This is a genomic window from Stenotrophomonas sp. 2201_Sma (assembly GCF_056486685.1).
The window spans coordinates 1063664-1117381 of sequence record NZ_CM151329.1; the positions used below are offsets into that span (position 1 = coordinate 1063664).

Genomic DNA, 53718 nt, shown 5'->3' on the forward strand with positions numbered 1-53718 from the left:
TCAGAAAGGGGCTTGCGCGGGTTTTCGTCATCGATCAGGCGCCGGATCATTGCCTGGATGGCGGTGCTGGATGCCTCACCGCCGCCTTCGGTATCGATGCCCGACGCGAAGAAGGCGCGCAGCGGCAGGGTGCCGCGTGGGGTCCGGACATGCTTGCGGGCGATCGCCCGCGAAATGGTGGATTCGTGCAGGCCCAGTTCGGCGGCGATCTCACGCAGGGTGAGCGGGCGCAGTGCCTGTTCGCCGAACTCCAGGAAGCCGGACTGCTGCAGGATCAGGCAGCGCACCACCCGCAGCAGGGTCTCGCCACGCTGCTGCAGACCTTTCAGCAGCCAGCGCGCCTCCTGCAGCTGGGCGCGCAGGTAGCCGGCGTCGGCCTCACCGCAGCGGCGGATCATCTGTTCGTAACCGCGGTGGATGACCACCTTCGGCCCGGCATGGCCGGCCAGCGCGGCGCGCCACACGCCGTTCTGCCGCCAGACCACCACGTCCGGCACCACGTAGGTGTCCTGCGACAGCGGCGCGATCTGGGTGCCTGGGCGCGGGTCCAGCGACCGCAGCAGGGCCACGGCGGTCTCGACATCGGCCAGGGGCTGCCGGAGTTCGTGCGCCAGCCCAACCACGCCGCTGCGCGGCAGCCGCTCCAGCGGCCCGGCAGCGACCTGGCGTGCCAGGGCAAGGCCAGGTGTGTCGGCCGCCAGTACGTCCAGTTGCAGCTGGAGGCATTCGCCCAGGCTGCGTGCCGCTACTCCGACCGGATCGAAGCGCTGGATCTGGTGCAGTACGGTGAGGATCTCGTCCTCGCCGGCGTGGATCGCCGGCAGCAGGGTCTCGGCGATGGTGGACAGCGGTTCGCGCAGGTAGCCATCGTCGTCCAGGGCGTCGATCAGGGCAGCCCCGATGCTGCGATCGCGTGCGGACAGATGCGACAGGTGCAGCTGCCACAGCAGGTGGTCGGCCAGGGTCTCGGTTTCGGCCACGCGTTCGGCCGCGCTGCCGCTGTCGTCATCGTCGTCGAAGCTGCCGCCGCTGCCGGCGGTGCTCCAGTCCGGTTCGGCCGATGCCCAGTCGTCCTCCTGGCCGGCGTCGGTGCGTTCGGGCGGGGCGTCATCGCCGTTGCCATCGTCGCCGGCAGCGGCATCGCTCTCGTTGCCTTCGGCCCAGTCCAGCAGCGGATTGCTCTCCACCGCCTGGGCGATCTCCAGTTCCAGCTCGGTGCTGGACATCTGCAGCAGCTTGATCGCCTGCTGCAGCTGGGGCGTGAGCACCAGCTGCTGTCCCAACGATGTCTGCAGCCGAGTCTTCATGCCTGTGCCGAAGAGGGGGAATGGAACCCGGCAGCTGCGGTCACAGCTTGAACGAGTCCCCAAGGTAGACGCGACGTACGTCGGCATTGTCCAGGATCGATTCCGGCGAACCCTGGGCCAGTACGGTGCCCTCGGCGAGGATATACGCGCGGTCGCAGATTCCCAAGGTCTCGCGCACGTTGTGGTCGGTGATCAGCACACCGATGCCGCGCTGCTTGAGGTGGGTGACGATGCGCTGGATCTCGCCGACCGAGATCGGATCGACACCGGCAAACGGTTCGTCGAGCAGGATCAGCCGGGGTTGCGCCGCCAGCGCGCGGGCGATTTCGCAGCGGCGGCGCTCGCCGCCGGACAGGCTGGCGCCAAGCTGTTCGGACACATGGCCCAGCTGCAGTTCGTCCAGCAGGCTGCTCAACTCGCGCTCGCGGCCCGCCGAGTCCAGATCCTCGCGCAGTTCCAGCACCAGGCGGATGTTGTCGGCCACGGTCAGCTTGCGGAACACCGAAGGCTCCTGCGGCAGGTAGCCCACGCCCTGCTTGGCACGGGTGTACATCGGATCGCCGGTGATGTCCTTGCCATCGAGCACGATGCTGCCGGCATCGGCGGCAACCAGGCCGACGATCATGTAGAAGCAGGTGGTCTTGCCGGCACCGTTGGGGCCGAGCAGGCCGACCACTTCGCCCGCTTCGAGGGTGAGCCCGAAGTCCTTGACGACCTCACGTTGCTTATAGCGCTTGCGCAGGCCCTTGGCGACGAGCATTACTTCCGGCTCCCGGCCGGCTGCGCCGGCGTGGTGGTGGCGGCAGGCGTCTTGTTCTTGGGCGGGATAACGGTGCGCACGCGGCTGCCGTCGCCGCCGGAGTTCATCTCGCCGGTACGGGTGTTGTAGACCATGCGCTGGCCGGCGTTGGTGCCGCGCGCGCTGGTGACCTTGTAGTTGCCGGTGAGGGTGATGATCTCGGTCTTGATGTCGTAGTCGATGCGGTCGGCGAGCGCATCCATCCAGGTGCCGTCATCGAGCTGCTGCTTCAACTTCGCCTGCTTGCCGGTGAACACCACACGCACCGGCTCGCCGTCCTTGAGATAGATCTCCGCTTCGGACGAGCGCAGGTCCAGCGTGCCCTGGGTGATGATCACGCCCTGCGACAGCACGGTTTTGCCGTCGCCGGTGAGCATGCCGTTCTGTGCACCGGCATCGATGTTCATGGGCTCGTTGCGGTCGGTCGACTTCGCCTGCGCGAGGGCGGGGACAAGAAGACTGAGTGCGAGCATGGCTGCAAAGGGGATCTTCATCGGGGTCCGTTCTGCCGGTGGTGGCTGCCCGGTCAGGAGGGCAGCGGCGGGTGGGGGCTGCCGGCGCCGCGCCTGTCCAGGGACGTCGCGGGCCGGGCGGCGGAATCAGCGTCTGGGCGTGTAGCGACCCTTGGACTGGCTGAGGAAATGATACGTGTTGTTCTTCGAATCCACCTCGAACCCGACGCCGGACTGCTCCATGCCGGGGCGGGTCATGGTCACCAGGGCGTCGGTCCGGGCCCGGCTCTCCTTGGGGAACACGTCCAGGTGGTCGGTGCGGAAGGTGGTCGGCACGACGCCCGGGGCAGCCGGACTGTCACCCGCCACCTTGCCGCGCAGCTTCAGTTCGTCACCCTTGGCGCTCAGCCAGCCGGTCTCCGCGCGCAGTGTCCAGTGCCTGCCGTCCTTGTCGGGCATCTCGAACAGTGGCGTGGCGATGTTGATGGTCTGGTCGCCGCGCTGCCGCTCCAGCCGCGGCGCGCGCAGGGTGGTCGATTCCTTGCCCTGCTCGTCCAGGGCGACGATCTGGAAGTCGTGCAGGATGTAATCCACGCCGACTTCCTGGCCGCTCTGGGCCGGGCCCTTGTCGCGGTTGCGCAGCGCGGCCCAGCTGCTGAGCAGGGCCGCCAGCAGCAGGCCGATGCCGAGCACGGTGCGCCAGTTCACGGTCGGTGCGTTCATGCGCCATACCTCGCCAGGACCGACGCGACATGACCCTGCGCGGCCAGCAGAACGTCGCACAGCTCACGCGCCGCGCCGCGCCCGCCTTCGGAACGGGTCTGCCAGTGCACGCGTTCGGCGATCCACGGATGGGCATTGGCCGGCGCCACGGCCAGGCCGACCGCACCCAGGGGCGCCAGATCCGGCAGGTCATCGCCAAGGAAGGCGACCTGTTCCAGGCCGATGCCGCGCTGGGCACACAGGGCCTGCACGCTGGCCAGCTTGTCGCCCACGGCGATGTGGGTATCAATGCCGAGATCGGCACCGCGCCTGAGCGCGGACTGGCTGTTGCGCGCGGTGATCAGCACGGGGTGGATGCCGTGCTGCTGCAGCAGTTTCAGGCCCAGGCCATCCTGCACGAAATACGCCTTGCTCTCGTTGCCGTCCTGATCGTAGTACAGCCGACCGTCGGTGAGGGTGCCGTCCACGTCGAAGCAGGCCATGCGGATCCGCGCCGCAGCGGCATGCAGGTGGGCGGGGAAGGCGGGCAGGGGGGACCAGGGCATCAGGACGTTGAACTCGATCAGGGCAGGTGTGGGGTTACAGACTGAATGGGGTCTACGGACTGTCGGTTAAACCACCCGGGCCCGCAACAGGTCATGAATGTTCAGGGCGCCGACGGCGCGGCCCTGGTCATCGACCACGATCAGGCCGTTGATCTGCTGGGTTTCCATCTGGCGGGCGGCCTCCACCGCCAGCTGGTCGGCTCCGATGGTGCGGGGGTTGCGCGTCATCACATCGGCGATCTTTGCCGTGCGCACGTCCAGCGCACTGTCCAGTGCCCGGCGCAGGTCACCGTCGGTGAACAGGCCGATCAGCACGCCCTCGGCATCGACCACGGCGGTCATGCCCAGGCGCTTGCGGCTCATCTCCACCAGGGCCTCGCTGAGGCTGGCGCCGGCATCGACCTTGGGCAGATCGGCGCCGGTATGCATGACGTCGGTGATATGCAGCAGCAGGCGACGGCCAAGGCTGCCGGCCGGATGCGAGCGGGCGAAATCGTCAGCGGTGAAGCCGCGCGCGTCCAGCAGGGCCACCGCCAGCGCGTCGCCCATCGCCAGCGAGGCGGTGGTGCTCGAGGTCGGAGCCAGTGCCAGCGGGCAGGCCTCGGCCGGCACGCTGACGTCCAGGTGGACGTCGGCGGCGGTCGCCAGGCTGGACTGCGGGCGGCCGGTCATGGAGATCAACACGTTGCCCTGGCGCTTGAGCACCGGCAGCAGCATCAGCACTTCGTCCGATTCGCCCGAATAGGACAGGGCCAGCACCACGTCGGCTTCGGTGATCATGCCCAGGTCGCCATGGCCGGCCTCGCCCGGGTGCACGTAGAACGCCGGGGTACCGGTGGACGCCAGGGTTGCGGCGATCTTGCGCGCCACATGGCCTGACTTGCCCATGCCGGTGGCGACCACCCGCCCGCGGCTGCCCAGGATCACCTGGCAGGCCTTCTGGAACGGCTCGCCCAGGCGCTCGGCGACCGCCTGCAGTGCCTGCTGCTCGATCTCGAACACGCGGCGGCCGCTGGCCACCAGGGCGGCCGGCTCGACGGAACGGGGGGGCGGGAGGGACTCGGCCATGCGGACGCCACGCAGCGGAAGTAGAATGAGGGTTCATTTTATTAGGAAAGCCCGTTGGACGCCGACACCATCCGCAACCTGATCGAAACCGGCCTGCCTGGCGCCCGCGCCGATGTGCGGGGCGACGATGGCGTGCATTTCGAAGCGACCGTGGTCTGCGACGCCTTTGCCGGCAAGATGCCGCTGGCCCGCCACCGCATGGTCTATGCCACGCTGGGCGACCTGATGGGCGGCGCGATCCACGCGCTGGCGCTGAAAACCGTGACCCCGGCCGAAGCCGGCTGAACCGCAGAAGATCCCGAACCCCATGGCCAAGATCGTTGTGACCGGCGGCGCTGCGCTGCACGGTGAAGTGAGCATCTCCGGCGCCAAGAACGCCGTCCTCCCCATCCTCTGCGCGACCCTGCTGGCCGATGAGCCGGTGGAGATCACCAACGTGCCCCACCTGCACGATGTGGTCACCACGGTGAAGCTGCTGGGCGAACTGGGCGCCAAGGTCACCATCGACCAGGGCACGCTGTCGCGCGGCAGCGCGATCGTGGTCGACCCGCGTGCGGTGAACCAGCATGTGGCGCCGTACGAACTGGTCAAGACCATGCGTGCGTCGATCCTGGTGCTGGGTCCGCTGCTGGCCCGTTTCGGTGCGGCCGAAGTGTCGCTGCCCGGTGGCTGTGCCATCGGCTCGCGTCCGGTCGACCAGCACATCAAGGGCCTGCAGGCGCTTGGTGCCGACATCGTGGTCGAGAACGGATTCATCAAGGCTTCGGCCAAGCGCTTGAAGGGTGGCCACTTCACCTTCGACATGGTGAGCGTGACCGGGACCGAGAACGTGCTGATGGGCGCGGTGCTGGCCGAAGGCACCACCATCCTCGACAACTGCGCGATGGAGCCGGAGGTGACCGATCTGGCCCATTGCCTGATCGCTCTGGGTGCGAAGATCGAAGGCCTCGGCACCGCCCGCCTGGTGATCGAAGGCGTGGAGCGCCTCTCCGGTGGCCGTCATGAAGTGCTGCCCGACCGCATCGAGACCGGCACCTTCCTGGTGGCCGCCGCGATGACCGGCGGCAAGGTCACGGTCAACCGTGCACGTCCGAACACCATGGACGCGGTGCTGTCCAAGCTGGTCGAGGCGGGCGCCCGGATCGAGACCACCGAGGACAGCATCACCCTGGACATGCAGGGCAAGCGGCCGAAGGCGGTCAACCTGACCACCGCGCCATATCCGGCATTCCCGACCGACATGCAGGCGCAGTTCATGGCGCTCAACTGCGTGGCCGACGGCGTCGGCGTGATCAACGAAACGATCTTCGAGAACCGTTTCATGCACGTCAACGAGCTGCTGCGCCTGGGCGCGGACATCCAGGTCGAAGGCCATACCGCGATCGTGCGTGGCAGCGAGCATCTGAGCGGCGCGCCGGTCATGGCCACCGACCTGCGTGCATCGGCATCGCTGATCCTGGCCGGCCTGATGGCCAGCGGCGATACCACCATCGATCGCATCTACCACCTCGATCGCGGCTACGAGAACATCGAAGAGAAGCTGTCTTCGCTCGGTGCCACCATCCGGCGCGTGCCATGATCCTTCGCGGAAAATTCAGCCCGCGTCGCAAGGCGCTGCTGGCGCTGGTGCTGATCGTGCTGGCGTGGCTGGGGTATGCCTGGTACGCCGATATCGCCATCACCCGCGGCATCGAGCAGAAGGACATGGACTGGAACGGTGACGGCACGGTATCGCGTGACGAGATCATCCAGTCGTTCTATGCCGTGTCGGTGAACGACAGCCAGGAAGGCAACCGCCATTGCCGCACGTTCGTCTGGCGCGGAAGCGGTGAGCAGATCCGGGTGGATTGCCGCACCGAGTTCAAACCGGCCGAAGAGAAGAAATGAAAAACGCCCGCGCAAGCGGGCGTTTTCCTTGCGCAGGGCCCGGGGTCGGATCCCTTTCCATCGGAAAGGGCTCCGACCCCACCCACTCAACCGGGGTCAGAGCCCATCCCCGAGGGGATGGGATCCGACCCCCGGCACTCAGTTCATCGATCGGATGGTCAGGTCCAGCGCGTCGCGGCCGCTTTCCCGCTGCAGCATGCGCGCCGGCACCGGAAACTCCGGCACGATCCAGGCGATCAGCTCCTTGTTGCCATCGGCACGCGACACCTTGGTCGCCTCGTAGCTCTTGCCGCCCACGGTGATCGATTCCTTGCCGATCACACGGTAGGTCATGTTCTTGATCCGGCCCTGGTCGACCATGCGGTAGGTCAACGGCTTGCCGGCTGCCAGGTCGCGGGCGATGGCCAGATTGATCAGCAGCGCATCCATGTCGCCGGCCTTCAGGGCGATCGGTCCGGCGCGGTCCGGCTTGATGTCGCCGGTCCAGGTGGCCTGGTTGCTGGTCCAGTTGTAGTTGGCCTGCACGTTGCGCTTCTTCACCAGCAGCGCCGAGCGGTCCTGGCTGCTGAGCGGACGCAGCTGGCCGCGCACTTCCTCGAACACGGTGCTCTGGCTCAGGTCGGCCAGCTGGTTTTTCACCTGCAGGCTGTAGCGCCACTTGTTGCTGCCTTCACTGGCCAGCGTCATGGTGCCGTTGGCCTGCATGCCCATGTAGCTGGCCAGATAGTCGGCCTTGAACGGCTCCAGGGCCATCGCCGGCAGGCTGGCCATCGACAGGGTGGCAGCGGCGATCCACGTCAGGGGGCGGGACAGGGTGTTCATGCTCAGACTCCTTGGTATTCGATCAGGCGGAGATCGACGCGGTCTTCGCCATCTTCGCGTTGCAGGATGCGCACCGGGGTGGGGACACCGTTGGCGATCCAGAGAATGGTTTCGTTGTTGCCGCCGTTGCTGCGGTATACCCGCAGCGCGTTGTAGGACAGGTCGCCGACCTCGACGTTCTCGGTCTGCGGCGCGGCCTGGTAGTCGTGCTGGCGCACCTTGCCCATGTCGACGTAGCGGTAGTGCATGGCCACGCCCGGGCGGGCATCACGCATGATCGCCAGGTTGATCAGCAGGGCGCTCTGATCGCCGGCCTGCAGCGGAATGGGCTGCGCGCGATCCTTTTTCACATCGCCGGTCCACTGCGCGGTGCCGGCCTGCCAGTTATAGGTGCCGACGGCCTTCTTGCCCAGGAACAGGCCCTTGCGCACCGTGCTCTGGCTCAGCGGCGCATAGACGCCGCCGCGCTCCTCGAACACCGTGCTCTGCTCGATGTTCAGGCCGAGCACGCTGGCAAAGCCGCGGCGGCCCACCACCTGCATGTCCACCCGCCACTGGTTGCCGCCGGTATGGGTGACCTGCATGGTGGCATCGCCGGCTTCCTTGCCCTTGTAGAAGGCCTGGTAGGTAGCGGTGAACGGTTGCAGCGGCGGCGGTTCCCAGGCCAGCGCGGGCAGCATGGGCACGGCCGGTGCGGCCGGGGCCTGCGACGGAGCTGCCGGGTCGGCAGAGGGCTGTGCCTGGCCCCAGCCCACGCCAGGCAACACGGCAAGCGACAACAGCAGGGGCGTGCACAGCAGCGTCGTGGTCTTCATGGGGGACAGGGGCCGCAGGAGTGGGGCAGGATGCCAGCCCCGCAGTCAGCGGGGCGTGTGCAGAACGTTATCGGTTCAGGTTTCCGGCGGAATCTAGGGCCAGCGGCCTAAACAGGGGGTGACCGTCGAAGATCGCCTGTCCTTCCCGTTCAGCCAGCCGGCCATCGCACAGCAGCTGCAGGCTGGCGATCAGCAGCGGGTGTTCCACCGCCAGCACGCGCTCGGCAAGGGTCTGTGCATCGTCGCCTGCCAGCACCGGCACGCGCGCCTGCGCCAGCACCGTACCCGCGTCCAGCTCCGGCACCACCAGATGCACGCTTGCGCCATGCTCGGCATCGCCGGCTTCCAGCGCCCGGGCGTGCGTATGCAGGCCCTTGTACAGCGGCAGCAGCGACGGGTGGATGTTGACCAGGCGACCGTTGAAGCGCTGCACGAAGCCAGCGCCGAGAATGCGCATGTAGCCGGCGCAGACGATCCAGTCCGGGGCGGAGGCGGCAACCGCGTCGCCCAGGGCCAGCTCGTAGGCGGCACGATCGCTGAATTCCTTGGGTGCATGCGCCCAGCGCCGGGAAGGATCGACCCGCTGCAGGGCCGCGGCATCGGGGCGGTCGGAGAACACGCCCACTACGTCGGCCGGCAGGCGGCCCGACGCGATGGCATCCAGGATGGCCTGCAGGTTGCTGCCGCGCCCGGAGGCGAGCACGGCGATGCGGCGGGGTGCGTTCATTACCGGCAACCCAGGCGGCTCAAACGCTTGCCGACGGAGTGTCGAACACGGCTTTCACCTGGGGGCGGAGCAGGGCGATCAGGGTGAACACCCCCAGCACCGTGCCCACCGGGGTGAACAGGCAGGACAGGCCCGCGACCACCAGGCACAGCACGTAACGGCGGCGCTGCGCCAGGCAGCGCCCGGCGTAGGCGACGAAGGCCCCCAGGGTGACGCCGCCCACCACGATCACGCTGCCGATGATGGTGAACATCCAGCCGAACATCCGCTGCTCGGCGGGCGATGAGGGCTGCCCCTCCGAGCTCAGCGGCAATGCCCCGGTCAGGGCGCTCACGCCCAGCACGATGTGGATGATGAAGATCAGCGAGAACAGTGCGATGAGCGCACCAACCACGTAGTGGCCGATGGACAGCGCCCGCAGATGGCTGGCGTCCTGCGGGCCGAATACGGGTGCCGTCAGCAGCGGCGGCGGCACCGGGTTCGAAGGGGATGGGGGCATTGCGTCCATGCGGGCTCCTCTGCAGGGGTCAGGCGATGCGGACGCGCTCGGCGCCTTCGGTGGTGACGACCTGGCCGATGGTCCAGTGATCCAGGCCCTGGGCGGTGACCGCGGCGGACACCGCCTCGACCTGGTCCGGCGCGACGATCAGCACGAAGCCGATGCCGCAGTTGAAGGTGCGCCACATTTCGCTGTCGGCGACCGCGCCTTCCTTCTGAAGCCACTGGAACACCGGCGGCAGCGTCCACGAGGCCGCCTGGATGTCCAGGCCGAGGCCGTCCGGGACCACCCGGATGATGTTCTCGGTCAGTCCGCCACCGGTGATGTGGGCCATGCCATGGATGGCATCGCCGTGCGACTTCAGCAGCGACAGGATCGGCTTGACGTACAACCGGGTCGGTGCCATCAGCGCGTCGACCAGCTTCACGCCGCCTTCCAGCTCAAGATCGGCCGGACGCCCGGCGCGGTCGTAGATGCGGCGGACCAGCGAGTAGCCGTTGGAGTGCGGGCCGGACGAGGCGATGCCGATCAGCACATCGCCGGCCGCCACGCTGGCGCCATCCTTCAGTTCGCTCTTTTCCACCGCGGCCACGGTGAAGCCGGCCAGATCGTACTCGCCCGGGGCATACATGTCGGGCATTTCAGCGGTCTCGCCGCCGATCAGTGCGCAGCCGGCCTCGGTGCAGCCGTTGGCGATGCCGCCCACGACCGCCGCGGCGGTATCCACGTCCAGCTTGCCGGTGGCGAAGTAGTCCAGGAAGAACAGCGGCTCGGCGCCCTGCACCAGCACGTCGTTCACGCACATCGCGACCAGATCGATGCCGATCGTATCGTGGCGGTTCAGCTGGTGGGCCAGCTTCAGCTTGGTGCCGACACCGTCGGTACCCGACACCAGCACCGGTTCGCGGTACTTGTTGGACAGGTCGAACAGGGCGCCGAAACCGCCCAGGCCGCCCATCACTTCCGGACGGAAGCTGCGCTTGACCAGGGGCTTGATCCGCTCGACCAGCTCGTTGCCGGCGTCGATGTCGACGCCCGCGTCACGGTAGGTGAGGGGGGAGGGGGCGGAAGACGGGGTGTTGGTCACGGGCGTCGGCGCTGGCAGGGGTTGAACGGGCGATTTTAACAGGCCGCATTGGCGCACAGGCCGTATTCGGGCAACAATTCCCCCCGGATACGTCGAGCCAATGGATGTCCTGATGCGCCGCAGCCTGATTCTCACCCTGCTTCTTGCGTTGAGCCTGCCGGTGGCCACGATGGCCCAGAGCGGCCTGCGCACCGAGGGGGATGTCGCCACCGCCAGTGGGGCCTACGAGGCCGAAGTGCCGGTCAACAGCCAGGCCGAGGCCGACCGCAATGGCGGGCTGGCACGCGCCCTGAGCGTAGTGCTGGGCAAGCTGTCGGGCGACCGCAGCGTGATGTCCCGGCCCGGCGTGGTGCAGGCCCTGCGCAATGCCAAGGATTACGTGGCCAGCTACGACTACAAGCAGGACCAGAGCCTCAGCGCCAGCGGTGCGCCCAGTTTCCGCACCCTGCTGGTGGCCCGTTTCCGCGAGGACGACGTCGATTCGCTGGTCGCCGCGCTGGGCCTGCCGCTGTGGCCGCAGCCCCGACCGAAGCCGGTGCTGTGGCTGGCCGTCGATGACGGCAGCGGCCCGCGCCTGGTCAGCGTGCAGCAGGCCAATGCCGCGCGCCCGCTGCTGAACCGCGCCATCGAGCGCGGCTACAAGCTGGGCCTGCCCAGTGGGGGCGCTGCCGAACAGGCGCTGGCCGGTGCCATCTGGCGCCAGGACAGCGCCGCCGTGGCCCGCGCCTCTTCGCGCTACTCGCCGCCGATGCAGCTGATCGGCAAGCTCTACCGTGCCAATGGCGGCTGGCAGGCGGACTGGGTGTTCGTCGACGATGGCCGTGAACTGAACAGATGGACCAGCAAGGACGCCAACGCCATGCGCGCGATGGCCGCGGGCGCCGACGGCGCGGCCGACGCGCTGGTCAAGCGTTATGCCAAGGCGGGTGTGGCCACCGGCCAGGCGGGCAGCTACCGGGTGGTGGTCACCGGCATCAACAGTGCCGATGACTACCTGCGACTGGCCGCAGGCCTGCGCGACGTGCCGGTGGTGCGCAATGCCACTCCGCTGCACGCCAGCGCGGGCCGGCTGGAGCTGGCCGTGGAAATGACCACCGGCCTGGCCGGCTTCAACCGCATGCTGGGTGACAGCGGCGTGCTGGTTCCGAACGCCCCGCTGCCTGCCCTTCCGACACCGATCGATGACACCACCGGCGTGCCGGTGCAGGCGCCGGTCAGCAACGAGTACCGACTGCGATGACCCTGACGCCGGAAGCTGAAATCGCGCAGTTCCTGCGCCGGGTCAAATACATCCTGCTTGCCGGCCTGATCGGCTGGATCGTGTGGCTGCTGGCGCCGATCCTGACGCCGTTCGTGCTGGCGCTGGCGCTGGCCTGGCTGGGTGATCCGCTGGTGGACCGCATCGAGGCCACCGGGCGCTCGCGCATGACCGGCGTGGTGCTGGTGTTCGTGGCCATGGTGCTGGTGATCGTCGCCGCGCTGCTGGTGCTGGTGCCGATGATCGAAAAGCAGATCACCACCCTGGTGGCGGCCGTGCCGCAGGCGCAGGCCTGGCTGATGCAGACCGGCATTCCGTGGTTCGAGCAGAAGACCGGCCTGGAGGTGATGCAGTGGCTGGACCCGGATCGCCTGATCGAATGGGTGCGCAGCCATTGGCAGCAGGCGGGCGGCTTCGCCAAGACCTTCATGGGATATGTCTCGCGCTCGGGCTTCACGATGGTGACCTGGGTGGTCAACATCCTGCTGCTGCCGATCCTGGCGTTCTACTTCCTGCGCGACTGGGACAAGCTGGTGGAGCGGGTCGCCTCGGTCATTCCGCGCAACCACATCGGCACCATCACGGCGCTGGCGCGCGAATCCAACGAGGTGCTGGGGGCGTTCATCCGCGGCCAGTTCCTGGTGATGCTGGCACTGGGCGTGATCTATGCCGGCGGCCTGTCGCTGGTGGGGCTGAAGCTGGGGCTGCTGATCGGCATGATCGCGGGCCTGATCAGCTTCATTCCGTACCTGGGCGCGACCACCGGCATCCTGATGGCGATCATCGCCGCGCTGGTGCAGGCGCAGGGTTTCGACCTGAAACTGCTGATACTGGTCGGCGTGGTGTTCACGGTCGGCCAGTTGCTGGAGAGTTATGTACTGACGCCGCGCATCGTCGGCGACAAGATCGGCCTGCATCCGGTGGCGGTGATCTTCGCGGTGATGGCAGGCGGCCAGCTGTTCGGCTTCCTCGGCATGCTGCTGGCGCTGCCGGTGGCTGCCGTGTCCAACGTGCTGCTGCGCTATGCGCACCAGCGCTATCGGCAGAGCGATCTTTACGCGGGTGAGAAATCGGCGATCGTGCTTGACGGTGTGGTCGAGCCGCCCCACATCATCCTCGACACGAACGACAAGGGCCCCGACCTGAAGTGATGGGTGTGCCGCAATTGCCGCTGGCCCTGCACTACCCGCGGGACCAGCGCCTGGAGACCTTCATCGGCGCACCGGATGGTGCGCTGGCGCAGCTGCGCGCGATCGCGGTCGGTGCCAGCCACGACTGGGTCTACCTGGAAGGCGCGGCAGGCACGGGCAAGACGCATCAGGCGCTGGCGATGTGTTCCAGCGCCGAGCAGGCCGGGCGGCTGCCGACCTATGTGCCGCTGGCCAGTGCGGCCGGCCGTGTGCGTGCAGCGCTGGAGGGGCTGGAGGCGCGCGAGCTGGTCGCGCTGGACGGACTGGACGAGATTGCCGGCAACCGCGAGGACGAGATTGCCCTGTTCGATTTCCATAACCGTGCGCGCGCTGCCGGCGTGACCGTGCTCTACACGGCGCAGAAGGCGCCGGCCGAACTCGGACTGGTGCTGCCGGACCTGCGCTCGCGGCTGGGCCAGTGCGTGCGGGTGCTGCTGCAGCCGCTGGACGAGGAAGGACGCGCGGCGGTGCTGCGCGAGCGCGCGCTGCGACGGGGGCTGGCCATCGACGAGGCCGCGATCGAGTGGCTGCTGTCGCACACCGGGCGCGAGCTGGGCGGGCTTATCACGTTGCTGGACTGGCTCGACCGCGAATCGCTGGCGGCCAAGCGTCGGATCACCGTGCCGTTCCTGCGCCAGGTGCTGGAAGAAGGCCGCCCTCGCTACTGAGGTTGGGGTTTGTTTTGCAGGGCTGCCGCCCTGCACCCGCCGAAGCCATAGCCACCCCGCCTTCGACAGGTTCCCGCAATCTGCCGGGACTGCGTACTGCACTGCTGTTGGTGGGTGTCGACCTTGGTCGACACGGTAGATCCACGCTACGCGTGGATGCGCTTTCGCTTCGCGAGCGAAGCGACCCGCTTTTGCTTTTCTTCACTTTCTTCCGTGGCTGGACGCGCACGGAAACTGCCAGAGGCCGGGCGGGGTGGGTTCGCGGGGGTGTCCGCGGCATGGATGCCGCGGCCAAGCCCCCATGGATGGGTTCACGGCGTCCCCCGCGAATCCACCCCGCCCGGCCAGGCACGGCTTTTGATTGGAGCGACCAACCACGAGGGGCTCAGCCGTTCGCCGCCAACTCAACATCCAGCGCACGCAGGCGATCCACCGTGCCGACGTCGGTCCAGCGCCCGCGATGGTGCTGCCCCGTCATCAACCCCTGCGCCATGAAGTGCTTCTGCAGTGGCACCACCGAGAACTTCGGCGGCAGCCGCTCGCTGCCCGGCGCATCGCCAATCACCGTGCGCCAGTCGGCCACGATTGAAGGGCGGTACACGCCGATGCCGGCATAGGTCAGGCACGATCCTTCGCGGTCATGGTGCAGCAGGCCCTGCGTGTCCAGCCGGTAATCACCGTGCGGATGCTGCGTGGGGTTGTCGACCAGCACCAGATGCGCCTGGCCCTGCGGCTCGCGCGGTAGTGTGGCGAAATCGAAATCGGTCCAGATGTCGCCGTTGACCACCAGGAACGGATCCTCACCCAACGCCGGCAAGGCATTGAGAATGCCTCCGCCGGTCTCCAGCGGGGTATCGCCTTCATGCATGAAGTGCAGGCGCACACCCCATCGGCTGCCATCGCCAAGAATCGCCGGGAACTGTTCCGCCAGCCATGCGGTATTGACCACGATATCGCGCACGCCGCAGGCGGCCAGGCGCTCCAGGTGCCAGACGATCAGCGGCTTGCCGGCCACTGCGAGCAGCGGCTTGGGTGTGTGCAGGGTCAGCGGGCGCATGCGTTCGCCCAGACCGGCGGCGAAGATCAGCGCCTTCATCGGGCCATGCGCATCGGTGTGCCGAGCTCGGCCAGCGCCGGCTTGATGCGTGTGTCCAGCAGCTGCCGCAGGGGGGCCAGCTCGCGGTAGCGCGGCAGTACTTCGTCCAGATAGGTGATGAAGCGCGGCGCATCGTCCAGGTAATGACCCTTGTTGTCGCGGTAACGCAGGCGGCAGAACAGGCCCAGGATCTTCACGTGGCGCTGGATGCCCATCCAGTCCGCGTCACGCAGGAAGGTCGCACGGTCGGGCACCCGCAGGCCCGCAGCGTGCGCGCGCGCGTGGTACTGCGCGAGCCACTCGTCCACGCGCTGCAGCGGCCAGCTCAGGAACGCGTCCTTGAACAGGCTCACGGCATCGTAGGCGATCGGGCCCCGCACCAGGTCCTGGAAATCCAGCACGGCCGGACCGTCGGCAACGGGCATCAGATTGCGGGGCATGTAGTCGCGGTGGGTCATCAGCTGCGCCTGGCCCAGTGCGTTGTCCATCAACCGGCGATGGACCAGCTGCAGGCCCTCGATTTCGCCGCAGTCCAGCTGCAGGTTGAGATGGCGCTGCAGGAACCATTCGTCGAACAGGCCGGCATCGCGCTGCAGCAGGGCTTCGCCGAACTGGCCGAAGTCGGCCGGCACCGGGATCGCCTGCAGGCGCAGCAGCTGATCGATGGCGCGGCCGAACCATTCATCGGCGTTGCGCTCGTCGAGGATTCTCGCCAGGGTCGGACCGCCGAGATCCTCCAGCAGCAGGAAGCCGGCGTCCAGATCCTGCGCAAGCAGGGCCGGCACACGCAGGTCATGGTCGTGCAGCAGGCCGCGCATGCGCAGCCAGGGGCGGGGGTCTTCCAGTCCCGGCGGAGCATCCATCACGATGTGGCTGCCGCGTGTACCGGTGACGCGCCAGTAGCTGCGCATGCCCGCATCGACCGACGCACGTTCAACCACAGCCTGTGCATCGCCAAGCTGGATACGGGCCCACTGCAGTCGCTGCGCGCTGCGCTGGGGATCGGAGGCGGGTTCGGTCATGCGGGCATATCCGGGCGCGCGGGGCGCGCCGACGTCGGGGACAGGAGGGAAAGGTGGGGCCGTTTCAGCGGCGACCGCTGAACAGGCGCAGGATCGCCAGCACGGCCACCGCGCCGACCACGGCACCGAGGAATCCAGCCGGTTCGCCTGGGGCGTACCAGCCCATGTACTGACCAAACCAGCCGGCCAGCAGGGCACCGAGGATGCCCAGCACGATGGTCAGCAGGCAGCCCATGCGGTTGTTGCCCGGCATGAAGAAGCGCCCGAGCAGGCCGACGAAGAAGCCGACCAGCAGGATGTACAGCCAGCTGCTGCTGCCGAACAGACCATTCATGCGTGTGCGTTCCGCTTGAGAAGAACGCAGCCTAGCAAGGCCGGGCTGCGTCCGTCACGGTGTGCCGGATCAGCAGCAGCCGTGGTCGCCATGGCGCGTGCCGCTGTCGGCGGCCACCGGCGAACCACTGGTCTCGCCACGCAGGCTGGCGGCGTAGTGCTCGCTGATCACCTTGGACACGCAGGCGGTGACCTTCTTGCCCATCGGAATGTGCAGGAACTCGTTCGGGCCGTGCGCGTTCGAGTGCGGGCCAAGCACGCCGGTGATCATGAACTGGGCACCGGGGAACTTCTCGCCCAGCATGCCCATGAACGGAATCGAGCCGCCTTCGCCCATGTACATCGCCGGCTTGCCGAAGAAGGTCTGGCTGGCTTCGTCGATGGCCTTGGTCAGCCACGGCGCCATGGCCGGGGCATTCCAGCCGGTGGAGGCCTTTTCCAGATCCAGGGTGACCTGCGCACCGTTCGGCGGATCGCGCAGCAGCGCTTCTTTCAGCAGCTCGCCGCAGGTCTTGCCATCGGCGGTGGGCGGCAGGCGCAGCGACAGCTTCACCGAGGTCTGCGGGCGCAGCACGTTGCCGGCCGATTCCAGCGGCGGCATGCCGCCGATTCCGGTGACCGACAACGCCGGGCGCCAGGTGCGGTTGAGCACCAGCTCGGTGAGGTCTTCGTTCATCGGGCGCAGGCCATCGACCAGCGGGAACTTCTCGAAGATGGCCGTATCGACCACTTCGGCGGCACGCTTGGCCTGTTCCTGGCGCTCGGCCGGGATTTCCACGTTCATGCCGTCGATCAGGATGCGGCCGGTGTCCTGGTCCTCGATGCGCGACAGCAGCTGGCGCAGCAGGCGGAAGCTGGACGGCACCACGCCGGAGGCATCGCCGGAATGCACGCCTTCGTTGAGCACCTTGACGGTGAAGTTGCCCCCGGTGAGACCGCGCAGCGACGTGGTGCACCAGAGCTGGTCGTAGTTGGCGCAGCCCGAATCCAGGCAGACCACCAGCGACGGCTTGCCGATGCGGTCGGCCAGATGGTCCACGTAGGCGGGCAGGTCGTAACTGCCGGACTCTTCACAGGCTTCGATCAGGACCACGCAGCGCGCGTGCGGCAGGCCTTGGGCCTGCAGGGCCAGCACGGCGGCCAGCGAACCGAAGATCGCGTAGCCATCGTCGGCGCCGCCGCGGCCATAGAGCTTGTCGCCACGCAGGACCGGGGTCCACGGGCCCAGGTCGTCGTCCCAGCCGGTCATTTCCGGCTGCTTGTCCAGGTGCCCGTAGAGCAGGATGGTGTCGTCGCCGGTTTCACTGCCGGTGGCGGGAATTTCCAGAAGAATCAGCGGGGTACGGCCTTCCAGGCGCACCACTTCGACCTTCAGGCCCGGCAGCTCCTGTGCCTTGGCCCAGGTCTCCATCAGGGTGACCGCCTGTTCCATGTAGCCGTTCTGCACCCAATTGGCGTCGAACATCGGCGACTTGTTGGGAATGCGGATGTAGTCGACCAACTGCGGGACGATTTCGCTGTCCCACTTGTCATTCACGAATTGGCCGAGCTTGGCGCTGTCCATCTGAAACTCCGGTTGCATGGCTGATCCAGCCATTCTACGCCTGCGCCGGGGGTAGGGTTTTTCCTACATCACGTCGGGTATTTGGCTGGCTTTTAGAAATCCACGAAACCGATAGTCTGTGTGTATGTGGTGACGGACACTGTTCCTACCGACGGGATTGCCGGTCGGGGCGGCCAGAACCACAAGGAGTTATACGTCATGCCTTGGTTAGTCGTGTTGAGGGCACTGGTACTGGCAATTGGGATCGCAGGGGCGCATACCGCCGAACCGATCGACATCAACCGGGCCGATGTCCAGGCGCTGCAGCAGGGATTGACGATGGTCGGAGCCAGGAAGGCTGCGGCGATCGTCGAGCACCGGCGCAGACACGGGCCCTTCAAGCGCGTCGAGGATCTGACGCAGGTGAAGGGGATAGGGACAGTGATCGTCGAACGGAATCGACAGCGGATCACCGTAGGCGACAGGCTGTTGCCCGCGGATCCGGTACCCGGATCGGTACCGGTGCGGACCGTACCAAGGCGTTGACAACAGGAATCGTCGGGACCCGCAGGAGGCCGGTCCACCGGGCACCGCCAGGGAGGCTGTGTTCACCGACCGTCGCAGGATGCGGCACCAATCACCAGGACGGTGGCATCACAGACCTGTGGAAGGGGCTGAGATACAAGCAGGACAGACGCGGCCGCGTGCAGGATGCAACGCCACCCCCACTTCGCAGGACGCGCGGGGGAGGCAGCAGGCCGACAAGGACGTGACGATTGCCCGGTACGACACAGGGTTGTGTCGCCGGGCATTCTCTTTTGGCGCGTTCGCTACGGCGCGATGGTGTACGGTGACCGCTTCGCATGGAATGGAACCTCCGCTGGATGCGTCTGCACCGTCCGTCCCTGATGCTCTCCCTTGTCCTGGCACTGCCGCTGACCGTGCAGGCCGGGCCGCCGTCTTCGCACTCGACCGACCCGTCCGGGCCGGTGGCCGCCGAACGCGGGCCTACCGATCTCAAGCCGGGCGAATTCCTCTGGCATCCGGAGATTTCCCCGGCCGGCCCGATCGTGCTGGTCGTCAGCCTGGACGAGCAGCGCGCCTACGTGTATCGCAACGGGATCGCCATCGGGCTGACCACGATCAGTTCGGGCAAGGCGGGACACGAGACGCCGACCGGGGTGTTCACGATCCTGCAGAAAGACAAGGACCACCGCTCCAACCTCTATAACAGCGCACCGATGCCGTACATGCAGCGGCTGACCTGGGACGGCATCGCCCTGCATGGCGGCAGCCTGCCGGGGCATCCGGCCTCGCATGGCTGCGTACGGCTGCCGCAGGCGTTCGCGCAGAAGCTGTTCAGCGAGACCCGGCGCGGCGATACGGTAGTGGTGGCCGATGCCAAGAGCGCGCCGATGACGTTGGCCTATCCCGCCGTACTGGCGCCGGTCAACGCGCGCGGCGAGGCCCTGCCCGAGACCGCCGACGGCGGTGTGGCGGCGGCCTGGTGGAACGACAGCGCGGCGCCGGCCGGGCAGGTCGGCATCCTGGTCAGCCTGCACGACCAGCGGCTGTACGTCCTGCGCGACGGCGTGATGATTGGCGAATCGCCGCTGAAAGCCGATGCGCTGCCAGCCTTCCAGGGCACCACGCTGTTCGTGATGGGGCAGGGCTACAGCGATGTTCCCAGCCCGCTCGATGCGAAGCAGCGCCTGCATCAATGGACGGCCTATCCGTTGCTGGGCCAGGACCGTGCGCAGGCGACCCCGGACCTGTTGGCCACGCCGTCGCTGCCACTGGCGCTGCCGGCCGATTTCGCCCGCCAGCTGTACCAGGTGCTGGTGCCGGGCACGACGCTGCTGGTGACCTCGCTGCCCGCCGTGCGCCCAAGCCCGGCTGAATCCGGCCTGCAGCCGGTCTTGGAATCCGAGCCGGCAGGGTCCACTCTCACAGGCAACTGAGTCCTGTGTCCCGTCCATGACCGCATCCCGCCTGTGCCGGCTGGCCACGCTTGGCCTGCTGGCAACCTCGGCCAGCGCACCTGCGTTGGCGCAGACGCCCGCCATCGCGACCCGTGCCGAGGATCTGGCCGCCCTGCTGGCACGCACCGCGCCGAAGGCCGATCGCCATGTGCTGCAGCTGGCGGCGCAGGCCATGCGCTGCGCCCTGTTGCGACCGGAGCTGGGCATCAGCGGCGAACGCCTGAGCGTGATCGACTATTCGCGGCCCTCCACCGAGCCGCGCCTGTGGGTGTTCGACCTGGCGCACCAGCGGCTGTTGTTCGAGGAATGGGTGGCGCACGGCCGCAACAGTGGTGAGAACCGGACCGAGCATTTTTCCAATCGCGACGGCAGTTACATGTCCAGCCTCGGTGTGTTCACCGCGCAGGAAACCTACATGGGCGGCAACGGCTACTCATTGCGGCTGGCCGGGCTGGAACCGGGCTTTAACGACCGCGCGCGCGAGCGTGCGATCGTCATTCATGGCGCCCCCTACGTGAATCCGGCGACCGCCCAGCTGCAGGGTCGGCTGGGCCGCAGCCTGGGGTGTCCGGCGGTGCGGCTGTCGGTGGCCAGGCCGCTGATCGACGCGTTGCGTGGTGGCACGATGGTGTTCGCCTATTATCCCGACCAGGACTGGCTGAAGCATTCGCAGCTGCTGGGTGGCCAGTGCGGCGCGCAGGGGTCGGTCGCCACGCGCTGATGCGCGATCGCACGTGGCGTGGTGCAATGCAGGCATGGATATCGATGCGCTGCTGAAGACTCCGAGCCAGGTGATTGCCCGCCTGGATTACCGCCGCGAACGCTGGCGCAATGGCCTGGGCTGGACCCACCAAATCCTGCGGCTGCCGGCGCACGGGGACGACTGGGCCCTGCGCCTGTCCGTGGCGGAGATCGAGCAGGATGCCGCGTTCTCTGCATTTCCGGGCGTGGAGCGCGAACTGGTACTGCTGCAGGGCAACGGTGTGCGCCTGCGCTTCGCCGATGGCCGGGTGGCGGAGGTGCTGCCGCCGCATGGTCGCGTGCGCTTTGCCGGCGAAGAGGCACTGCACGGCGAACTGGTCGATGGCACCACCCATGATTTCAACCTGATGTGGAAGCGCGGGCAGTTGCACGCCGAGCTGCTGCACCGGCCGCTGGTGGGGTCGATGTTCTTCTTCTGCGAGCCAGGCGTGGCCTGGGCGCTGCACCTGCTGGCGGGTGAGGCCGGCTTTGCTGCGGACAGTGGCTTGCCGCCGATGCAGGCAGGCGACACTGCATGGCTGGCCGCCGGCGAGCGCCAGCGGCATGCGCTGCAGGGCAGTGGCGAGCTGCTGGCGATACGGGTGAGCGCCGCGGACTGATGATTCGCATGCGCCGATGGGCATCATCCGCGCATGCGCTGGGCGCTGCCTGGGCTAATACACATCACGGCGGTAACGGCCGGCCACCAGCAGGGCCTCCTTGCCGTCGGTACCCAGCACCTGCTCGATGACCGCATCCACGGCTGGCGCCATGCCCTGCAGGCTGCCGCAGACCAGGATCGTGGCACCTTCATCGACCCATTGCCGCAGCGTTGCCGCCTCCGCCAGCAGGCGGTCCTGCACGTAACGGTGGCTGCCGCCGTCACGGCTGAACACCGTATCCAGACGCTGCAGCGTGCCGGCCGCCAGCATCGCCCGCAGTTCGTCACCGAAATGGAAGTCGTGCGCGGCCGAGCGCTCGCCGAACAGCAGCCAGGTGCGGTGCGCGCCGACGGCCGCGCGCTCATGCAGGTGTGCACGCAGGCCGGCGATGCCCGTGCCATTGCCGATCAGCAGCAGCGGCGCCGCAACGGCGGCACCGTGGAAGTTGTCGTTGCGGCGCAGGCGCAGTTGTACCGGCTCGCCGATGACGGCGTGGTCGCACAGCCAGGCACTGCCGATGCCGGGCGTGCCATCGGCACGCAGCTGCCGGCGCACCAGCAGTTCCACCGCACCATCCTCCATCACCGAAGCGATGGAGTACTCACGATGCGGCAGCGGCTGCAGGGCCGCCAGCAGGGCGGGCAGATCACCCGGTGGCACCAGTGAGGGCAGGTGCGAGCGTTCGACACGGGCCAGCAGCGTCTGGCCGTCCTCGAGCACCGTCTGCGGATCGAAACCCTGTGATTCCAGCCAGGCCCGCGCGCTGTGCCGCGCGTGCTGCGGGCCGATCTCGGCAATGTCGCCGGCCTGCCAGCGCACGCCGTCGATGGCAGGCGCCTGCAGGCGCAGCCAGTACACCGGTCCGCCCTGGCTGCCGGGATTGAGGTGCCGGCGTTGCAGCAGCGTCCACGGCTGGTATTCGGCCGGGCTCCAGTCGGGCAGTTCGCTGGCGCCACCGGCAAGTTGTCCGAGCAGTTGCTGCCAGTGCCGCAGTGCAGCGGGATCGGCGTTGTCGACCTCGATGGCGTCGAACAGGGCATGTGCGCCGTGCTGGCGCAGCCAGTCGTCGAGCTGATGGCCGAATCCACAGAAGTGGCCGTAACTGCGGTCACCCAGTGCGAGCACGCCGTAGTGCAGGTGCTGCAGCGCAGGCGGTGAGGCCATCACCCCGCGCAGGAACGGCAGCGCATGATCGGGTGGGTCGCCTTCGCCAGTGGTGCTGGCGATGAACAGTGCACGCTGGCTGCCGGCCAGCAAGGTGGCGTCGACCTCATGCAGACCGCGCACACGCACCGGCACGCCGGCACCACGCAATGCCTCGGCACTGCGTTCGGCCAGTTCGCGGGCGAAGCCGGTCTGGCTGGACCAGACCAGCAGGATCGGCGCGACGTCGCCAGAGGCAGCATCGTCGCGCGGTCGCCCACGCCACCACAGTGCGGTGCAGACCAGCGCATAGAGCGCGGTGGCGATGATGGCGATCTGCGATTGCCGCGCCGGCGGTGCGCCCTGCCACCAGGCTTCGCCGAGATGCAGTCGCAGCAGCGCCCAGCCGATCAGCGCCAGCAGGATCAGTACAAGCGCGTTGCCGAGCAGCGCGCGCGACGGCCGTGCGCTCATGCGTCCCGCTCGTCGAGCAGGCGCTGGAAGGCGCTGCTGAGAAACTCGTGCGGGCCATCCGCTGCGCGATGCAGGTAGCGTGCGGCCAGTCCTTCGCGTTCGGCCAGCGCCATGCCGTGCTCGCGGCCGAGTACGGTGAGTGCGGTGGCCCAGGCATCAGCATGCATCGCGTCGTCGGCGACCACCGTCACCGCCGCTGCAACCTGGCGTACCGGCCTGCCGGTGCGCGGGTCGAGGCTGTGGCTGTAGGCCTCGCCATCGGCCTGATAGTGATGCCAGCGATCGCCGGAGGTAGCGACCGCCTTGCCGTCCAGCGCCAGCACCCGCGGTGGTGTTTTGGCGTGCGCGTCTTCTTCCGGCGCCGATTCCACCAGCACGCGCCACCGTTGGCCATCGGGCTTGCGGCCGTAGCCGGCCAGTTCGCCACCGACCTCGATCAGTGCAGCAGCGATGCCCTGATCGCGCAGCCACGCGGCCACGTGATCGACGCCGAACCCCTTGGCGATCGCAGAGAGATCCAGTTCCAGTCCGCCGGGTTGCAGCAGCGCATCGCCGCGCCATTGCAACCGCTGCCAACCGCAGCGCTCGCGCGTGGCCTGAACGGCGGCGGCATCGGGTTGGCGGCGTTCGCCGGCATGTGCACCGAAACCCCACAGTGCCACCAGCGGGCCGATGGTGGGATCGAACGCACCGTCGCTGGCGGCGGCGATGGACTGCGCGCAGGACAGGACGTGACGGGTTTCGGCAGGCAGGGTGCACCACTGGCCTGCATCGGCGCTGTTGTAGCGGCTGAGGTCCGAGCCGGCGTCCCACGTACTCATCTGCGCGACCACATCATCCAGGCGCGCCTGGATGCCGGCGTGCAGCGGGTGCAGGTCGCGCTGGCGCGGCGCGACCAGCGACACGCTCCAGGTGGTGCCCATGGTGGTGCCGCCGAGGCGGGCGATGTCGAGCAGGGAATCGGTCATGACGGGGCGTGGCGGCTGCGATGCCGGAGCGTGCCCGGCATCGCGGTCCCCATTACTGCGGCAGCACTTCCAGCGTGGCCACGTAGCTCAGGCGACGCTTGGCGGCCTGCTTCACCGAGGTCTTGTTGTCTTCAGTGCCGGTTTCCAGCCAGTACATGCCGGCTTCCGGCCAGGTCACCTTGATCTCGCCCTTGGCGTCGCTGGTCACCTTCAGTTCGTCCTGCGCGTTGCGGTAGCGGGTGGCGCCGCGCACGATCTCGAAGGCCAGCCCGGCCGTCGGCTTGCCATCGACCAGCACGCGGAAAGTGGCTTCCTCGCCGGCGAACAGATCGTTCGGGTGACCGACCGCAACCAGCTCGATGCCGCGGTTGGTCGGCTTCAGCGCGGTATCGTTCGGCGCGCCATTGGTCACGAACGTCTCCACGCGGCCGACCGACTGGCTCACTTCCAGCTTCTTCGCGTCCTTGGGCAGTTCGCCGAAGGTGGCGGCGGTACCGCGCCAGCGCTTGCGCTCGCCGTTCTGTTCGTAGGTGGCGAACAGGCCGTCATTGACCGAAGCGATGCGGTAAGTGCCCTGCTGCTTCAGCTCCAGATCGAACACGCTGCGGTACTTGCCGGTCGAGGCGTTCTGCGGCTGCACGGTGCTGCCGTCCGGCGCGGTGATCACCAGCGATTCCAGGCGCAGCGGCACGTGGTTGAAGTAGAACAGGTCGTTGGAGACCGCACCATCAACAGTGATCCACGGCGCATTGCCGGCGATCACGGTCTGCGAAGGCAGCAGCCAGGCCTTGTGGGCGAGTGCGGAAAAGGGAAGGGCAGCGGCCAGAGCGGCGGCGAGGACGAGCGTGCGCTTCATGCGGAAGACTCCAGGGACGTTGGATGGGTGGGGTCAGAGCCCTTGCTGTTGAAGGGGCCCGACCCCGGGGTCGGACCCCTTTCCAACGGAAAGGGCTCTGCCCCCGGCTCAGGCGATTACGGTTTGATGGCGAGGGTGACCTGGCCCAGTTCGGTGGCGCCCTGCGCCCTGCCGTTCTGTGCGGCGGTGGCCGGCCAGGTGAAGGGGATCTTCAGCAGTTCGCGGCCACCGACTTCGCGCACCGCTTCCACCACCAGGGTGTAGTTGCCCGGGGCCAGCTGCTTCAGCGCCGGCTGCTTGTCGTTGAACGACAGCGCGTGCTTGCCGGCCGGGCGGGTCGGGCCGGTCACGCCGTCCACCGGCACCTGCAGGGTGCGGCCGCTCTTGCGCCACCACTGGCGCAGGTCGGGCAGCCACTTGGTGCCATGGCCTTCGCTGTTGCTGGTCTGCTGGTACCAGACCGACAGGTTGGCGGCCACCTTCTGGTCGGCACCTTCCAGCCACACCGCTACGTAGGGACGGTGATACTCGGCGACATTGAGCTTGGGCACCTCGACGTTGATGTCGAGCGTGGCGGCATAGGCCGGCGAGGTGGCCAGCAGGCCGCTGAGGGCGATGGTCAGGGTGACGCGCATGGGGCGGCTCCGGTGAAGGGGATTCGATGGTTCAGTGGATCAGCAGCAGGGCGATCAACAGCGGGATCATCAGACCGAGGCCGACCAGCGGCCAGGTCATGCGCCGCTGCCGTGCATGCAGGTGCAGCAGGAACAGGCCGGTGATGCAGAACACCAGGCAGGCCACGGCGAACAGGTCCAGGAACCAGCCCCACGCCGGGCCCGCGTTGCGGCCCTTGTGCAGGTCGTTGAGATAGGACACCACGCCGCGGGAGGTTGATTCGTATTCCACCGCGCCGGTTTCGCGATCGATGCTGAGCCAGGCGTCGCCGCCGGGGCGTGGCAACGACAAGTAGATCTCCTCGGCCGACCACTCGGCCGGGCGACCGCCGATGGCGATGCCCAGCTGCGTATCCAGCCATTGCCGGGCCGGGCGGGGGATCGGCGCGTGGCCGTCCACGCGCGTGCCGAGCTGGCCGAGCAGATCGGCCGGCAGTTGCAGCTGCTGGTTCTGCACCTCGGGCTTGGCCTCGATCTTCGCTGCATGGTTGAGGGTCAACCCGGTCACCGCGAACAGCAGCATGCCGATCAGGCACACCGCCGAGCTGATCCAGTGCCACTGGTGCAGCGTCCGCAGCCAGAAGCCGCGGCTCTGTTGCTGCTGCACGTTGGACGAGGCAGGACGGCTCACGGTGTTTTCAGGGGCGGGTGAGGACCACCCATTACAGCATCAATGAGAATGGCTCGCAATTAAGTGTCGTTGTGTATCCCGCCGCCGGTCCGCACGCGGCGGGCCGGCGGCGGCGGCCACTCAGAAGCGGAAGTTCAGGCTGACCCAGACACTGCGGGCCTTGTCCTTGTTGTTGTACTCGTCCTCGAACAGCACTTCGTTGGTGTCATCGGTGTAGATGCCGTCGCCGTCCAGATCGGTGAAGAAGGTCTGGTAGGTGGTGAAGTCGCGGTCCAGCAGGTTGTTGATGCGGGCATTCACGGTCAGCCATTCGGTGGCTTCGAACGAAGCGCCCAGGTGCAGCACGGTGTAATCCTTGTAGTAGCGTTCCTGGCCGGTCACCGTGCTGATGCCGCCATAGCGCTTGGAGCGCGCTTCGGCGGTCAGGAACACGTTGAAGCGGTCGCTGGCGCGCCAGTCGAAGGTGGCGTTGGCCATGTGCCGCGCGCTGTTGCCCAGTGGCCGGCCCTTTTCGGCGCCGCTCTTCTGCTCGCTGTCGGTGAAGGTGTAGTTGGCGCGCAGGCTGAACTGATCGCCGATGTTCCAGCGCCCGGCCACCTCCGCACCCTGGATCACCACCTCGTCGATGTTCACGGTGCGGGTGCTGCTGGCATAGCCCAGGTCGGCATATTCACCGGTGGAACTGCACGACAAGGTCAGCGCCGCGCCGCAGGGCTGCGAGGCGATCTTGTCGTCGAAGCGGTTGTGGAAGGCGGTGGCGTTGAAGCTGTGCCCGGCGGGGTGTTGCCAGTAGACGGCCAGTTCGGTGCTGGTGCTGGTTTCCGGCTTCAGGTCGGGGTTGCCGAACATGGGCGAGGTGCCCTGGCCACCGAAACCGGTCACACCGTCGTACAGCTGGGTGGTCTTGGGTGTCTTGAAGCCGGTGCTGATGCCACCCTTCACCGTCCAGGCGTCATTGACGGTGTACACGCCGTACAGGCGCGGGCTGAGCTGGTCGCCGAACACTTCATGGTCGTCGTAGCGCAGGCCGTAGGTGATCGCCAGCGGTGCCAGCACGGTCCAGGTGTCCTCGGCGAACAGCGAGTACATGTTGTGGTCCTGGCTCAGGCCCGGCGTACCGCGTTCGGTCCCGAACACGCCGTCGGTCAGTTCACCGCGGATCACCTGCGCGCCGACCACGGCCACGTGCTGGCCGGCGGCCTGGAACGGAATGTCCAGCTTCGCATCCAGCGTGTACTGCTCGCTTTCCAGCGTGCGCGCCGGACGCGGCAGGAAAGTCGATTCGGCCAGTGCGCGGCGTTCGGCCAGCGGCAGCCCGGCATACGGGCCGGTGGCATCGATCATCTGCAGCAGCTGCACGCGCTCGGCCACGGTGAAGGGCATGGTGCGACCGTCGTTGTTGGTGGCCACGTGCGAAAGCGAAACCAGGCTGTTGCCAAAGCCCCAGCGCCCTTCGTGGGTGACCGCCCAGGCATCGCGGGTGAATTCCTGGCTGGGGCTGTAGCCCACGCGCGGATCGGCGCGGCGCGACCAGGTGCCGCCGTTGTTGCGGCAGGCGTTGGCATTGGCACCGCTGGCGCCGCGGCAGAAGCTGCTGCTGCGCCAGATGCTGCTGATGCTGTCCACGGTACCGACCGGGTATTCCTCTTCGCCGGCATCGTTGATCTTGATCGCGTTGTCGTACTCCTGGCGCGAGGTGTCGTAATCCAGGGTCAGGCGCTGGGCATCGCTGATGTTCCAGTCCAGGCTGATGCCGCCGGCCTTGTTGGTGTTGTCCACGGTCTTGCCACCGCCACCGAAGCCCAGCGAGCGGTCATGCGCCACGCCGCTGGGGTCGAGCACCGGGCTGTACACCGGGTTGGATGCATCGCGGTCGTACCAGCTGGCACGCGCCGACAGGTTCAGTACGTTGGGCACCAGCGGGCCGGTCACGTAGACATCAGCGGTGCGGTCGTCGCCGAACTGGTCGTCGGTTTCGAAGGTGCCACCCAGCGTGGCCGAGCCGCTCCAGCGGTCCAGCGAGCGCTTGGTGATGATGTTGATGACGCCGCCCATCGCATCGGCGCCGTACAGGGTGGAGGCCGGGCCGCGGATCACTTCGATGCGCTCGATCGCATCCAGCGGCGGGATGTGATTGAACTGGTTGCCGCCGAAGTTGTTCGGGTAAATGTCGCCGTGGTTGTTCTGGCGGCGGCCGTTGACCAGGATCAGCGTGTAATCCGAGCCCATGCCACGCATGGAAATGGTGCCTTGGCCGGTCTTGTCGCGGGTTTCGCCGACGTCCACGCCTTCCAGGTCGCGCACCGCGTCCAGCAGGGTCATGTAGGGGCGGGTGGTCAGCTCTTCCTGGGTGATGACGGAAATGCTGGCCGGGGCGTCGGTGATCTTCTGTTCGAAGCCCGAGGCGGTAACCACCACGGTATCCAGGGTCTGCGGTGCGCCGACGGCGGCACCGTTGGCGTAGGCAGGAGCGGCGAAGGCCGCCAGCACGGCGCAGGTCAGCAGGTGGCGGGACAGGGACGAACGAACACGATGGCGCTGGGCCATGGCAGGAACCTCGAAGGATGCGAGCGCGCGCGGAACCGCGCGGCAGGCGCGGTGGCGGCAGGAAAGCCCGGTCAGGGGCGGCAGGGAAGAAGCAGTCAGCGGCGTGTGGACGCGACCGCGCAGGCGGTCACGTCGGGCCGTGGATCAGGCGAGCGGCGGCGCCTGGCCGCGTTGCTGGCGACGCCCGGGCGCGTCGGCCCAGGGCGTGTCCGGAGCGGCCAGCGGCCAGTCCGGGCGCACACCGGGCATGGCCGGCGTGGCGGGTACGAGTTCAAGTTCGGTACGCAGCCACTGGCTGGCCAGCAGCAGCGGCGGCGCCTTCTCGGCCGCTTTTACCGGGGCGGAGGCACAGCGGCGCAGCTTGGCCGGGGCTTCTTCCTGCAACGGGCCTTCGCCGCCACGTTCTTCCAGCGGCATCTGCAAGGTCATCGCTGTGGCCGGGTGCGGCAGCAGCGGCAGGGTGCCCAGCAGCAACGCCAGCATCGCCACCCATGCCAGCAGGCTGGCCAGCGCGGGACGCTGGCCGCGCATGGCGGTGCCCATCTTGCGATGGATGAGTGGGCGAGGGCGGAGCGGGCGCAGCAAGCGGGGGTCCCCAGATAGTTTGCCGGCAGCGGCCAGCATCAACGGGGCGTGATTGTAATGAGAGCTGTTAGCGGATGCAAATGAGAATGATTGCTAAAATGTAAGGCGCGGCCTGGAGTGGCTCAGACCTCGCTCCAGCGTCGCAGCAGGTTGTGATACACGCCGGTCAGCTGCAGCACCGCATCAGCGTCGCCTCCCGTCTGTCGCAGGCGCTCGATGGACGTGTCCATTTCCCACAGCAGGCGACGCTGTCCATCGTCGCGGATCATGCTCTGCACCCAGAAGAACGACGCCACGCGCGCGCCCCGGGTAACAGGATTGACCTGGTGCAGACTGCTGGAGGGATAGACGATCAGGTCGCCGGCCGGCAGCTTCACCTCGTGCTCGCCGTAGGTGTCGCTGATGATCAGCTCGCCGCCGTCGTACTCGTCCGGCGCCGACAGGAACAGGGTGCAGGAGATGTCCGAGCGCAGCTGCTCGCCGTTGCCCAGGTTCATCACTGCGCCATCGACGTGGAAGCCGTAGGTGCCGCCGCCGCGGTAGCGGTTGAAGCGTGGGGGGAGGATCTTCAACGGCAGTGCCGCAGCGAAGAACAGCGGGCTGCGCCGCAGTGCGGCGAGCACGCCGGCACCCAGCTCGGCTTTCACCGGTGACGCGTCCGGCAGCTGTTCGTTGTGCTTCACCTGCGCACCCTGGGCACCCACGGTCTCGCGGCCATCGGTCCAGTCGGCGGTGTCCAGTTGCTGGCGGACCTGTGCCACTTCATCAGCGGTGAGCACGTTGGGAATGTGCAGCAGCATGGTGTCGTCTCGTCGTTGCGCGGGGGAGCCGGGCTCCCCCGCGCCAGGACATCAGAAGCGGATGTCCGCGCTGAGCAGGAAGGTGCGCGGGGCACCCGGGGTGTAACGGTAGCCGCTCTTGTTGATGCTGGCCACGTAAGCCTTGTCGAACAGGTTGTAGCCGTTCAAGCGCAGCGAGATGTTCTCGTTGACCGCCCACGACACCACGGCGTCGTACACCACGTAGGACTTGGTGAATGACGGCGTGCCGACAGCACCGTCGGTGCCACGATGCATGCCGGCGGCGTAGCGCACGCCACCCCCGACGGTGATGCCGTGGGCCAGCGTGTAGCTGGTCCAGCCGGTGAACGTATCGTCCGGCGTGTACGTCAGGTTGGTGGTGCCGTCGGCAGCGACCTTGGCGCCTTCCTTCACTTCGGTGTCGAGGTGGCTGAAACCGGCCGACACCGACCAGTTGTCGGTCAGGCGGCCCACGGCGGACAGCTCCACGCCCTTCACGCGCTTGCTGCCGGTCTGGGTCGGGTTGCCGGCCTCGTCGAGCACGGTGGTATTGATCTCGTTGTCGACGTCGGTCTGGAACAACGCCAGGTTGACGGCCAGTGCATCCTCCAGGAATGCCCATTTGCTGCCGACCTCGAAGGTCTTGGCCTTCTGCGGGTCCAGCTTGGGGTTGTCGGCGCTGCTGGCCGAGCTGCTCAGCTGGAAGTTGGCACCGCCCGGGGGCTGCTGCGAGATCGCGTAGTTGGCATACACGCTGACCGTGTCGCCCACCTTGTACAGCGCGCCCAGCTTCCAGTTCAACAGAGTGTCGGAGGCCTCCAGCGTGGGGTTGCGCAGTACGGTGCCGGCCGGATTGCTGCCGCAGGCGGGGCCACCACGGCCGCCGCAGACCGAGGCGCTGGCGTACTCGGTCTTGTAGTGGTCGGCACGCACGCCGGCAGTCAGCAGGAAGCTGTCGCCGAATGCCAGCGTGTCGAACAGATACGCCGAGGACGTGGTGGTCTTGCCGTGGGCATCGGCGCCGTTATGCGCCCAGGTCAGCCCGGTCACGTTCCAGTCCGGGTCGTACAGGTTCGCGGCAGGCCAGCTGGTGCCGCCGGTGGCCGCCTGGCCGTAGCTGTCCAGTTCTTCGCGGGTGAACTCCAGGCCTGCGCTCAGGGCATGGCCGATGGCGCCGGTGCTGAAGTCGGCCCGCAGGTTCAACTGGTCGGTCAGGATGGTGTTGCGCTGGTCCTTGAAGGTCGGCAGGCTGCGCGCGATCGTGTAGGTCGAACGGTCGGCGGGGTTGGTGTAGCCGATGTTGCCGGTCGGACGACCATTGGCGCCGAGCGCGCCGGTACCCATGAAGGCGGTGAGCAGGTAGTCCTGCTCGGTGCGGCCCCAACGCGCGGTATTGGTCAGGCGCACGCTGTCGTTGAAATCATGTTCGAAGCGGAACGTGGCCATCTTCGCGGTCACGTCGTCGTGGTCGGCGCGGGTACCGTAGAAGTTCTCCGGATCCACCGGATGCCCGGCCAGGGCTTCGAGTGTCGGCTGCGGCGTCCAGCCCGGCAGCCCCAGGGTCGGCACGCCGCCGTCGGGCACGTTGTCCTGCTTCACGTACAGCAGGTTGAGGTAGTAGCGGGTCGCCGTGCCCAGGCCGAACGCCAGCGACGGGGCCAGGCCCCAGCGCTTGTTCTGCACATGATCGCGGCCGGGCTGGTCGCTGTCCTGCCACATCGCGTTGACGCGCAGCGCGCTGGTCGCGCCCAGCGACTGGTTCCAGTCACCGGTCGTCCGGCGCTGCTGGTCACTGCCCAGCGAAACGCTGGCCGACGTGGCGTCCTGCAGGGTGGCCTGCTTGCTCACCAGGTTGATGGCGCCGGTCGGCGCCGAGCGACCATTGTCGGTCCCTGCTGGCCCCTTGGTCACTTCCACCTGTTCGATGTTGAACACGTCGCGCGAGATCGAGCCGAGGTCACGCACGCCATCGACGAACAGGCTGTTGGAGGTGTCGAAGCCGCGCATGAACAGCGCATCGCCGGTGGTGGTGTTGCCGTTCTCGCCGGCATAGAAGGTGCCCACGCCCGGGCTGTTGCGCAGCGCTTCGGTCAGGGTGGTGGCGCCCTGCTGGTTGAACAGGTCGCTGGTGATGACCTGGATGGTCTGCGGGGTGTCCTGCAGGCGCTGGGTGAACTTCGGCGAGGCGACCTTGTCGGCCTTGTAGCCATGTGTGGCGTGCACGTCGATCTTGTCCAGCGTGCGGGCATTGTCGGTCGCTTCGGCGTGGGCCAGCGCGGGCAGCGTGGCCAGGCCGAGTCCGGCGGCCAGGCTGGCGGTCGCCAACGGCAGGTTGCGGAGTGGGGAGGCGTGCTTGCGGCTCTTGATCGGGTTCATGGGTCTGGGTGGGTAGCGGGACAGGAACGATCCGCCGGTGCCGGATGACGGCGCGGCAGGCAGGATCGGAAGCGGACTCGAAGCGGGATCGGAGGTGCAGGTCCGGCAAGCGCCGGACGCCCGGGCGCGGCCGGGGAGAGCGTCAGCTCAGCAGGGACGGAGGCGCCTGGCCGGGGGGGTGCTGGTAGCGCGACGGGAGCGCAGGGGCCGGGTAGGGTGACGGCGCGGTTGCCGGCACCGGTGGCGAGACCGGAAGCGGGCCACACACCCGCCGCAGCAGCGGGGACTTGATGCTGCGGCTGTCATCGGGCTCGGCTTCCACCCGCGGCATGACCTGCTCGCGGGGAGGCGTGCCGAAAGGTGCTGCGGGCAGGCTGTCCTGCGCCTGCAGCGCCGGCGTAGTGACCTGCGAACTGCGCGTGCCTTCATGCAGCGCCGACCATCCCAGCAGCAGTGCCAGCAGCAGCGCAGCCAACAGCGGCCCGCCCTTGCGGGCAAGCTGGCAGAGCGTAGCGATGGGCGCGGGCGAGGCCATGGCGCGGCGGTGGGCATTACGAAGATGTTACGTAGAGTAACAGCAACGATAATGATTCGCATCTTCGGTGTTGCGGGAGGTCTGTAGCTGGCCCCTCGCGGCCCTGTGGGCGCCTGCAGGGGCCTTCCCGGGGGCGGGTGTCGCCCCGGTCAGTCCCGGTCGTCGCGGGTCCAGATGGCGTCGTGCTCGCGCTTGACCGGGAACTTGGGGACCGGGCTGTACGCGGGGGCACACAGGGCACGGCCATCACGCACGTCGAAGCGGGCACCGTGCAGCACGCACTCGACGCTGCCTTCGGTGGTGTTGAACTCCCCGGAGGACAACTCGAATTCCTCGTGCGTGCACTGGTCTTCCAGGGCATACAGCTCGCCATCGAGGTTGAACACCACGATCGGCGTACCGGTAACCTCGTCGAACACGCTCTTCATTTCACCCGGCAGCAGGTCGCTGCCGGCACAGACGAAGGTCCACGCATCGCTCATGCGGTGGCTCCCGCCAGCGGCTTTTCCAGAATCTCGAAGCGCAGATCGTCGCGCTTGGGAATGCCGAAGCGCTCATCGCCGTAGGGGAACGGCTTCTTGATGCCGGTGCGGCGGTAGCCACGGCGCTCATAGAAGGCGATCAGTTCGTCACGCACGTCGATCACGGTCATCTGCATCACCGGCACGCCCCATTCGCGCGCGGCGTGGGCTTCGGCCGCATCCATCAGCTGCTTGCCGACGCCGCCCCCCTGCTGGGCCGGATCGACCGAGAACATGCCGAAGTAGCCCTTGCCGTCGACATCGGCCACGTGGGCGCAGGCCACCAGGCGGCCCTCGCGCTCCGCCAGCAGGATGGTCGAGCGGGGCCGCTCGAGGTCGGTCTGGATGCCTTCGGCATCGATGCGGGCGCCGTCCAGCAGATCGGCTTCGGTGGTCCAGCCGGCCCGGCTGGCGTCACCGCGGTAGGCGGAGGTCACCAGCGAGATCAGGGCAGGGATATCGGCCGACGTGGCGGCGCGGAAGGTCAGGGTGCTCATGGCGCCATTCTAGGTGGGGCGTGGGCGGCCGCAAATGGGGACATGGGGTCAGTTCCCTTTCGCGCGGCGGAAGGGATCTGACCCCGGCGTCTACTGACCCAACGGAAGGCCATGGACCGACTGGCATGGGCACGGAACCGGCGGATGCTTGGGGTCAGATCCCTTTGCGCAGTGAAGGGCTCTGACCCCTTGTTTCCAGGAGGAGCCCATGCCAAGGCCACCACGGATCGATGCACCCGGATACCCGCAACATGTCGTCCAGCGCGGTAACAATCGCCAGCCCGTGTTCTTCACCGATGGCGACCGCGTCGCCTACCTGCGCCTGCTGAGTCACCACGGGGGCCAGCAACAGTGCCGGATTCACGCGTATGTGCTGATGGACAACCACGTCCACCTTCTGGTGACGCCTGATGTTTCCGGCGGGCTGTCGCGGATGATGCAGGCGGTGAACCGGACCTACGTGCGCCGGGTGAATGATCGGCAGGGCCGCACTGGAACCTTGTGGGAGGGGCGTTTCCATTCCACGCGGGTGGATACGGATCGCTATCTGCTGGCCTGCCAGCGCTACATCGAGCTCAACCCTGTCCGTGCGGGGAGGGTGGCGCGCCCAGGTGACTATCGCTGGTCGAGCTATCGGGCGAATGCTCAGGGCATGCCGAATGCGCTGCTTGAACCGCATTCGGCATTCGAGCTGATTGCCTTGGATCTGGATGAACGGCGCAGGCGCTATGCGGAGTTCATCGAGGAGGGTATTCCTGCCGCGGATGTGGCGGCGATCCGGCGAGCATTGCAGTCGCAACGGCAGTTGTCGGGAATGCTGATGGGGTCAGATCCCTTTCGCGGTGCGAAAGGGATCTGACCCCGGTGTGCTGGGCGGCGCAGGCGTTATGCGGAATTCGTTGCGCAGGGCATTCCTGCGGGTGATCTGGCGGAGATCCGGGGAGCATTGAAGTCGCAGCGACGGCTGTCGCGGATGCTGATGGGGTCAGATCCCTTTCGCGGTGCGAAAGGGATCTGACCCCGGGTATTCCGGGTCAGCCGAGCAACTTACGTACCTTGGTCAGCGCGGTCATGAACCGCTCGATCTCGGCGTGCGTGTTGTAGAACGCCAGCGAGGCACGGCAGGTGGCTGCGACACCGAAGTACTGCAGCAACGGATGTGCGCAGTGCTGGCCGGAACGCACGGCCACGCCTTCCAGGTCGAGCAGGGTGGCCAGGTCGTGTGCATGCGCGCCGTCGATCAGGAACGAGACCACGGCCGCCTTCTCCGGCGCTTCACCGATGATGCGCAGGCCCTCGACGCGGCGCAGCTCTTCGGTGAAGTGGGCGAGCAGCTCGGCTTCCCGCGCCTCCACGTGCTCCTGGCCGATGTCCTGCAGGTAGTCGGCGGCCACGCCCAGGCCGATGAAGCCGGCGATGTTCGGGGTGCCGGCCTCGAACTTGTGCGGGGCATCGTTGAACACGGTGCCGTCAAAGCTGACTTCCTTGATCATCTCGCCACCGCCGAGGAACGGCGGCATCGCATCCAGATGCTCGCGGCGTGCCCACAGGGCGCCGGTGCCGGTCGGCCCGCACATCTTGTGGCCGGTGATGGCATAGAAGTCGCAGCCGATCGCGGCGACGTCGAGCTTGCGGTGCGGTGCGGCCTGCGAACCGTCCACCACCGTGATGATGCCGCGCTTGCGCGCCTCACGGCAGATCTCGCGCACCGGGTTGACCGTGCCGAGCACATTGGATACGTGGGTGACCGCCAGCAGCTTGACCTCGGGGGTCATGGCCGCACGCAGCGCATCCAGGTCGAGCGCGCCATCCGGGGTGATCTCGGCCACGCGGAGGGTGGCGCCGGTACGCTGCGCGACCAGCTGCCACGGCACGATGTTGGCGTGGTGCTCCATGCGCGAGACCAGGATCACATCACCGGACTTCAATCGCGGCAGCGCCCACGAGTACGCCACCAGGTTGATGGCGAAGGTGGTGCCGCTGCACAGCACCAGATCGCTGGGGCGCACGTTGAGGAAGCGCGCCAGCTTGTTGCGCGCACCTTCGTAGGCATCGGTGGCTTCGCTGCCCAGGGCATGCACCGCGCGGCTGACGTTGGCGTTGTAGCGGCGATAGAACTCATCCACCGCGCCGATCACCTGCACCGGTTTCTGGCCGGTGTTGGCGTTGTCGAAATAGACCAGCGGCTTGCCATGCACTTCACGCATCAGCAGCGGGAAGTCGAGACGCACGCGATCCCAGTCAGGGGCGCTGGCGCGTTCTTCGATCGGGCGCGGGGTGGAGAGATTCATGCCACACCCGCCTCGGTCAGGGCCTTGTCCAGGCGGCGTGCCAGCTGCTCGCGCAGCGCGTCCGGCAGTACCTTCAGCGGCTCATGGCAGAACGCGGCACTCAGCAGTGCCTGCGCCTGTGCCTGCGGCAGGCCACGCGAGCGCAGGTAGAACAGCGCGTTCGCATCGAGCTGGCCGACGGTCGCACCGTGTGCGGCTTTCACTTCGTCGGCATCGATCACCAGCACCGGCTGGGTGTCGATCTCGGCGTCGGCCGACAGCAGCAGGTTCTTGTTGGACAGGTTCGCGTCGGTGCCGTCGGCGCCTTCGCGGATCTGGATGCCACCATGGAACACCACGCGGCTGCGGTTGGCGGCCACGCCGCGCCACAGCAGTTCGCTACGGGTATCGCGGGCGATGTGGTCGATGCCCAAGCGGGTATCGACGTGGCGGCGGCCATTGCCGAGCAGCACGCCATTGGCGGTCAGCTGCGCGTTGTCGCCTTCCAGCCGTACGTTCAGTTCGTGGCGGCTGAGCGCGGCGCCCAGTTCCAGGTCCACGCGGTGGTACTGCGCGTCACGGGCCAGCACCGCGTCGGTGCGCAGGATGCTGGTCTGGCGTGCACTGCCGGCCTGTACGCGCGCATGCTTGAGCACGGCATCGCGCGCAACGTGGACGTGCAGCACGGTGTTGTCCAGGTGGGCAGAGTCACCGACGCTGAAGCGGTGTTCGACCACGCCCAGGCTGGCGCCGGCACGCAGTTCGATCAGGTGGCGGTGGTGCCAGGCCAGGTCGGTATCGCCGGCGACGCTGGCGAACACCAGCTGCAGCGGTGCCTCGACCTGCACGCCGTCGTCCACGCGCAGCACCGCGCCTTCATCGGCCAGGGCGGCATTCAGGCGGGCGAACACTTCGTCGCTGCGCTCGTAGCGGCGGCCGAGGAAACGCGCGGCATCCTCACCGGCGGCCAGCACCGAGGACAGCGGTTCCAGCTGCACGCCGGCCGGCAGGCCATGGGTGTCGCTCAGTGCGTCGCTGAGGCGGCCGTTGACGAACACCAGGCGCGGCGCGGGGATGTGTTCCAGCACGGCCACATCCAGCACCGGCGGCGACAGCGGCGCGGCGGCGAAGGCACGGCGCTCCAGCTGGCGCAGCGAGGTGTACTTCCAGGCTTCGTTGCGGGCGGCCGGCAGGCCATCACGCAGGGCTGCATCCAGCACTTCGCGGCGCGCATCGCTGCCGCAGAAGGCCTGGGCCATGGAATCAAGCAGGGCGCTCATCAGACCGCCGCCTCGGGCACGACCCGGTCCTTCAGGAAGTCATAACCGTGCGCTTCCAGTTCCAGCGCCAGTTCCGGGCCACCGCTCTTGACGATGCGGCCGTCGGCCAGCACGTGCACCACGTCCGGCTTGATGTAGTCCAGCAGGCGCTGGTAGTGGGTGATGACCAGGAACGAACGGTCGGCGGCGCGCAGCGCATTGACGCCGTCGGCCACGCTCTTCAGCGCATCGATGTCCAGGCCCGAATCGGTTTCGTCGAGGATCGCCAGCTTCGGTTCCAGCACGGCCAGCTGGAAGATCTCGTTGCGCTTCTTCTCGCCACCGGAGAAGCCTTCGTTGACGCCACGGTGCAGCAGTTCGTCCTTCAGGTGCAGCACGGCCAGCTTCTGCCGTACCAGCTTGAGGAACTGCATGGAATCGAGTTCGTCCTCGCCGCGTGCCTTGCGCTGCGCGTTCAGTGCCGCGCGCAGGAAGTAGGTATTGTTCACGCCGGGGATTTCCACCGGGTACTGGAACGCCAGGAACAGGCCGGCAGCGGCGCGCGCTTCCGGGTCCTGGTCGAGCAGATCGACGCCGTCGAACCGGACGCTGCCTTCGGTCACTTCATAGCCGTCGCGGCCCGCCAGGACGTTGCCCAGGGTGGACTTGCCGGCGCCGTTCGGGCCCATGATGGCGTGCACCTGGCCGGGCTGGACGTCCAGCGAAAGGCCCTTGAGGATTTCCTTGTCGCCGATGCGGGCGTGGAGGTTTTCGATCTTCAGCATGGTGGGGATTTCCGTGAGGCGGGCCGCAGCCCGCCGATAAAAAGAATGCGTTGCGAGGGCAGGGCTCAGCCCACCGAACCTTCCAGCGAGACTTCCAGCAGCTTCTTGGCTTCCACTGCGAATTCCATCGGCAGCTCGCGGAACACCTGCTTGCAGAAGCCGTCGACGATCATCGACACCGCGTCTTCCTGGCTGATGCCACGGGCGCGGCAGTAGAACAGCTGGTCATCGGAAATCTTGGAGGTGGTGGCCTCGTGCTCGACGGTGGCGCCCGGGTTCTTCACCTCGATGTAGGGGAAGGTGTGGGCGCCGCACTGCTTGCCGATCAGCAGCGAATCGCACTGGGTATAGTTGCGTGCGCCCTCGGCATTGCGGTCGACCTTGACCAGGCCGCGGTAGGTGTTCTGGCCGCGGCCGGCGCTGATGCCCTTGCTGACGATCTTGCTCTTGGTGCGCTTGCCGACGTGGATCATCTTGGTGCCGGTGTCGGCCTGCTGGCGATGGTGGGTCAGCGCGACGGAGTGGAATTCGCCGACCGAGTCATCGCCCAGCAGCACGCAGGAGGGATACTTCCAGGTGATCGCCGAGCCGGTCTCGACCTGGGTCCAGGTGACCTTGCTGCGTGCACCGCGGCACTCGGCGCGCTTGGTGACGAAGTTGTAGATGCCACCGACGCCGTTCTCGTCGCCCGGATACCAGTTCTGCACCGTGGAGTACTTGATCTCCGCATCTTCCAGCGCCACCAGCTCGACCACTGCGGCGTGCAGCTGGTTCTCGTCGCGCATCGGCGCGGTGCAGCCTTCCAGGTAGGACACGTAGGCCTTGTCCTCGCACACGATCAGGGTGCGCTCGAACTGGCCGGTGTGGCCGGCGTTGATGCGGAAGTAGGTGCTCAGCTCCATCGGGCAGCGCACGCCCCTGGGAATGAACACGAAGCTGCCATCGGAGAACACCGCCGAGTTGAGCGCGGCGAAGTAGTTGTCACCGACCGGCACCACGGTGCCCAGGTACTGGCGCACCAGTTCCGGATGTTCCTTGATGGCTTCGGACATCGAACAGAAGATGATGCCCTTCTCGGCCAGTTCCTTGCGGAACGTGGTACCGACCGAGACCGAGTCGAACACCGCGTCCACCGCCACGCCGGCCAGCTTGGCGCGCTCGTGCAGCGGCACGCCCAGCTTGTCGTAGGTATCGAGCAGTTCCTTGGGCACGTCATCCAGCGAGGCGTACTTCGGGCCCTTCGGTGCCGAGTAATAGCTGAGCGCCTGCAGGTCGATCGGGGCGATCTGCAGCTTGGCCCAGTTCGGCATCGGCATCGTCAGGAAGTGGCGATAGGCGTCCAGGCGCCACTGGGTCATCCACTCCGGCTCGTCCTTTTTGGCCGACAGCGCACGGATGGTGTCCTCGTCCAGGCCCGGGGGCAGCGAGTCCGATTCGATGTCCGTGACGAAGCCGGCCGAGTACTTGCGGCCGAGCTGCTCATGGATCTCGCGGTTGGGGGTGTCGTCGTGGGCGACGGTTTCGATGGTTTCGGTGGCCATGGGGGGGCTGCCTACGGATCAGGAGACGACGTCGACAGCGATGGTGCGGCGCTGTTCGTCATCGACAAGGGGAAGAGGGGGCAGGATCTGCGCCAGGCTGACATCGCGCAGGGCCTCGGAGACCACGTCGTTGATCAGCCGCCAGCTGCTGCGCGCGCCGCACTTGGGCGCCATGCCGCACTGGTGGTGGTCGTGGCTGCACTCGGTCAGGGCCAGCGGCCCTTCCATTGCTTCCACCACTTCGAACAGCGAGACCTCCACGGCGGGCCGGGTCAGCCGATAGCCGCCGCGGACGCCGCGCAGGCCCTCGACCAGGCCGGCCTGTGCCAGCGGCTTGAGGACCTTGCTGACGGTGGGCGGCTCCAGGCCGGTGAATTCGGCCAGCTCGGTGGCGCTGAGCACTTCGCCCGGACGGGCGGCGAGCACGGTCAGCACGACGGTGGCGTAATCGGTGAGTTTGGTGACGCGCAACATGGGGGATGCGAGCGGTTCTTAAAGCGGACTGAAATTGTACGCTTTTCTTCGCCGGCATCCAACCCGGGCATTCAGCCGGCGCTGGGAGACCCTGGCCGGGGCCGTTCACCCGCAGTCACGATCGGGGCGACATGCTGGAGCATCGGGACGATTTTCGCAATTGCCCGGAATGGGCGAGAATCCGGGTTCCTTTCGCTGCAAACAGCCCGTGCCGATGCCGAAGAAGATCCAAGCCCGCAAGTCCGCCATCCATGGCAACGGTGTGTTCGCCGTGGCCCCGATCAAGCAGGGCGAGCGCGTGATCCAGTACAAGGGCCTGCTGCGCAGCCATGGCGACGTCGATGCCGATGACAGCGGTGACGTCGAAAGCGGCCACACCTTCCTGTTCACCCTCAACGACGACTGGGTGATCGATGCCAATTACAAGGGCAACGATGCGCGCTGGATCAACCACAGCTGCGACCCCAACTGCGAGGCGGTGATCGAGGAAGATGCGGACGGCGACAGCCGTGGTGACAAGGTGTTCATCGAAGCGCTGCGCGATATCGCCGCCGGTGAGGAGCTGACCTACAACTACGGCATCGTCCTGGCCGAGCGCCATACGGCCAAGCTGAAGAAGATCTGGGAGTGCCGCTGCGGTTCCCCCAAGTGCACCGGCACCATGCTGCAGCCCAAGCGCTGACCGGCACCGGGTACGGCCGGCCGATCGCCGGCCGCATCGCGGACATGCACCTGCCATCGACACGCGGGTCACTCCGCTTCAATGCACGTTGCCGCACGCTGGGTGCTCATCCTCACCAACGGGAGTGCACCCATGGCTCAGCGCCTCAAAGGCAGACAGATCGCCATCCTGGCCACCCACGGCTTCGAGCAGTCCGAACTGATTGAACCCAAGCGCCTGCTTGAAGCGGAAGGCGCCCGGGTCAGCGTGATATCGCCGGCGAAGGAAGCCACCATCAAAGGCTGGAAAGAGAAGGACTGGGGCGAGGCGGTGGCGGTGGACATCCCCCTGAGCGAAGCCGACGCGGCAGGGTTCGATGCGCTGGTGTTGCCCGGTGGCGTGATCAATCCGGACACGCTTCGCACGGATCAGGCCGCCGTGGACTTCATCCGCGACGTGGCGGCGGCCGGCAAGCCGGTCGCGGCGATCTGCCACGGCCCCTGGCTGTTGATCAACAGTGATCTGGCCAACGGCCGCGAGGTCACCTCGTGGCCGTCACTGCAGCAGGATCTGCTCAACGCCGGTGCGCGCTGGCAGGATGCCGAGGTGGTGGTGGACGGCAATCTGATCACCAGCCGCAAGCCCGACGACATTCCCGCCTTCAGCGAGGCCGTCGTCCGCGCGCTGGCCGCCTGACGATTCGAAGCTGACATCGTGGCGTGCCCGGCCGCTGGACGCCGCCGGGCACCGTGTTGCAGCTCGGCTCAGTTGCCGAGCAGGCCCGCAGGCACCAGGTTGCCGAGGTTCTGGTTGAAGGTGACGACCAGCTTGCCGTTCTTCACCTGTGCCGATTGCACCTGCAGCGCACCGAGCATGCCGGCCACGGCCGGATCAAGCTTGTAGATCGGTTCACGCTGCGCATAGTCGCTCAGCCAAGCATTGAGCAGCCCACGGGTACGTGAATCGAGGCGGCCGCCCTGATTGGCCGGGGTGAAATCGTCCACGCTCGGCTGCTGCAGGTGGAAGCCCTGGGTCTGGGCGTCATAACGCAGGCCGCTGCTGAGCTTGACCGTACCGAGCTTGGCCGGACTGCCGCCGGCGGTCGCAAGCGCCACGTCCATGCCCAGGTTCAGGCGTTCGCCTGCGGGAAGGCTCAGTTGCGGATGGCTCATCGTCAGCGCGATCAGGCCGCCAAGTGCATCCTGGGTACGCGGGAAACTGCCGTCCAGGTACTGCTGCACGTCGCTGGCGCCAACCGAGAGTTCGCGGCCGGAAATCGAAGGTGCGGCCTGCGCGCCGATCGCAGCGGCGATCAGGACGGTGGCGGCGGCGAGGCGGGTCATCAGGGGACGCAGGCGCATGGCGGTGACCGGAAAGGGCGGGGTGGCTACAGAGTAGCTTTCCAGGCTGAATCGAGCGTGCATGCCGTTGCAGCGGTTCAGTCCAAAGAGGGCCGCAGCTGCGCCGACTGGATCTGCCAGGCACTGCCGTCGGCGTTGGGCTGCACGCGATACCAGCCACCAAAGCGGAAGGTGCCGTCGGCGGTCACCGCGCGGACCTGCACCGGAACTTCCAGCAGCTGCGGCGGAAGCTTGCCGTCGACGGCGACCGGCGTCTGGCTGCGCAGGCGCAGGGCGCGCACGTTGTCCAGCTGGCGCAGCGCGGCGTCATCCGCCCGCCGCGGATCGGCGGGGGGGAAGGTCCAGGCAGCGTCGCTCGCGGCGTGGTCGCGATTGAGCAGGTCGGTCATGTACCGGCTGAGCATGTCCCCGGGCGGCTCCGCGTCGTCGGCCACTGCGGCCAGCAACGGGAGGACGGTGGGTGGCCGCAGCGATGCAGCCTCATCGTCCGCGGCCGTCGGTTGCCGGTGTGCATCATCCGGTCTGGTGGCGACCGGGGCGGTGATATCCACTGCGGGGGGCGGCCGGGAACAGCCCAGCACGACCAGCGGCATCAGCAACAGCAGGGTCCTGCGCATGGTGCCTCCTCCCCGAGGCGACCTGGAGGACGGCAGTGTATCGACTACGGGGCCTTCAGCGGGAGGAGGGCAGCTGATCCAGCGCATCCAGCGCCGGCAGGACCTGGGCGGCGAGTGCGGCCAGTGCATGACCGTCGGTGTCGGCATGACGCTGCACGATGTCGCGCAGCAACTGGGTGGCGACCACCAGCGTGGCGCGTTCGTCGCCACTGAGCCCTGCGGTGCGCGGTGCCGCTTCGAGCAGTCGCATCAGGTCGCGACTGGCGCGATGTTCCAGTTCGATGGTGCAGCGCCCGGTGCACTGCAACCCGTCCTTTTCGATCGGAGTCACCGAGATCCGGTAGCGGGTGGAGGGGCTGGCCATGAGAGGTGCTCGCCGTTGCTGTGTGGGAATGTGCCCACCATAGGCAAGGCCGCCGCCGGCGGCGACGGCCGGCGCTGCACGCAGTGTTCCACCCGGTTGGACGAAGTGCGGGGGAAGCGTGGCCGCAGCCTTTGGTGGCGGGCCTGGGAGGCCGTTTGCGCTGCTGGGGCAACGCTGTGTTGCGATGCCCGGCGCCGTGCCCGGAAGATGGTCGCTGCCTGCGCGGAACCGCCGGGGGCGCCAAAAAAAACGGGACGGCCTGGGCCGTCCCGTCATGCATCCGCCGAATGGCGCGCGCTTACAGCGCGGCGTCCTTCAGCTTCTTGAGCGGACGAACCTTCAGCTTGGTGGTGGCCGGCTTGGCGGCGAACCACTGCTCTTCCTTGGTGAACGGGTTGATGCCCTTGCGCTTCGGCTTGGCCGGCACATTGACGGTGGTGATCTTCAGCAGGCCCGGCAGGGTGAAGGAGCCAGCGCCCTTCTTGTGCACCGAAGAGGCGACAGCGCCTTCCAGCGAGGCCAGCACAGCGCGCACGTCCTTGGCGACAACGCCGGAGGCTTCAGCGATGTGTGCAACCAGGCCGGACTTGGTCAGCACTTCCTTGATCGGCTTCGGAGCGGCCGGCTTGGCGGCAGCCTTCGTCGCGACTTTCTTCACTGCCTTCTTCGGGGCAGCCTTCTTAGCGGTCTTTGCCATGGTTTCCTGTTCCGTGAACGGTTGGTTGTTTGGTCGGCGCCGAACCCCGTCGGCAAGCGCAATGTAGGGCAACTCTCGGGCGCCGCCAATAGCCCGGAGCGCGGAAAGTGCATGTTTTTTCATATCCAGGCCGATTCAGTACATGGCCGGCGGTAGGGGGCAGGGGCACCCGGAGGGGCAGGAAAGCGCCGGCCCTTTCGCCGGGTGGAAGTGCGAAACCGCTGAAAACAAGGGAAAAACGGCATGGCGCGGAGCTGGCGCGAAGCAACCGGAGCACGCGTGCCGGGCACGCTGCAATGCGGCAGAGCGACGCAGGCATAACGTGCGCCATGCGAGGGTGACCGTTCATCACCGCCACACAGGAGCAGCAAATGGGAATCTCGCGACACGCCACCGCGCACTGGGAAGGCGATCTGAAGTCCGGCAAGGGACAGTTGAGCACGCCGCAGAGCGGCCTGCTGGACAAGACCCGCTATGGGTTCAACAGCCGTTTCGGCGAGGAGAAGGGCACCAACCCGGAAGAGCTAATCGCCGCCGCGCACGCCGGCTGCTTCACCATGGCGCTGTCGGCCAAGCTCGGCGAGGCCGGTTTCACTCCGACGTCGCTGGATACCGAGGCGAAGGTGGATCTGTCGATGGAAGGCGGCCCACAGCTTTCGCAGATCCGGCTGAAAGTGAAGGCCGTGGTGCCGGGGATCGGTGCGACGCAGTTCCGTGCCATCGCCGACGATGCCAAGCAGAACTGCCCGGTGTCCAAGGCACTGAGCGCGGTGCCCATCAGCCTGGAGGCCGAGCTGGGCTGAGGTCGGTAGCGCCGGGCCATGCCCGGCGTCCCAGGGCAACCACCCATCACCAATCAAGGGTGCCGGCGATCACCGTCTGCACCTGACCGCCGGACCAGACCTCGCCGGCCTCGTCCACGCGCAGGGTCAGGCGTGCGTCATGCCCGACCTCCCGGCCCTGGCTGACGTCGAATGCCTCGCGGCCCCGCGGCAGAGCGCCGCGCAGGTCCAGCCATGCCGCCAGCACGGCGTTGGCGGCGCCGGAGGCGGCATCCTCGAAGCGGCGCCCGTTGCCGACGAACGCGCGCACGGCCAGATCGAAGCCTTCGTTGCCGTCGGCGAATGCATAGGCGAACACGCCCATGCTGTCGGTGGATTCGGCCAGCGCGGCCACCGCGTCCCAGTCCGGGCGCAGCGCGCGCAGGGCCGATTCATCGGCAACCTGGACCACCCACCAGCTACGCCCGCCCTGCATGCGTGCTGGCGGCAACCGACCCAGTGGCCAGCCCTCCAGGGCCGCCTGCAGGCGGGGATCGTCCGCCTGCGCGGTTTCGGCCAGCTGCGCGCGCGGGGTGCGGATGGCAATGCGCTGTTGCGCGCCTTCGCCGCTGACCCGCAGCGGCAGCGCGCCGGCAATCCCGTCCTGCACCAGCAGGCCATCCACCGCCTCCGCCAGGCCCGCCTGCAGCACGGCATGCGCGGTGCCTACGCTGGGGTGGCCGGCAAACGGGACTTCCTTCTGCGGACTGAACATGCGCAGGCGGTAGCTGGTTCCCGCCGTCTGCGGCGGGAACACGAAGGTTGTCTCGGGCAACCGCGTCCAGCGGGCGATGGCCTGCATGGTGTCGTCGTCGAGTCCGTCGGCATCCAGCACCACGGCCAGCGGATTGCCGGCACCGGCGCGCGGGGAGAACACATCCAGTTGCAGGAAACGGCGTGCGGACATCAGTGACAACTCCAGGAAACGATGGGACGGTGGCGCGGGGCCATGCTCCGCGAGCGCGCAGCGCGGCGAGTCGCCGGGCATGGCCCGGCGCTACCGGCAAGGCGGCATAGGGTATCGCGGGGGCTACCAGTGAATCTGCCCATCGATCACCGGCTGCACCTGGCCGCCGATCCACACGGTGCCCTGCGCATCGACCTGGACCTGGACCTCACCATCGCGGCCCACTTCGCGGCCCTGGCTGGCCACGTAGCCGGCGTTCGTGCCCGGCAGCGCGCTGCGTTGCCGCAGCCAGGCGCCAATCAGCGCATTGGCACTGCCGGTCACCGGATCCTCGGGCACGTTCACGGCATCGCCGGGGCAGAAAGCGCGCACCACGAGCGCGTGAGCGGCAGCCTGTTCCAGTGCGAACACGGCCACGCCGGTGGCGCCGGTGGCATTGGTCCAGTCGCGCACGGCGGCCATGTCCGGCGCCAGGGAGCGCACGCTGGCGGCATCACGCAGGGGCAGCAGCCACCATCGCGGACCGTTGTCCCACAACTCGGCCACATGGCCCTCGGCGGCCTGGGCCAGCAGCGCTTCCGGCACCGCCCCGGGAGCGGTATCCAGGTGCCGTGCTGCGGGGCTGGCGAGCTGGATCGTCGGTGCGGCAGCCGGGCCGGACACGCGCACCGGCAACAGCCCGGCGGCGCACTGCTGTACCAGGGCACCGTCGCGCGGCACGGCCAGGCCGCTGGTCACCGCTGCCCAGGCGGCACCGACACTGGGGTGGCCGGCGAACGGCAGCTCGCTGCCCGGGGTGAAAATGCGTACGTGGTAGTCGGCACCGGCCGCGGTGGGGCGGACGAAGAACACTGTCTCGGACAGGTTCAGCCAGGCGGCCAGCGCCTGCATGCGGTCGCTGGAAAGCCCGTCCGCGTCAAATACGACACCCAGTGGGTTGCCCGTGCCGGGACGGGGAGCAAAGACATCGAGCTGCAGGTAACGATAGGCGGTCATGGCGGGGATATTGGGCTTAGAATCGAAGGTTCCGCCCCCAGGGGCGGCTTCCCCACAATACACATAGCCAATCCATGTCAGCTTCCCCCCTTGTCGATCGTTGGATCGTACTGAAGTTCGGCGGCACCTCGGTGTCGCGTCGCCATCGCTGGGACACGATCGGGAAGCTGGCGAAAAAACGCGCGGAAGAGACCGGCTCGCGCGTGCTGGTGGTGGTTTCGGCGCTGTCCGGGGTGACCAATGAGCTGACCGCGATCGCCGACGGTGCGGCGGACAGCCGTGATCGCGTCGCCGCGCTGGTCGAACGCCACGAGGCATTCCTGGTCGAGCTGGGCCTCGGCCGCGAAGTGCTGGCCGAGCGTCTGGCCGCCCTGCAGGGCCTGCTGGACGATCCGCGCGCGGCCACCCGGCCGCTGGACTGGCAGGCCGACGTGCTGGGCCAGGGTGAACTGCTGTCCTCGACCGTGGGCGCTGCATACCTGCGCGCGTCCGGGCTGGACATGGGCTGGATGGATGCCCGGCACTGGCTGGATGCACTGCCGCCGCAGCCGAACCAGAGCGACTGGTCGCAACGCCTGTCGGTGAACTGCCAGTGGCGCTCGGATGCGGACTGGGCGCAGCGCTTCCGTGCGCAGCCGACCCGCCTTCTGATCACCCAGGGCTTCATTTCGCGGCACGCGGACGGTGGCACTGCCATCCTCGGCCGTGGCGGTTCGGACACCTCGGCGGCGTACTTCGGTGCGCTGCTCGGCGCCAGTCGCGTGGAGATCTGGACGGACGTGCCGGGCATGTTCAGCGCCAATCCCAAGGATGTGCCGGACGCGCGCCTGCTGACCCGCCTGGATTACTACGAAGCGCAGGAAATCGCCACCACGGGTGCCAAGGTGCTGCATCCGCGCTCGATCAAGCCGTGCCGCGATGCCGGTGTACCGATGGCGATCCTCGACACCGAGCGCCCCGAGCTTCCAGGTACCAGCATCGACGGCAATGCCGCGCCGGTACCGGGCGTGAAGGCAATCAGTCGTCGCAACGGCATCGTGCTGGTGTCGATGGAAGGCATCGGCATGTGGCAGCAGGTCGGCTTCCTGGCCGATGTGTTCGCCCTGTTCAAGAAGCACGGCCTGTCGGTGGACCTGATCGGTTCGGCCGAAACCAATGTCACCGTGTCGCTGGATCCGTCGGAGAACCTGGTCAACACCGATGTGCTGGCCGCGCTGTCGGCCGACCTGTCGCAGGTGTGCAAGGTCAAGGTGATTGTGCCCTGTGCGGCGATCACCCTGGTCGGGCTGGGCATGCGCTCGCTGCTGCACAAGCTGTCGGATGTGTGGGCCACGTTCGGCCGTGAGCGCGTGCACATGATCTCGCAGTCGTCCAACGACCTGAACCTGACCTTCGTCATCGATGAGGCCGATGCCGATGGCCTGCTGCCGATCCTGCATGCGGAACTGATCGACAGCGGCGCCATGCCGGTGGAGGAAACCGAGGTGTTCGGCCCGCGCTGGCGCGAGATCGCCGGCACGGTTCGCCCGCGCGGCACGCCCTGGTGGCGCGGCCAGCGGGCACACCTGCTGCAGCTCGCCGACGCGGGCACCCCGCGCTACGTCTATCACCTGCCGACCGTGCGGGCGCGTGCCCGCGCGCTGGCTGCGATCAAGCCGATCGACCAGCGTTACTACGCGATCAAGGCCAACAGCCACCCGGCCATCCTGCAGTTGCTGGAGTCGGAGGGTTTCGGCCTGGAGTGCGTTTCGCATGGCGAGCTGAAGCATGTGTTCCAGCACCTGCCGGAACTTTCGCCCAGGCGTGTGCTGTTCACCCCCAGCTTCTGCCCGCGCAGTGAGTACGAGGCCGCGTTCGCACTGGGCGTGACCGTCACCGTCGACAACGTCGAAGCCCTGCTGCGCTGGCCGGACCTGTTCCGCAACCGCGAGCTGTGGTTGCGCGTGGACCTGGGGCGCGGCGAAGGTCACCACGCCAAGGTCCGCACCGGCGGCAAGGAGTCCAAGTTCGGCCTGCCGATCGCCCGCGTCGATGAGTTCGTCCGTGCCGCCACCGAACTGGGCAGCCGGGTGGTCGGCCTGCACGCCCACCTGGGCAGCGGCGTGGAAACCCCGCAGCATTGGCGCCTGATGTGCGATGAGCTGGCAGGCTTCGCCCGCCGCATCGGCAGCGTGCAGACGATCGACATCGGCGGTGGCCTGCCGATTCCGTACAGCGACGAGGACGAGCCCTTCGATCTGGACGCGTGGGCTGCCGGCCTGGCCGAGGTCAAGGCGTTGCACCCCGCATTCCGCCTGGCCATCGAGCCGGGGCGCTACCTGGTGGCCGAGTCCGGCGTGCTGCTGACCCATGCCACCCAGGTGGTGGAGAAGGACGGCGTGCGCCGCGTCGGCCTGGATGCCGGCATGAATACGCTGATGCGTCCGGCCCTGTACGACGCCTGGCACGACATCGAGAACCTCAGCCGCCAGGGCGGGTACGCCGAGGCGGCATTCGATGTCGTCGGCCCGATCTGCGAGTCCAGCGATGTGTTCGGCAAGCGGCGCAAGCTGCCGGTGTCCACCGCGCCGGACGACGTGATGCTGATTGCTGACGCTGGCGCCTATGGCTACGTGATGTCCAACACCTACAACCAGCGGGCGCTGCCGCGCGAGGATGTGATCGAGTGATCGCCCTGCGCGCGCTGCACCCGCCCACCGACACGCCCCGCGTCACCGCGCGGGGCCGTGCCTGACCGGATACACCATGACTGCTTTCGACAAACACCAGGTCTCCCGTTTCCGCTTCGTCCGCTGCGAATTTGCCGCGGACAGCGGCGTGGCACGGCTGGTCTATGCCTTCGATGATGGCCCCGAGATGGTGGAAACCATCACCGTTCCCGGCGCCCCGTTCGTCCTCGACCCGGCGCGTGCCGCCGCCGTGCAGCGAGCGCTGCAGCTGCTGCACCTGATCGCCGGCGTCAGCTACTACAAGGCCGGCGTGCCGGAGATCGTCAGCATCGACAGTTACGCCATCGATGCCGATACCGCTGCGCTGGTGGAAGCGATCTACCTCAACGGCCTGGGCGAGTTCGCCTACCGCAACGGCCTCAACCTGCGCGGCCGCTTCCGCCTGCCGGTGCAGGGCGAGCCGGTGCAGGCACCAGAGGTGGGCCTGCAGCCGCATGCGCTGGTCGCCATCGGTGGCGGCAAGGATTCGCTGGTCAGCATCGAAGCGCTGCGACGGGCGGGCGTGGACGAGACGGTCACCTGGATCGGCGGTTCGCAGCTGATCCGTGCCTGCGCCGAACGCACCGGCCTGCCGACGCTGAACCTGGGCCGCGCGCTGGCGCCGGAGCTGTTCGAGCTCAACCGCCAGGGGGCGTGGAACGGCCATATCCCGGTGACCGCGGTGAACTCGGCGATCATGGTGCTGGCAGCCCTGCTGCAGGGCGTGGACCAGGTGGTGTTCTCCAACGAACGCTCGGCCAGCTACGGCAGCCAGATTCCGGGCACCGGCGAGGTGAACCACCAGTGGTCCAAGGGCTGGGCGTTCGAGCAGGCCTTCGGCCGCCATGTGCAGGCGCACGTGGCCGCAGACCTGCAGTACTACTCGCTGCTGCGGCCGATGTCGGAACTGGCGGTGGCCCGCCAGTTTGCCAAGAGCGACTTCTACGACGCGCATTTCTCCAGCTGCAACCGCAACTTCCATATCCTCGGCGAGCGCCCGGTGAACCGTTGGTGTGGCGTCTGCCCGAAGTGCCATTTCGTGTTTCTGGCGCTGGCCCCGTTCATGCCCAAGACCCGCCTCGTGCGCATCTTCGGTCGCAATCTGCTGGACGATGTCGAGCAGGCCGGTGGCTTCGACGCGCTGCTGGAGTTCCAGGATCACAAGCCGTTCGAGTGCGTGGGCGAAGGTCGTGAATCGCGTGCAGCGATGGCGACCCTGGCGCAGCGACCGGAGTGGAAGGAAGATGCGCTGGTGAAGCGCTTCTGCAACGAGATCCAGCCGCAGCTCGACGCGGCCGAACTGGAGCTGGCGCCGATGCTGCAGCTGCAGGGCGAGCACCGCATTCCGGCTGCGCTGTGGGAACGGGTGCGTGAAGATTTCTCAGCTTGAAGGAAAGCGCGTCGCGCTGTGGGGCTGGGGGCGTGAGGGCCGTGCCGCATTCGCGGTGCTGCGTGCACGCCTGCCGACGTTGCCGCTGAGCCTGTTCTGTCCGGCCGCCGAAGCCGAAGCGGCGCGCGCGGAAACGCAGGGGTCACTGGAGGTGCGTGGCGAGCCTTCGGCCGAGGCGCTGGCCGCGTTCGACGTGGTGATCAAGTCACCCGGCATCAGTCCCTACCAGCCGATCGCGGTGGCCGCGGCGGCACGGGGCACGCGTTTCATCGGGGGCACCGCGCTCTGGTTCGCCGAGCATGCCGCTGACGACGGCATCGTCCATGACACCGTGTGCGTGACCGGTACCAAGGGCAAAAGCACCACCAGCGCGCTGGTCGCGCACCTGCTGCGTGCGGCCGGTCATCGCACCGGCCTGGTCGGCAACATCGGCCTGCCGCTGCTGGAAGTGCTGGACCCGCAGCCGGCGCCTGAGTATTGGGCGGTGGAACTGTCCAGCTACCAGACCGGCGAAGTGGCGCGCAGTGGCGCGCGACCGCAGGTGGCGGTCGTGCTGAACCTGTTCCCCGAACATCTGGACTGGCATGGCAGCGAACAGCGCTATATCGAGGACAAGCTGCAGCTGGTCACCGATGCCGCTCCGTGCATCGCCGTGCTCAATGCCGCCGATCCGCATCTGGCGGAACTGACGCTGCCGCACAGCCAGGTGGTCTGGTACAACCAGCCGCAGGGTTGGCACATGCGTGGCGACATCGTGCATCGTGGCGAACAGGCGGTGTTCGATACACGCAATACGCCGCTGCCGGGCCGCCACAACCGCGGCAACCTGTGTGCGGTGCTGGCCGCGCTGGAAGCGCTGGGCCTGGACGCGGCGGCGCTGGCGCCGGCCGTGCAGGATTTCCGTCCGCTGCCCAACCGGCTGCAGCGCATCGGCGTGGCCGATGGGCTGACCTACATCAACGATTCGATCAGCACCACGCCCCACGCCAGTCTGGCGGCACTGGAGTGCTTCAGCGGCCAGCGCATCGCGCTGCTGGTGGGCGGGCATGACCGCGGCCTGGACTGGACCGATTTCATGCAGCACATGGCGCACGATGTGCCGCCGGTGGAGATCGTGACCATGGGCAGCAACGGCCCGCGCATCCACGCGATGCTGCAGCCGCTGGCCGATGCAGGTCGATTCGGGCTGCATGCGGCCGTCGACCTGCCGGACGCCATGGCGCTGGCACGCGCTGCGCTGGGCGAGCAGGGCGGGGTGGTGCTGTTGTCGCCGGGCGCACCAAGTTTTGGGGCCTACCGCGATTACGTTGCGCGCGGACGTCACTTCGCCGAGCTGGCCGGATTCGATCCGGACAGCATCAGCGGGATTCCGGGCCTGGGCATCGCCTGAGGGGGGCGGATCCCTTTCCGCAGGAAAGGGCTCTGACCCCGGCGGGATCCCGGCCGGCAACCCACCGGCAAATTCATCCACGCAGGCGTGGATCTACGCTTCCTCGATGAACGCGTAGTCGCCGTCAATCAACTGCTGCAGATACGCATCGAAGCCGGGCGCGATGACCGCATAGCTGTCCGGATCATGCAGGTAGCGCACCACCTGGCCGACGGAGCCACCCGGTGCCGGGTCGAAATCCAGGTACAGCATCGAGGTGCCGCCGTTGTTCATGCAGTGCGAGAAGCACAGGCGGCGGCTCATCGGTACGTCGGCATCGATGCCGTCGCCGAGAATCTCCGGTTCGTCGTCCAGCCATTCTTCGTAGATCGAGCGGATGCTGTCGTCCCAGTGCCGCTGATCCTCGAAGATCTGTGCGACCGAGCGCAGGTAGTAGGGGTATCCGCCGCCTTCCACGTCCGAGCCGAGCATCAGCACGCAGACCTCGCCCTCGGGATACCGGCGGAAATGCGTGCCATCCACGCGCGACAGCAGCGCAACCAGACTGTCAGGTACCTGCGGCCACTGCGCACGCAGGCGTTGCAGGTCTCCGGCGCTGGCGCCCTGGACATGCGCCCATTGCGCAGCATCGTCGACGGGCAGGCGCGGCATCAGGCCGGACAGGAATTGATCGACAAGGTTCATTCGCAAACAGGGGCTGGGCGGAATCAGGGCGTATCCAACCACACCTGCGTCACGCCGCCAATGCAGAATGCGGACGGGAGGGGGACATCAGGCGACCCCTCTGTTTCCTTTTCTCTGGAGCAGGCGCATGAATGCATGGCGTTGCGGTGTGGCGATGGTCCTGGGTCTGGCGGCGCTGCCGGCGTGGGCGGCGATGAAGACCCAGCCGGTGGAGTGGACGCACCAGGGCACGACCTTCAGCGGGGTGCTGGTCTATGACGACGGGGACAGTGACAAGCGCCCCGGACTGGTGATGGTGCCGAACTGGAAGGGTGTGAACGAATCGGCGGTCGAGAAGGCCAAGCAGCTGGCCGGCGATGATTACGTGGTGCTGGTGGCCGATGTCTATGGCAAGGGTGTGCGGCCGAAGACCGATGCCGAGGCAGGGCCGGTCGCCACCGCGTTGCGCAACGACCGGCCGCTGCTGCGGGCGCGTGCGCTGGAGGCGGTGAATGTGCTCAAGGCACAGGCCGGCAAGGTGCCGCTGGATGCCAGCCGCATCGGTGCGGTCGGCTTCTGCTTCGGCGGTACCACCGTTCTGGAGCTGGCCCGCGCGGGCGCGCCGCTGGCCGGCGTGGTCAGCCTGCATGGTGGGCTGGGCTCGCCGCTGCCGGCGCAGGCCGGTGGAGCGCATCCCTCGGTGCTGGTACTCAATGGTGCCGATGACAGGAGCGTGACTGCGGCCGACATCGCCAGCTTCCAGAACGAGATGAATGCCGCCAAGGTCGACTGGGAATTCACCAACTACAGCGGCGCCGTGCATTGCTTTGCCGAGCGTGATGCCAACAATCCGCCGGGGTGCCAGTACAACGAACGGGCGGCGAAGCGCGCGTGGAAGGCACTGGATGAGTTCTTCGAGGAGCGCTTCGAGAAGCGCTGAGGCACCGGGTTCGCCGGGCATGGCCCGGCGCTACCACAGCA

Annotated in this window: 57 protein-coding genes (1 of these 57 running past the window's edge); 18 read left to right on the plus strand and 39 right to left on the minus strand. The window is 67.6% G+C overall.

The features are described 5' to 3' along the window. From ACZLIF_RS05040 to ACZLIF_RS05065, 6 genes are all read right to left on the minus strand, one after another. On the minus strand, positions 1–1307 hold the 5' portion of the coding sequence (locus tag ACZLIF_RS05040) for an RNA polymerase factor sigma-54 (RefSeq protein WP_128989753.1). 118 nt of this gene lie to the left of the window's left edge; 1307 of the gene's 1425 nt are visible here — the first part of the coding sequence; it begins with the start codon at positions 1305–1307; its stop codon lies off the left edge, out of view. 40 nt (positions 1308–1347) lie between these two features. Next, the gene (lptB, locus tag ACZLIF_RS05045; protein ID WP_065174533.1) at positions 1348–2067 is read right to left on the minus strand and encodes an LPS export ABC transporter ATP-binding protein; all 720 of its coding nucleotides are present in this window, start codon (positions 2065–2067) and stop codon (positions 1348–1350) included. Beyond that, positions 2067–2600 carry a lipopolysaccharide transport periplasmic protein LptA gene (lptA, locus tag ACZLIF_RS05050; RefSeq protein ID WP_065174534.1) on the minus strand — a complete coding sequence of 178 codons (534 nt, stop codon included), beginning with the start codon at positions 2598–2600 and terminating at the stop codon, positions 2067–2069. Before lptA ends, lptB begins: the two co-directional genes overlap by 1 nt. A 105-nt stretch (positions 2601–2705) precedes the next feature. Beyond that, positions 2706–3281 carry an LPS export ABC transporter periplasmic protein LptC gene (lptC, locus tag ACZLIF_RS05055; RefSeq protein ID WP_053519420.1) on the minus strand — a complete coding sequence of 192 codons (576 nt, stop codon included), beginning with the start codon at positions 3279–3281 and terminating at the stop codon, positions 2706–2708. Then, positions 3278–3826, minus strand: coding sequence for a KdsC family phosphatase (locus ACZLIF_RS05060; RefSeq protein ID WP_053519421.1), 549 nt, complete (start codon positions 3824–3826; stop codon positions 3278–3280). The genes lptC and ACZLIF_RS05060 overlap by 4 nt, the downstream gene beginning before the upstream one ends. A gap of 66 nt (positions 3827–3892) precedes the next feature. Next, the gene (locus ACZLIF_RS05065) at positions 3893–4894 is read right to left on the minus strand and encodes a KpsF/GutQ family sugar-phosphate isomerase (protein WP_065174535.1); all 1002 of its coding nucleotides are present in this window, start codon (positions 4892–4894) and stop codon (positions 3893–3895) included. Positions 4895–4948: 54 nt separating this feature from the next. Here ACZLIF_RS05065 and ACZLIF_RS05070 point away from each other — a divergent pair, with 54 nt between their 5' ends. Genes ACZLIF_RS05070 through ACZLIF_RS05080 form a run of 3 tightly spaced genes read left to right on the plus strand, consistent with a single transcriptional unit; the run spans position 4949 to position 6781 of the window. Beyond that, positions 4949–5179 (plus strand): BolA family protein, encoded by a 231-nt coding sequence (locus tag ACZLIF_RS05070; protein WP_053519423.1) that lies wholly within the window; start codon positions 4949–4951, stop codon positions 5177–5179. A 22-nt stretch (positions 5180–5201) separates the two neighbouring features. After that, positions 5202–6473: a UDP-N-acetylglucosamine 1-carboxyvinyltransferase gene (murA, locus tag ACZLIF_RS05075; RefSeq protein ID WP_053519424.1), complete on the plus strand. Its 1272-nt coding sequence runs from the start codon at positions 5202–5204 to the stop codon at positions 6471–6473. Next, positions 6470–6781 (plus strand): hypothetical protein, encoded by a 312-nt coding sequence (locus tag ACZLIF_RS05080; protein WP_053519425.1) that lies wholly within the window; start codon positions 6470–6472, stop codon positions 6779–6781. The genes murA and ACZLIF_RS05080 overlap by 4 nt, the downstream gene beginning before the upstream one ends. A gap of 138 nt (positions 6782–6919) precedes the next feature. Here ACZLIF_RS05080 and ACZLIF_RS05085 read toward each other — a convergent pair whose 3' ends face one another. The 5 genes from ACZLIF_RS05085 to purM form a co-directional block, all read right to left on the minus strand. Next, complete coding sequence (locus ACZLIF_RS05085) at positions 6920–7603, minus strand: DUF3108 domain-containing protein (protein WP_478462386.1); 684 nt, start codon at positions 7601–7603, stop codon at positions 6920–6922. Positions 7604–7605: 2 nt separating this feature from the next. Next, the gene (locus ACZLIF_RS05090; protein WP_065174536.1) at positions 7606–8418 is read right to left on the minus strand and encodes a DUF3108 domain-containing protein; all 813 of its coding nucleotides are present in this window, start codon (positions 8416–8418) and stop codon (positions 7606–7608) included. 67 nt (positions 8419–8485) lie between these two features. Continuing rightward, positions 8486–9145, minus strand: coding sequence for a phosphoribosylglycinamide formyltransferase (purN, locus tag ACZLIF_RS05095; RefSeq protein ID WP_065174537.1), 660 nt, complete (start codon positions 9143–9145; stop codon positions 8486–8488). Positions 9146–9164: 19 nt separating this feature from the next. Next, the gene (locus tag ACZLIF_RS05100; protein ID WP_053519429.1) at positions 9165–9653 is read right to left on the minus strand and encodes a hypothetical protein; all 489 of its coding nucleotides are present in this window, start codon (positions 9651–9653) and stop codon (positions 9165–9167) included. A 19-nt stretch (positions 9654–9672) separates the two neighbouring features. Further along, positions 9673–10731 (minus strand): phosphoribosylformylglycinamidine cyclo-ligase, encoded by a 1059-nt coding sequence (purM, locus tag ACZLIF_RS05105; protein WP_053519430.1) that lies wholly within the window; start codon positions 10729–10731, stop codon positions 9673–9675. A gap of 112 nt (positions 10732–10843) precedes the next feature. On the opposite strand from purM, the gene ACZLIF_RS05110 reads away from it, so the two are divergent. From ACZLIF_RS05110 to hda, 3 genes are read left to right on the plus strand one after another with little or no spacing between them, the layout of a single operon-like run. Then, a complete protein-coding gene (locus ACZLIF_RS05110) occupies positions 10844–11971 on the plus strand; it encodes a DUF2066 domain-containing protein (protein WP_241686027.1) in 1128 nt (375 codons plus the stop codon). Beyond that, positions 11968–13140: an AI-2E family transporter gene (locus tag ACZLIF_RS05115; protein ID WP_065174539.1), complete on the plus strand. Its 1173-nt coding sequence runs from the start codon at positions 11968–11970 to the stop codon at positions 13138–13140. The genes ACZLIF_RS05110 and ACZLIF_RS05115 overlap by 4 nt, the downstream gene beginning before the upstream one ends. Beyond that, a complete protein-coding gene (gene hda / locus ACZLIF_RS05120) occupies positions 13140–13847 on the plus strand; it encodes a DnaA regulatory inactivator Hda (RefSeq protein WP_065182429.1) in 708 nt (235 codons plus the stop codon). The genes ACZLIF_RS05115 and hda overlap by 1 nt, the downstream gene beginning before the upstream one ends. A gap of 385 nt (positions 13848–14232) precedes the next feature. Here hda and murU read toward each other — a convergent pair whose 3' ends face one another. From murU to ACZLIF_RS05140, 4 genes are all read right to left on the minus strand, one after another. Further along, positions 14233–14943: an N-acetylmuramate alpha-1-phosphate uridylyltransferase MurU gene (gene murU, locus ACZLIF_RS05125; RefSeq protein WP_128990333.1), complete on the minus strand. Its 711-nt coding sequence runs from the start codon at positions 14941–14943 to the stop codon at positions 14233–14235. Further along, positions 14940–15965 (minus strand): aminoglycoside phosphotransferase family protein, encoded by a 1026-nt coding sequence (locus ACZLIF_RS05130; protein WP_128990335.1) that lies wholly within the window; start codon positions 15963–15965, stop codon positions 14940–14942. The genes murU and ACZLIF_RS05130 overlap by 4 nt, the downstream gene beginning before the upstream one ends. A 64-nt stretch (positions 15966–16029) precedes the next feature. Continuing rightward, a complete protein-coding gene (locus ACZLIF_RS05135) occupies positions 16030–16299 on the minus strand; it encodes a GlsB/YeaQ/YmgE family stress response membrane protein (protein WP_053516629.1) in 270 nt (89 codons plus the stop codon). A gap of 69 nt (positions 16300–16368) precedes the next feature. After that, positions 16369–17862, minus strand: a complete 1494-nt coding sequence (locus ACZLIF_RS05140) for a M20 family metallopeptidase (protein ID WP_053516630.1) — start codon at positions 17860–17862, stop codon at positions 16369–16371. 198 nt (positions 17863–18060) lie between these two features. Here ACZLIF_RS05140 and ACZLIF_RS05145 point away from each other — a divergent pair, with 198 nt between their 5' ends. From ACZLIF_RS05145 to ACZLIF_RS05160, 4 genes are all read left to right on the plus strand, one after another. Beyond that, the gene (locus tag ACZLIF_RS05145) at positions 18061–18387 is read left to right on the plus strand and encodes a ComEA family DNA-binding protein (RefSeq protein WP_241686017.1); all 327 of its coding nucleotides are present in this window, start codon (positions 18061–18063) and stop codon (positions 18385–18387) included. 338 nt (positions 18388–18725) lie between these two features. Beyond that, a complete protein-coding gene (locus ACZLIF_RS05150) occupies positions 18726–19802 on the plus strand; it encodes a L,D-transpeptidase (protein WP_053516631.1) in 1077 nt (358 codons plus the stop codon). Positions 19803–19818: 16 nt separating this feature from the next. Continuing rightward, positions 19819–20544: a murein L,D-transpeptidase catalytic domain family protein gene (locus tag ACZLIF_RS05155; RefSeq protein ID WP_128990337.1), complete on the plus strand. Its 726-nt coding sequence runs from the start codon at positions 19819–19821 to the stop codon at positions 20542–20544. 34 nt (positions 20545–20578) lie between these two features. Further along, positions 20579–21184, plus strand: coding sequence for a HutD/Ves family protein (locus tag ACZLIF_RS05160; protein WP_128990339.1), 606 nt, complete (start codon positions 20579–20581; stop codon positions 21182–21184). A 54-nt stretch (positions 21185–21238) separates the two neighbouring features. Here ACZLIF_RS05160 and ACZLIF_RS05165 read toward each other — a convergent pair whose 3' ends face one another. The 12 genes from ACZLIF_RS05165 to ACZLIF_RS05220 all read right to left on the minus strand — a co-directional run bounded on the left by ACZLIF_RS05165 (position 21239) and on the right by ACZLIF_RS05220 (position 33833). Beyond that, a complete protein-coding gene (locus tag ACZLIF_RS05165; RefSeq protein WP_128990341.1) occupies positions 21239–22843 on the minus strand; it encodes a sulfite reductase subunit alpha in 1605 nt (534 codons plus the stop codon). Further along, positions 22840–23811: an FAD:protein FMN transferase gene (locus ACZLIF_RS05170; protein WP_065182425.1), complete on the minus strand. Its 972-nt coding sequence runs from the start codon at positions 23809–23811 to the stop codon at positions 22840–22842. Before ACZLIF_RS05170 ends, ACZLIF_RS05165 begins: the two co-directional genes overlap by 4 nt. A 52-nt stretch (positions 23812–23863) precedes the next feature. Next, a complete protein-coding gene (locus ACZLIF_RS05175) occupies positions 23864–24667 on the minus strand; it encodes a DUF4198 domain-containing protein (protein ID WP_128990343.1) in 804 nt (267 codons plus the stop codon). A 116-nt stretch (positions 24668–24783) separates the two neighbouring features. After that, a complete protein-coding gene (locus tag ACZLIF_RS05180; RefSeq protein WP_053516639.1) occupies positions 24784–25302 on the minus strand; it encodes a DUF2271 domain-containing protein in 519 nt (172 codons plus the stop codon). 31 nt (positions 25303–25333) lie between these two features. Then, positions 25334–25972, minus strand: coding sequence for a PepSY-associated TM helix domain-containing protein (locus ACZLIF_RS05185; protein WP_128990345.1), 639 nt, complete (start codon positions 25970–25972; stop codon positions 25334–25336). Between the two features lie 120 nt (positions 25973–26092). Continuing rightward, complete coding sequence (locus ACZLIF_RS05190; protein ID WP_128990347.1) at positions 26093–28519, minus strand: TonB-dependent receptor domain-containing protein; 2427 nt, start codon at positions 28517–28519, stop codon at positions 26093–26095. Between the two features lie 144 nt (positions 28520–28663). Then, positions 28664–29062, minus strand: coding sequence for a hypothetical protein (locus ACZLIF_RS05195; protein ID WP_053516642.1), 399 nt, complete (start codon positions 29060–29062; stop codon positions 28664–28666). A gap of 164 nt (positions 29063–29226) precedes the next feature. After that, a complete protein-coding gene (locus tag ACZLIF_RS05200) occupies positions 29227–29904 on the minus strand; it encodes a Fe2+-dependent dioxygenase (protein ID WP_128990349.1) in 678 nt (225 codons plus the stop codon). A gap of 51 nt (positions 29905–29955) precedes the next feature. Beyond that, complete coding sequence (locus tag ACZLIF_RS05205; RefSeq protein ID WP_128990351.1) at positions 29956–32280, minus strand: catecholate siderophore receptor Fiu; 2325 nt, start codon at positions 32278–32280, stop codon at positions 29956–29958. Positions 32281–32422: 142 nt separating this feature from the next. Further along, complete coding sequence (locus tag ACZLIF_RS05210; RefSeq protein ID WP_128990353.1) at positions 32423–32815, minus strand: hypothetical protein; 393 nt, start codon at positions 32813–32815, stop codon at positions 32423–32425. Positions 32816–32964: 149 nt separating this feature from the next. Continuing rightward, a complete protein-coding gene (locus ACZLIF_RS05215) occupies positions 32965–33297 on the minus strand; it encodes a non-heme iron oxygenase ferredoxin subunit (protein WP_053516647.1) in 333 nt (110 codons plus the stop codon). Continuing rightward, a complete protein-coding gene (locus tag ACZLIF_RS05220; RefSeq protein WP_128990355.1) occupies positions 33294–33833 on the minus strand; it encodes a GNAT family N-acetyltransferase in 540 nt (179 codons plus the stop codon). The genes ACZLIF_RS05215 and ACZLIF_RS05220 overlap by 4 nt, the downstream gene beginning before the upstream one ends. Positions 33834–34041: 208 nt before the next feature. On the opposite strand from ACZLIF_RS05220, the gene ACZLIF_RS05225 reads away from it, so the two are divergent. Continuing rightward, positions 34042–34692 carry a transposase gene (locus ACZLIF_RS05225; RefSeq protein WP_065182416.1) on the plus strand — a complete coding sequence of 217 codons (651 nt, stop codon included), beginning with the start codon at positions 34042–34044 and terminating at the stop codon, positions 34690–34692. 175 nt (positions 34693–34867) lie between these two features. On the opposite strand, the gene ACZLIF_RS05230 is transcribed toward ACZLIF_RS05225, so the two are convergent. The 5 genes from ACZLIF_RS05230 to ACZLIF_RS05250 form a co-directional block, all read right to left on the minus strand. Continuing rightward, positions 34868–36124, minus strand: a complete 1257-nt coding sequence (locus ACZLIF_RS05230; protein WP_128990357.1) for a cysteine desulfurase — start codon at positions 36122–36124, stop codon at positions 34868–34870. Then, positions 36121–37383, minus strand: a complete 1263-nt coding sequence (gene sufD, locus ACZLIF_RS05235) for a Fe-S cluster assembly protein SufD (protein WP_128990359.1) — start codon at positions 37381–37383, stop codon at positions 36121–36123. The genes ACZLIF_RS05230 and sufD overlap by 4 nt, the downstream gene beginning before the upstream one ends. Continuing rightward, positions 37383–38147 carry a Fe-S cluster assembly ATPase SufC gene (sufC, locus tag ACZLIF_RS05240; protein ID WP_053516654.1) on the minus strand — a complete coding sequence of 255 codons (765 nt, stop codon included), beginning with the start codon at positions 38145–38147 and terminating at the stop codon, positions 37383–37385. Before sufC ends, sufD begins: the two co-directional genes overlap by 1 nt. 65 nt (positions 38148–38212) lie before the next feature. Continuing rightward, positions 38213–39688: a Fe-S cluster assembly protein SufB gene (gene sufB / locus ACZLIF_RS05245; protein ID WP_065182413.1), complete on the minus strand. Its 1476-nt coding sequence runs from the start codon at positions 39686–39688 to the stop codon at positions 38213–38215. A gap of 18 nt (positions 39689–39706) precedes the next feature. Beyond that, positions 39707–40162 carry an SUF system Fe-S cluster assembly regulator gene (locus ACZLIF_RS05250; protein WP_053516656.1) on the minus strand — a complete coding sequence of 152 codons (456 nt, stop codon included), beginning with the start codon at positions 40160–40162 and terminating at the stop codon, positions 39707–39709. 214 nt (positions 40163–40376) lie between these two features. Between ACZLIF_RS05250 and ACZLIF_RS05255 the strand changes: the two genes are divergently transcribed. Both ACZLIF_RS05255 and ACZLIF_RS05260 read left to right on the plus strand, forming a co-directional pair. After that, the gene (locus ACZLIF_RS05255) at positions 40377–40844 is read left to right on the plus strand and encodes an SET domain-containing protein (RefSeq protein WP_053516698.1); all 468 of its coding nucleotides are present in this window, start codon (positions 40377–40379) and stop codon (positions 40842–40844) included. Between the two features lie 132 nt (positions 40845–40976). Next, complete coding sequence (locus tag ACZLIF_RS05260) at positions 40977–41519, plus strand: type 1 glutamine amidotransferase domain-containing protein (protein WP_111186009.1); 543 nt, start codon at positions 40977–40979, stop codon at positions 41517–41519. Positions 41520–41587: 68 nt separating this feature from the next. On the opposite strand, the gene ACZLIF_RS05265 is transcribed toward ACZLIF_RS05260, so the two are convergent. The 4 genes from ACZLIF_RS05265 to ACZLIF_RS05280 form a co-directional block, all read right to left on the minus strand. Continuing rightward, the gene (locus ACZLIF_RS05265; RefSeq protein WP_065174554.1) at positions 41588–42184 is read right to left on the minus strand and encodes a YceB family lipoprotein; all 597 of its coding nucleotides are present in this window, start codon (positions 42182–42184) and stop codon (positions 41588–41590) included. A gap of 77 nt (positions 42185–42261) precedes the next feature. After that, positions 42262–42801, minus strand: coding sequence for a hypothetical protein (locus ACZLIF_RS05270; RefSeq protein ID WP_128990361.1), 540 nt, complete (start codon positions 42799–42801; stop codon positions 42262–42264). Positions 42802–42856: 55 nt separating this feature from the next. Next, the gene (locus tag ACZLIF_RS05275) at positions 42857–43165 is read right to left on the minus strand and encodes a DUF3861 family protein (protein WP_053516660.1); all 309 of its coding nucleotides are present in this window, start codon (positions 43163–43165) and stop codon (positions 42857–42859) included. Between the two features lie 298 nt (positions 43166–43463). Beyond that, positions 43464–43862: an HU family DNA-binding protein gene (locus ACZLIF_RS05280; RefSeq protein WP_053516661.1), complete on the minus strand. Its 399-nt coding sequence runs from the start codon at positions 43860–43862 to the stop codon at positions 43464–43466. 371 nt (positions 43863–44233) lie between these two features. On the opposite strand from ACZLIF_RS05280, the gene ACZLIF_RS05285 reads away from it, so the two are divergent. After that, positions 44234–44665, plus strand: coding sequence for an OsmC family protein (locus ACZLIF_RS05285; protein ID WP_128990363.1), 432 nt, complete (start codon positions 44234–44236; stop codon positions 44663–44665). 46 nt (positions 44666–44711) lie between these two features. Here the strand turns inward: ACZLIF_RS05285 and ACZLIF_RS05290 are convergent, their stop codons facing one another. Beyond that, on the minus strand, positions 44712–45590 hold the full coding sequence (locus tag ACZLIF_RS05290) for a PhzF family phenazine biosynthesis protein (RefSeq protein ID WP_065174556.1): 879 nt from the start codon (positions 45588–45590) through the stop codon (positions 44712–44714). A gap of 123 nt (positions 45591–45713) precedes the next feature. After that, on the minus strand, positions 45714–46586 hold the full coding sequence (locus ACZLIF_RS05295) for a PhzF family phenazine biosynthesis protein (protein ID WP_128990365.1): 873 nt from the start codon (positions 46584–46586) through the stop codon (positions 45714–45716). A 74-nt stretch (positions 46587–46660) separates the two neighbouring features. Between ACZLIF_RS05295 and ACZLIF_RS05300 the strand changes: the two genes are divergently transcribed. The 3 genes from ACZLIF_RS05300 to murD all read left to right on the plus strand — a co-directional run bounded on the left by ACZLIF_RS05300 (position 46661) and on the right by murD (position 52074). Beyond that, the gene (locus ACZLIF_RS05300) at positions 46661–49255 is read left to right on the plus strand and encodes a bifunctional aspartate kinase/diaminopimelate decarboxylase (protein ID WP_128990367.1); all 2595 of its coding nucleotides are present in this window, start codon (positions 46661–46663) and stop codon (positions 49253–49255) included. A gap of 76 nt (positions 49256–49331) precedes the next feature. After that, positions 49332–50684 (plus strand): UDP-N-acetyl-alpha-D-muramoyl-L-alanyl-L-glutamate epimerase, encoded by a 1353-nt coding sequence (gene murL / locus ACZLIF_RS05305; protein ID WP_128990369.1) that lies wholly within the window; start codon positions 49332–49334, stop codon positions 50682–50684. Further along, positions 50665–52074 (plus strand): UDP-N-acetylmuramoyl-L-alanine--D-glutamate ligase, encoded by a 1410-nt coding sequence (gene murD / locus ACZLIF_RS05310; protein ID WP_128990372.1) that lies wholly within the window; start codon positions 50665–50667, stop codon positions 52072–52074. The genes murL and murD overlap by 20 nt, the downstream gene beginning before the upstream one ends. A 93-nt stretch (positions 52075–52167) precedes the next feature. Here the strand turns inward: murD and ACZLIF_RS05315 are convergent, their stop codons facing one another. Then, entirely contained in the window at positions 52168–52758 is a 591-nt protein-coding gene (locus ACZLIF_RS05315) for an SMI1/KNR4 family protein (protein WP_065182405.1), read from the minus strand. A gap of 127 nt (positions 52759–52885) precedes the next feature. Here ACZLIF_RS05315 and ACZLIF_RS05320 point away from each other — a divergent pair, with 127 nt between their 5' ends. Then, positions 52886–53677, plus strand: a complete 792-nt coding sequence (locus tag ACZLIF_RS05320) for a dienelactone hydrolase family protein (protein WP_053516673.1) — start codon at positions 52886–52888, stop codon at positions 53675–53677. The last annotated feature ends 41 nt before the right edge of the window (positions 53678–53718 follow it).

Coding starts and splice junctions, on each gene's coding strand:
- lptB (WP_065174533.1), bottom strand. CDS start 2,067: ATGCTCGTCGCCAAGGGCCTGCGCAAGCGCTATAAGCAACGTGAGGTC.
- lptA (WP_065174534.1), bottom strand. CDS start 2,600: ATGAAGATCCCCTTTGCAGCCATGCTCGCACTCAGTCTTCTTGTCCCC.
- lptC (WP_053519420.1), bottom strand. CDS start 3,281: ATGAACGCACCGACCGTGAACTGGCGCACCGTGCTCGGCATCGGCCTG.
- ACZLIF_RS05060 (WP_053519421.1), bottom strand. CDS start 3,826: ATGCCCTGGTCCCCCCTGCCCGCCTTCCCCGCCCACCTGCATGCCGCT.
- ACZLIF_RS05065 (WP_065174535.1), bottom strand. CDS start 4,894: ATGGCCGAGTCCCTCCCGCCCCCCCGTTCCGTCGAGCCGGCCGCCCTG.
- murA (WP_053519424.1), top strand. CDS start 5,202: ATGGCCAAGATCGTTGTGACCGGCGGCGCTGCGCTGCACGGTGAAGTG.
- ACZLIF_RS05080 (WP_053519425.1), top strand. CDS start 6,470: ATGATCCTTCGCGGAAAATTCAGCCCGCGTCGCAAGGCGCTGCTGGCG.
- ACZLIF_RS05085 (WP_478462386.1), bottom strand. CDS start 7,603: ATGAACACCCTGTCCCGCCCCCTGACGTGGATCGCCGCTGCCACCCTG.
- ACZLIF_RS05090 (WP_065174536.1), bottom strand. CDS start 8,418: ATGAAGACCACGACGCTGCTGTGCACGCCCCTGCTGTTGTCGCTTGCC.
- purN (WP_065174537.1), bottom strand. CDS start 9,145: ATGAACGCACCCCGCCGCATCGCCGTGCTCGCCTCCGGGCGCGGCAGC.
- ACZLIF_RS05100 (WP_053519429.1), bottom strand. CDS start 9,653: ATGGACGCAATGCCCCCATCCCCTTCGAACCCGGTGCCGCCGCCGCTG.
- ACZLIF_RS05110 (WP_241686027.1), top strand. CDS start 10,844: ATGCGCCGCAGCCTGATTCTCACCCTGCTTCTTGCGTTGAGCCTGCCG.
- ACZLIF_RS05115 (WP_065174539.1), top strand. CDS start 11,968: ATGACCCTGACGCCGGAAGCTGAAATCGCGCAGTTCCTGCGCCGGGTC.
- hda (WP_065182429.1), top strand. CDS start 13,140: ATGGGTGTGCCGCAATTGCCGCTGGCCCTGCACTACCCGCGGGACCAG.
- murU (WP_128990333.1), bottom strand. CDS start 14,943: ATGAAGGCGCTGATCTTCGCCGCCGGTCTGGGCGAACGCATGCGCCCG.
- ACZLIF_RS05130 (WP_128990335.1), bottom strand. CDS start 15,965: ATGACCGAACCCGCCTCCGATCCCCAGCGCAGCGCGCAGCGACTGCAG.
- ACZLIF_RS05135 (WP_053516629.1), bottom strand. CDS start 16,299: ATGAATGGTCTGTTCGGCAGCAGCAGCTGGCTGTACATCCTGCTGGTC.
- ACZLIF_RS05140 (WP_053516630.1), bottom strand. CDS start 17,862: ATGGACAGCGCCAAGCTCGGCCAATTCGTGAATGACAAGTGGGACAGC.
- ACZLIF_RS05145 (WP_241686017.1), top strand. CDS start 18,061: ATGCCTTGGTTAGTCGTGTTGAGGGCACTGGTACTGGCAATTGGGATC.
- ACZLIF_RS05150 (WP_053516631.1), top strand. CDS start 18,726: ATGCGTCTGCACCGTCCGTCCCTGATGCTCTCCCTTGTCCTGGCACTG.
- ACZLIF_RS05155 (WP_128990337.1), top strand. CDS start 19,819: ATGACCGCATCCCGCCTGTGCCGGCTGGCCACGCTTGGCCTGCTGGCA.
- ACZLIF_RS05160 (WP_128990339.1), top strand. CDS start 20,579: ATGGATATCGATGCGCTGCTGAAGACTCCGAGCCAGGTGATTGCCCGC.
- ACZLIF_RS05165 (WP_128990341.1), bottom strand. CDS start 22,843: ATGAGCGCACGGCCGTCGCGCGCGCTGCTCGGCAACGCGCTTGTACTG.
- ACZLIF_RS05170 (WP_065182425.1), bottom strand. CDS start 23,811: ATGACCGATTCCCTGCTCGACATCGCCCGCCTCGGCGGCACCACCATG.
- ACZLIF_RS05175 (WP_128990343.1), bottom strand. CDS start 24,667: ATGAAGCGCACGCTCGTCCTCGCCGCCGCTCTGGCCGCTGCCCTTCCC.
- ACZLIF_RS05180 (WP_053516639.1), bottom strand. CDS start 25,302: ATGCGCGTCACCCTGACCATCGCCCTCAGCGGCCTGCTGGCCACCTCG.
- ACZLIF_RS05190 (WP_128990347.1), bottom strand. CDS start 28,519: ATGGCCCAGCGCCATCGTGTTCGTTCGTCCCTGTCCCGCCACCTGCTG.
- ACZLIF_RS05195 (WP_053516642.1), bottom strand. CDS start 29,062: ATGGGCACCGCCATGCGCGGCCAGCGTCCCGCGCTGGCCAGCCTGCTG.
- ACZLIF_RS05200 (WP_128990349.1), bottom strand. CDS start 29,904: ATGCTGCTGCACATTCCCAACGTGCTCACCGCTGATGAAGTGGCACAG.
- ACZLIF_RS05205 (WP_128990351.1), bottom strand. CDS start 32,280: ATGAACCCGATCAAGAGCCGCAAGCACGCCTCCCCACTCCGCAACCTG.
- ACZLIF_RS05210 (WP_128990353.1), bottom strand. CDS start 32,815: ATGGCCTCGCCCGCGCCCATCGCTACGCTCTGCCAGCTTGCCCGCAAG.
- ACZLIF_RS05215 (WP_053516647.1), bottom strand. CDS start 33,297: ATGAGCGATGCGTGGACCTTCGTCTGTGCCGGCAGCGACCTGCTGCCG.
- ACZLIF_RS05220 (WP_128990355.1), bottom strand. CDS start 33,833: ATGAGCACCCTGACCTTCCGCGCCGCCACGTCGGCCGATATCCCTGCC.
- ACZLIF_RS05225 (WP_065182416.1), top strand. CDS start 34,042: ATGCCAAGGCCACCACGGATCGATGCACCCGGATACCCGCAACATGTC.
- ACZLIF_RS05230 (WP_128990357.1), bottom strand. CDS start 36,124: ATGAATCTCTCCACCCCGCGCCCGATCGAAGAACGCGCCAGCGCCCCT.
- sufD (WP_128990359.1), bottom strand. CDS start 37,383: ATGAGCGCCCTGCTTGATTCCATGGCCCAGGCCTTCTGCGGCAGCGAT.
- sufC (WP_053516654.1), bottom strand. CDS start 38,147: ATGCTGAAGATCGAAAACCTCCACGCCCGCATCGGCGACAAGGAAATC.
- sufB (WP_065182413.1), bottom strand. CDS start 39,688: ATGGCCACCGAAACCATCGAAACCGTCGCCCACGACGACACCCCCAAC.
- ACZLIF_RS05250 (WP_053516656.1), bottom strand. CDS start 40,162: ATGTTGCGCGTCACCAAACTCACCGATTACGCCACCGTCGTGCTGACC.
- ACZLIF_RS05255 (WP_053516698.1), top strand. CDS start 40,377: ATGCCGAAGAAGATCCAAGCCCGCAAGTCCGCCATCCATGGCAACGGT.
- ACZLIF_RS05260 (WP_111186009.1), top strand. CDS start 40,977: ATGGCTCAGCGCCTCAAAGGCAGACAGATCGCCATCCTGGCCACCCAC.
- ACZLIF_RS05265 (WP_065174554.1), bottom strand. CDS start 42,184: ATGCGCCTGCGTCCCCTGATGACCCGCCTCGCCGCCGCCACCGTCCTG.
- ACZLIF_RS05270 (WP_128990361.1), bottom strand. CDS start 42,801: ATGCGCAGGACCCTGCTGTTGCTGATGCCGCTGGTCGTGCTGGGCTGT.
- ACZLIF_RS05275 (WP_053516660.1), bottom strand. CDS start 43,165: ATGGCCAGCCCCTCCACCCGCTACCGGATCTCGGTGACTCCGATCGAA.
- ACZLIF_RS05280 (WP_053516661.1), bottom strand. CDS start 43,862: ATGGCAAAGACCGCTAAGAAGGCTGCCCCGAAGAAGGCAGTGAAGAAA.
- ACZLIF_RS05285 (WP_128990363.1), top strand. CDS start 44,234: ATGGGAATCTCGCGACACGCCACCGCGCACTGGGAAGGCGATCTGAAG.
- ACZLIF_RS05290 (WP_065174556.1), bottom strand. CDS start 45,590: ATGTCCGCACGCCGTTTCCTGCAACTGGATGTGTTCTCCCCGCGCGCC.
- ACZLIF_RS05295 (WP_128990365.1), bottom strand. CDS start 46,586: ATGACCGCCTATCGTTACCTGCAGCTCGATGTCTTTGCTCCCCGTCCC.
- ACZLIF_RS05300 (WP_128990367.1), top strand. CDS start 46,661: ATGTCAGCTTCCCCCCTTGTCGATCGTTGGATCGTACTGAAGTTCGGC.
- murL (WP_128990369.1), top strand. CDS start 49,332: ATGACTGCTTTCGACAAACACCAGGTCTCCCGTTTCCGCTTCGTCCGC.
- ACZLIF_RS05315 (WP_065182405.1), bottom strand. CDS start 52,758: ATGAACCTTGTCGATCAATTCCTGTCCGGCCTGATGCCGCGCCTGCCC.
- ACZLIF_RS05320 (WP_053516673.1), top strand. CDS start 52,886: ATGAATGCATGGCGTTGCGGTGTGGCGATGGTCCTGGGTCTGGCGGCG.